A 57,671-nucleotide genomic window follows, 5' to 3' on the forward strand; every position below is an offset into this window, starting at 1 on the left:
CGAGACCGAGGAGAAGCCGACTCCGCTGGCCGTGCGGCGACGGGACGCGATCGTCGCCGCGCTGCACGAGCACGGGGCCGCCCGGGTCCTCGACCTCGGCTGCGGACAGGGCCAGTTGGTGCAGGCGCTGCTGCGGGACGCGCGGTTCACGGAGATCGTCGGCGTCGACGTGTCGGTACGGGCGCTCACCATCGCCGCCCGGCGGCTCAAGCTGGACCGGATGGGGGAGCGGCAGGCCGCCCGTGTCACGCTGCGGCAGGGCTCGCTCGTCTACACCGACAAGCAGCTCAAGGGCTACGACGCCGCCGTGCTCAGCGAGGTGATCGAGCACCTCGACCTGCCCCGGCTGCCCGCCCTGGAGTACGCGGTGTTCGGCGCCGCCCGCCCCCGCACCGTCCTCGTGACCACCCCGAACGTCGAGTACAACGTCCGCTGGGAGACCCTCCCCGCCGGACACGCCCGGCACGGCGACCACCGCTTCGAGTGGACCCGTGAGCAGTTCGCCCAGTGGGCGCACGCGGTTGCCGAACGCCACGGCTACGAGGTCGGGTTCCGCCCCGTGGGCCCCGACGACCCCGAGGTCGGACCGCCCACCCAGATGGCCGTGTTCACCCTCGGCACCACCAACGACAGCAGCGACAGCGAGAAGGAGGCGAAGGCGGCATGACCGAGACACAGACCCCCGAGCGCACAGGACGCGTCCTGCCCGTGACCGACCTCTCCCTGGTCGTCCTCGTCGGCGCCTCCGGCTCGGGCAAGTCCACCTTCGCCCGGCGCCACTTCAAGCCCACCGAGGTCCTCTCCTCGGACTTCTGCCGCGGACTGGTCTCCGACGACGAGAACGACCAGGGCGCCACCCGCGACGCCTTCGACGTGCTGCACTACATCGCCGGCAAGCGCTTGGCCGCCGGCCGCCGTACCGTCGTGGACGCCACCAGCGTGCAGCAGGACGCCCGGCGGCAGCTGATCGACCTCGCGAAGAGCCACGACGTGCTGCCCATCGCCATCGTGCTAGACGTGCCGGAGGAGGTGTGCGCCGAGCGCAACGCGGCCCGCGCCGACCGGGCCGACATGCCGCGCCGGGTGATCCGGCGGCACACCCGCGAACTGCGGCGCTCCCTGCGGCACCTGGAGCGCGAGGGCTTCCGCAAGGTGCACGTGCTGCGCGGAGCCGAGGAGGTCGAGAACGCGTCCGTCGTCACAGAGAAGCGCTTCAACGACCTCACCCACCTCACCGGACCGTTCGACATCATCGGCGACATCCACGGCTGCTCGTCCGAACTGGATTCCCTGCTGGCCAAGTTGGGCTACGCCGACGGAACGCACCCCGAGGGCCGTACCGCCGTCTTCGTCGGCGACCTCGTCGACCGCGGCCCGGACAGCCCCGGTGTGCTGCGCCGGGTGATGTCCATGGTCGAGTCGGGCGACGCGCTGTGCGTGCCGGGCAACCACGAGAACAAGTACGGGCGCCACCTCAAGGGCCGCAAGGTCCAGCACACCCACGGACTCGCCGAGACGATCGAGCAGATGGAAGGGGAGAGCGAGGAGTTCAAGGCACGGGTAAGGGAGTTCATCGACGGTCTGGTCAGCCACTACGTCCTCGACGGCGGGCGGCTCGTGGTCAGCCACGCCGGTCTGCCGGAGAAGTACCACGGCCGCACCTCGGGCCGGGTGCGCTCGCACGCGCTCTACGGCGACACCACGGGGGAGACGGACGAGTTCGGCCTGCCGGTGCGCTACCCGTGGGCGGAGGACTACCGCGGGCAGGCGGCCGTGGTCTACGGCCACACCCCGGTCCCGGCGGCCACATGGCTCAACAACACCATCTGCCTGGACACCGGCGCGGTGTTCGGCGGCAGGCTGACCGCGCTGCGCTGGCCGGAGCGGGAACTTGTCGACGTACCGGCCGAGCGGGTCTGGTACGAACCGGCCAGGCCGCTGCGCACCGAGGCGCCCGGCGGGCACGACGGGCGTCCGCTGGACCTCGGCGACGTGCACGGCCGCCGGGGCGTCGAGACCCGGCACGCCGGACGGGTCGCGGTGCGCGAGGAGAACGCGGCGGCGGCCCTGGAGGTCATGAGCCGCTTCGCGGTCGACCCGCGGCTGCTGCCGTACCTGCCGCCCACCATGGCGCCGACGGCGACGTCGAAGGCGGAGGCCCGCGGCGGAGCCGCTGACGGACTCTTCCTGGAGCACCCGCAGGAGGCGTTCGCCCAGTACCGGGAGGACGGGGTGGCCCGGGTCGTGTGCGAGGAGAAGCACATGGGCTCGCGGGCGGTGGCCCTGGTCTGCCGGGACGCGGAGGCGGCGCGGACACGGTTCGGAGTGGACGGTGCGACGGGTTCGCTCTGCACCCGCACCGGACGCCCCTTCTTCGACGACCCCTCGGTCACCGAGGAGATGCTCGGGCGGCTGCGCGCGGCGGCCACCGAGGCGGGCCTGTGGGCGGACCTCGACACCGACTGGCTGCTGCTCGACGCCGAGCTGATGCCGTGGTCGCTGAAGGCCTCCGGGCTGCTGCGCTCGCAGTACGCGGCGGTCGGCGCGGCCGCCGGAGCGGTCTTCCCGGACGCGCTGGCCGCCCTCGAAGGAGCCGCGGCGCGCGGCGTCGATGTGACGGACCTGCTGGGCCGGCAGCGTGAACGGGCCGCCGACGCGTCCGCGTTCACGGCCGCCTACGGTCGCTACTGCTGGCCCACCGACGGCCTGGACGGAGTCCGCCTGGCACCGTTCCAGATCCTGGCGGTGCGGGGCCGCAGCCTGGCCGGACTGCCGCACGACGAGCAACTGGCGCTGATCGACCGGCTCGTGGAGCACGACGCGACCGGTCTGCTGCAGACCACCCGCCGCCTGTACGTCGACGTGGCCGACCCGGAGTCGGTGCGGGCGGGCGTCGACTGGTGGCTGGAGATGACCGGACGCGGCGGCGAGGGCATGGTCGTCAAGCCGCTGGGCGCGCTGGTGCGCGGCGAGACAGGACGGCTGGTGCAGCCCGGCATCAAGTGCCGCGGACGCGAGTACCTGCGGATCATCTACGGTCCCGAGTACACCCGCCCGGACAACCTCGCCCGCCTGCGTCATCGCTCCCTCCACCACAAGCGCTCCCTGGCCATACGCGAGTACGCCCTCGGTCTGGAGGCCCTGGACCGGCTGGCCGACGGCGAGCCGCTGTGGCGGGTGCACGAGGCGGTGTTCGGTGTGCTCGCGCTGGAGTCCGAGCCGGTGGACCCGCGTCTGTGACGGGGTGGCCCGCCGCTTCGGGTCACTCTCGTCAGGATGACGAAAAAAGGAGGCCGTGGAAACAGGTGCGCGAAGGGTGAAACCGGCCGCCGTTGGCCAGGATGGAGGCATGGGATTCCATGTCGACTCCGAGGCCGGGCGGCTGCGCCGGGTCATCCTGCACAGGCCCGACCTCGAGCTCAAGAGGCTCACCCCCAGCAACAAGGACGCCCTCCTCTTCGACGACGTGCTGTGGGTGCGCCGGGCGCGTGCCGAACACGACGGGTTCGCCGACGTGCTGCGCGACCGCGGGGTCGTCGTGCACCTCTTCGGCGACCTGCTGACCGAGGCGATGGAGATCCGGTCGGCCCGCTCGCTCGTCCTGGACCGGGTCTTCGACGAGAAGGAGTACGGGCCGCTCGCCACCGATCACCTGCGGGCCGCCTTCGAGACCCTGTCCGCCGGCGAACTGGTCGAGGCCCTGGTCGGCGGCATGACCAAGCGGGAGTTCCTGGCCGCACACGAGGAGCCGACGTCCGTGCGCTTCCACGCCATGGAACTGGACGACTTCCTGCTCCGGCCGTTGCCCAACCACCTCTTCACCCGCGACACCTCCGCCTGGATCTACGACGGCGTGTCCATCAACGCCATGCGCTGGCCCGCCCGGCAGCGCGAGACCGTCCACTTCGAGGCGATCTACCGCTACCACCCCCTCTTCCGGGACGAGTCGTTCCACCTGTGGTCCGAGGGGCAGGCCGACTACCCGTCCACCATCGAGGGCGGCGACGTGCTCGTGATCGGCAACGGCGCCGTGCTCATCGGCATGAGCGAGCGCACCACGCCCCAGGCCGTCGAGATGCTCGCGCACAAGCTGTTCGCCGCAGGTTCGGCCCGGACGATCGTCGCGCTCGACATGCCCAAGCGGCGGGCCGTGATGCACCTCGACACCGTGATGACCATGATCGACGGCGACACGTTCACGCAGTACGCCGGGCTCGGCATGCTCCGCTCGTACACCATCGAACCGGGCTCAGGGGACAAGGAGTTGAAGGTCACCGACCACCCGGCGGAGCACATGCACCGCGCGATCGCGGCCGCGCTGGGGCTCAGCGAGATCCGGGTCCTCACCGCCACCCAGGACGTGCACGCGGCCGAGCGCGAGCAGTGGGACGACGGCTGCAACGTCCTCGCCGTCGAACCCGGCGTCGTCGTCGCCTACGAGCGCAACGCCACCACCAACACCCACCTGCGGAAGCAGGGCATCGAGGTCATCGAGATCCCCGGCAGCGAACTGGGCCGGGGCAGGGGCGGCCCGCGCTGCATGAGCTGCCCGGTCGACCGGGAGGCCGTGTCCGGCTAGCCGCGTACGCGGGGGATCACGTTCCGGTGACGGCGAGGAGAGGGTCTTGTCTCGCAGGTCACGTCGGCGTACGGTCCGTATCACCCCAGCGAACAAAGTGTTCGCTGAAGATGTATCAGGTGTTCGCTCATGACTGATCGTTCGTTGCCGGGCCCCTCCGGTGGTGACACCGACGGTGCCGCCGACGCGGCGCTGGGGGCCCGCATCCGGGAGTACCGGATGATGCGGCGGATGTCGCTGCGGGCCCTGGGGGAGGCGGCGCAGGCCAGCCCGGGGTTCCTCAGCCAGCTGGAACGCGGGCAGGTGAACTGCTCCATCGGCATGCTGCGGCGGATCGCCGACTCGCTCGGTCTGACCGTGGCCGACCTGTTCGACCAGGACGGCCGGCCCGGTCCGAGGGTGGTGCGCAAGGCCGACCGGCCGATGCTGCACACCGCTCCAGGAAGCCGCAAATTACTCATCTCGCAGCGCCCGCTCAGCCATCTGGAGGTCTACGCGGGCGAGTTCGACCCCGGAGCCTCCACCGGTGACGACGCCTACACCCATGGCGACTCCCAGGAGATCCTCCTGGTGATCAGCGGCGGCGTACGGGTCGAGCTCGACGGCCGGGCCCACGACCTGGAGGCCGGCGACAGCATCGAGTACCGCTCCTCGGTGCCGCACCGCGTGGCCAACCACCACGAAGGCCCCGCCGAGATCCTCTGGATCATCAGCCCGCCGACCCCGGACTGACCCCCCCGCCCCGCACCCGACTGCCCAGCCCCGTACGCCGCACCCCTCTTCACCGCGCCCTTCCCGCGCGGTGCCCCGCCGCCGTGCGTCCGCGCGCCGTGCCCTCTCGGTCCTCTTGTGTCTTCGCCGTCCTCCTTGGAGACAGTCATGCCCGGAATATCACGCAAAATCATGGGGTGTGCCGCTGCCGCCGGCGCCCTGCTGCTGACCCTCACCGGCTGCGCCGGCACCGGCCCGGCCGCCGCCGACGTCGACCTCGGCCCAGGACCGGCCGTGGCCGGCCAGGTGAAGAAGGGCGCGCTCGACGGCGTCACCCTCACCTTCACCTCCTACGGCGGCATCTACCAGGACGGCCAGGAGGCCGCCGCCGTCAAGCCGTTCGCCTCCGAGTCCGGGGCGAAGGTCCTCTCCGACGGACCCACCGACTACACCAAGGTCAAGGCACAGGTCGACGCCAAGAACGTCACCTGGGACGTGGTGGACGCCGACACGCTCTGGGCCAAGCGCCAGTGCGGCAAGATGTTCATGCCGCTCGACAAGGACATCGTCGACACCTCCAAGCTGCCCGAGGGCACGGAGGACAAGTGCTCCGTGCCGGCCATGAGTTACGGCGTCGTCCTGATGTACGACAAGAAGAAGTTCGGCGACAACCCGCCGAAGGACTGGGCGGACTTCCTCGACACCAAGAAGTACCCCGGCAAGCGCGCGATCCCCGGCTTCGCGTCCGATGCGGCCCCGGGAGCGCTGGAGGCGGCGCTGATCTCCGACGGGGTCGCCCCCGGCCAGCTGTACCCGCTGGACGTCGACCGGGCCCTGAAGAAGCTGACGAGCGTCCGCTCCTCGCTGGTCTTCTGGGACACCGGCGCCCGGTCCCAGCAACTGCTGGAGTCCGGTGAGGTCTCCATGGCGATGGTGTGGTCCGGCCGCGCCTACTCGGCGGTCAAGAACGGCGCCCACTTCGCCCCGCAGTGGAACCAGTTCCTGCCGGTCTCCGACTCTCTCGCCGTCCCCGTCGGCGCCAGGAACCCGAAGGCCGCCATGGCGCTGATCAACTACTACCTGGGCGCCCGCCAGCAGACCAAGCTCACCGAGCTGACCTCCTACTCGCCGATCAACACCGACGCCAAGCCCAAGCTCGACACGCTCGGCACGCAGTACCTGACCACCACCCCCGAGCGGCAGGCGCAGGCGCTCCAGGTCGACAACGACTGGTGGGCGAAGAACCAGGAGCAGGTCATCCAGAAGTGGTCCGACTGGCTGGCGCGGTAACCCATGACAGCCCTGATCGAGATCGCCTCCCCGGCCACCGGCGGCCGGCCCCGCAAGGGCGCCGGCGGCCGGTGGGGATGGCTGCTGCTGCCCGCGCTGGTCCTGCTGGCCGTGCTCTTCCTGGTGCCGCTGGGCCTGATGGCCTGGCGCAGCGTCAGCGAACCGACGCCCGGCGCGGGCAACTACTCCTGGTTCTTCACCAGCGACGTCGCCCTCGCCACGCTGGTGCGCACCCTGACCGTCGGCGCCGTCGTCACCCTGGTGACGCTCGTGCTGTCCTACCCGTACGCCTACCTGATGACCGTCGTCGGCGCGCGGGCGCGGATCTGGCTCACGCTGCTGGTGCTGCTGCCGTTCTGGACCAGCCTGATGGTGCGCACCTTCGCCTGGGTGGTGCTGCTCCAGGACAGCGGCGTGGTCAACCAGATCCTCGGCACCGTGGGTCTCGGCCCGCTCCAGCTGATCCGCACCCCCACCGGCGTGGTGATCGGCATGTCGCAGGTGCTGATGCCGTTCATGGTGCTGCCGCTGTACGCGGTGATGAGCGGCATCGACCGCCGGCTCCTGGACGCCGCACAGGGCATGGGCGCCCGCCCGGCGATCGCGTTCCTGCGGGTGTTCGTGCCGCTGTCGCTGCCCGGGGTGGGCGCCGGCGCGCTGACCGTGTTCATCACCTCGCTCGGCTTCTACGTCACCCCGGCGCTCCTCGGCTCGCCCGACCAGGCGCTGATCTCGCAGCAGATCTTCACCCAGGTCAACGGGCTGCTGGCCTGGGGCCGCGGCGGAGCGATGGGCGTGGTGCTGCTGGCGGTGACACTGGTCCTGCTGGGACTGGTCGGCGTCGTCCTGCGTCTCACCCGCGGCCGGGGAGGTGCCCGATGAGGACCGCACCCGCGCGGATCGCGCTCTGGGCGTTCAGCGCGCTGGTGGGCCTGTGGCTCATCGCGCCGACGCTCGTGGTGATCCCGCTGAGCTTCACCGACAAGGCGTCCCTGGTGTTCCCGCCGAGCGGCTGGTCCACCCGCTGGTACACCAACTTCTTCACCGACCCCCGGTGGACCGAGGCGCTGTTCTCCTCGCTCCAGGTCGGCGCCCTGGTCGCGGTGGTGGCCACCGCCCTGGGCACCGCCGCCGCGATCGCGCTCACCCGCTCCGGCTCACGCTGGGTCAAGGCGTCGTACGGGCTGCTGCTGGCCCCCATGATCGTGCCGACCGTGGTCGTCGCCATCGGCGTGTACGCGCTCTTCCTCCAGTACAACCTGCTGGGCACCCTGCTCGGCTTCGTCACCGCCCACACCGTGCTGGCCCTGCCGTTCGTGATCATCCCGGTGACGGCGAGCCTGCGCGGCTTCGACCGGCGCCTGGAGGACGCCGCACTGATCTGCGGCGCCACCCGGTGGGGAGCCATCCGGCAGGTGACCCTGCCGCTGATCGCCCCGGGCGTCGTCTCCGGTGCCCTGTTCGCCTTCGTCACCAGCTTCGACGAGGTCGTGGTCTCGCTGTTCATCCAGAGCCCCTACCTGCAGACCCTGCCGGTCAGGATGTTCGCCAGCGTGACCCGGGACACCGACCCCACCATCGCCGCGGCCGCCACCCTGATCATCGTCTTCACCACGGTGCTCGTACTGGCCGCCACCTTCGCCACCGCCAGGAGGAACCGTGTCCGCTGAGACCAGCCTCATCAAGGCGCGCGGAGCCCGTATCGAACTGGCGCAGGTGCGCAAGGAGTACGCGGACTCCGTCGCCGTCGACGACGTCTCCCTGGTGATCGAGCCGGGCGAGTTCATGACCCTGCTGGGCCCCAGCGGCTCCGGCAAGACCACCACCCTCAACATCATCGCCGGGTTCACCGCCGCCACCTCCGGCACGCTGACCGTCGGCGGCAAGCAGATGCAGGACCTGCCGCCGCACCGGCGCGACATCGGCATGGTCTTCCAGCACTACGCGCTCTTCCCGCACATGACCGTCGCGGAGAACGTCGCCTTCCCGCTCAAGCAGCGCAAGGTGCCGAAGGCCCGCCGCGCCGAGATGGTCGAGGCGGCCCTGGAGACCGTACGGCTCGGCGGCTACGGCCACCGCAGGCCGCGCGAACTGTCCGGCGGACAGCAGCAGCGCGTCGCCCTGGCCCGCGCCGTGGTGTACGAGCCGAGCGTGCTGCTGATGGACGAGCCGCTCGGCGCGCTCGACAAGAAGCTGCGCGAGTCCCTCCAGCTGGAGATCAAGCGGGTGCACCAGGAGGTCGGCTCCACCTTCGTCTTCGTCACCCACGACCAGGAGGAGGCACTCGTCCTGTCGGACCGCATCGCCGTCTTCGACGACGGGGGCATCCAGCAGGTCGGCACCGCGAGCGAACTCTACGAACGGCCCCGCAGCCTCTTCGTGGCCGAGTTCCTCGGCGAGTCCTCCACCGTCCGGGGCCGCGTCGAGGCGGACGGCGACGACTCCCGCGTGCGGGTCGGCGACCGCACCGTACGCGTCGCCGGCCGGCTGCCCGGCGGCGGTCCGGCCGCCGTCGTGGTCCGGCCCGAGCACCTGCGGGTGCAGCCGGCCGCCGAGCCCGCCGCCCCCGGCGTCAACGCGCTGCCCGCCCGCGTCACCCAGGAGATATACCTGGGCTCCGGCCGCAAGCTCGAACTCGCCCTGCCCGACGGCACCGTGCTGCTCGCCCGCGAGCAGGCCGACCGGCTCTCCGGCGTCCGCCACGGCGACGAGGTCACCGTGGTCTGGGACGTCGAACGCGGCGTCCTGCTCGACGACCCCTCCGGCACCACCCACCCACCCACTTCAGGCGACCGGACCCCGGTCGCCGCCGCGGAAGAGAGCGGACGATGAGCACCACTCCCGCCACCAGCCCCACCTTCGTCAACGGCGACGTCTCCTTCTGGTTCCGGGAGGGCGGCGTCCCCGCCCGCCGCCCCGCCCTGCCCGGCGACCTGGACGTCGACATCGCACTCGTCGGCGGCGGCTACACCTCCTTGTGGACCGCCTACTACCTCAAGAAGGCCCAGCCCGACCTCAGGATCGCCGTCCTGGAGAAGGAGTTCGCCGGCTTCGGCGCCTCCGGCCGCAACGGCGGCTGGCTCAGCGCCGAACCGCCCGGCCAGATGCGCCGCTACGCGAAGTCGCACGGCCGGGAGCAGGCCGTCGCCCTGCAGCGGGAGATGTTCTCCTCCGTCGACGAGGTCATCCGGGTCGCCGCCGAGGAGGGCATCGACGCCGACATCCAGAAGGACGGCCTGCTGCACGTCGCCACCAACGCCGCCCAGGAGCGGCGGCTGCGCGAAGGGCTGCCCACACTGCGCGCCGAGGGCTGGGGCGAGGACGACCTCGTCGAACTCGACGCGGAGCAGCTCGCCCGGCGGGTCCGCGTGGCCGGCGCCCGCTACGCCCAGTGGAGCCCGCACTGCGCCCGCATCCAGCCCGCCAAGCTGGTCCGGGGCCTGGCCGACGTGGTGGAGCGGATGGGCGTCGCGATCTACGAGGGCACCGAGGTCACCGAGATCCGCCCGCGCGAGGCGGTCACCACCCACGGCACCGTCCGGGCGTCGTACGTCATCCGGGCGCTGGAGGGGTTCACCGCCGGGCTGCGCGGCCACCGCCGGGTCTGGCTGCCGATGAACAGCAGCATGATCGTCACCGAGCCGCTGCCCGCCTCCGTGTGGGAGGAGATCGGCTGGCGCGGTGCCGAACTCATCGGGGACGAGGCCAACTCGTACTGCTACATCCAGCGCACCACCGACGGCCGCATCGCCATCGGGGGGCGCGGCATCCCGTACATGTTCGGCTCCCACGTCGACCAGCGCGGCGAGACCCGGGACGCCACCCAGGCGCAGCTCCTGGCCATCCTCCGGCAGCACTTCCCGGCCACCGGGAACGTCGCGATCGACCACACCTGGTCCGGAGTGCTGGGCGTGCCGCGCGACTGGTGCGCCACCGTCCACCTGGACCGGGACACCGGCCTCGGCTGGGCCGGCGGCTACGTCGGGCACGGCGTGACCACCACCAACCTCGCCGGACGCACCCTGCGCGACCTGATCCTCGGTCAGCAGACCGACCTCGCCCGGCTGCCCTGGGTGGGCCGCAAGGTGCGCGGCTGGGAGCCGGAGCCGCTGCGCTGGCTCGGCGTGCGCAGCCTCTACGTCGCCTACCGCGCCGCCGACCGGCACGAGAACTCCGGTCTTGAGCGCACCTCCGTCATCGCACGCGTCGCCAACGTCATCAGCGGACGCTGAAAGGAGCGGTGAACCCATGGACACCGACACCACCGCACTCGTCCCCCCCGTCGCCTTCCTCGCCGACGCGGCGAGCGCCGACCTGCCCCCCATGGCGCCCAAGCCCACCAGCACCACCGGCCAGCGGGAGACCACCCGCACCCTGTGGCAGTCGCCCGACGGGCTGGCCGAGATCGGCGTCTGGGAGTGCGACCCCGGCCACTTCACCGCCACCCGCGAGGGCTACGACGAGTTCTGCCAGGTGCTGACCGGATCCGCCACCGTCCGCACCGAGGACGGTGAGGACGTCGAGCTGCGTCCCGGCGCCACCCTCGCGATGCCGGCCGGCTGGCGCGGCACCTGGCAGGTCCACGAGACCCTGCGCAAGGTGTACGTGCTGCGCACCCACGGGGCCGGCGCATGACCCTCGTCCTGCACGGCGGCCGGGTCTGGACCGGCGACCCGCGGCGCCCCGACGCCACGGCCGTCGCCGTGTCCGGCGGCCGCATCTCGGCCGTCGGCACCGACGCCGAGGTGCGCGAGGCCGCCGGACGCCCGGCCGAGACGTTCGACCTGGCCGGCCGGACCGTGGTGCCCGGCCTCCAGGACGCGCACATCCACCCGGTCTGGGGCGCCCTGGAGGCGCTGCGCTGCGACCTCACCCGCGCCACCGACGCCGAGGGCTGCCTCACGGCCGTCCGGGAGTACGCGGCCGCCCACCCCGGCCGGGCGTGGATCCTCGGCGGCGGCTGGAGCATGGACTGCTTCCCCGGCGGCTGGCCCACCCGCGAGCCCCTGGACGCCGCCGTACCGGACCGGCCGGTGTTCCTGCCCAACGCCGACCATCACTCCGCGTGGGTCAACTCGGCGGCACTGGAGCGCGCCGGGATCGACGCGGCCACCCCGGACCCGCCCGCCGGACGGATCGAGCGCGACGCGGCCGGCCGGCCCACCGGCGTGCTGCATGAGAGCGCCATGGACCTGGTGGCCCGGTTGCTCCCGCCGGACACCGCCGAGGACCAGCTCGCGGCGCTCGGCCACGCGCAGACCCATCTCTTCCGGTACGGCATCACCGGCTGGCAGGACGCCATCGTCGGCGCCTACGGCGGGGCCGGCGACACGCTCGCCGCCTACCGGCGGGCCGACGCGGAGGGACTGCTGAAGGCCCGGGTCACCGGCGCCCTGTGGTGGGACCGCGACCGCGGTCTCGAACAGCTCGACGACCTGGTGGCGCGGCGCGGCGAGCCCGGCCGCCGCTTCCGGGCCGGCGCCGTGAAGGTGATGCAGGACGGCGTGCTGGAGAACGGCACCGGCGCCCTGCTGGAGCCCTATCTGGACTCCTGCGGATGCGCCACCGGCAACCTCGGCCACTCCAACGTGCCCGCCGCACTGCTCGCCGACGCGGTGACCCTGCTGGACGCCGCCGGGTTCCAGGTGCACTTCCACGCGATCGGCGACCGGGCGGTGCGCGAGTGCCTGGACGCGGTCGAGGCCGCTGCCGCCGCCAACGGCGCCCGCGAGCGGCGCCACCACATCGCCCATGTGCAGTTGGTCGACGACGCGGACATCGCCCGCTTCGCCGCCCTCGGCGTGACGGCCAACGTGCAGTCGCTGTGGGCGACCCACCACCAGCAGACCGACGAGCTGACCAACCCGCTGCTGGGCGAGACGCGGGCCGGCCGGCAGTACCCCTTCCGCCGGCTGCTGGACAGCGGCGCCCGGCTCGCCGGGGGCAGCGACTGGCCGGTCACCACGGCCGACCCGTGGCAGGCCATGCACGTCGCCGTGCACCGCACCGAACCGCCCGGTTCGGCGCACACCGGATGGCCGGGCGCAGACCGTCCGTTCGTGCCGCACGAACGGCTGGAGCTGACCGACATCCTGCGCGCCTACACGGCCGGTTCGGCCTGGGTGAACGGCAACGACGACGAAGTCGGCCTGCTGCGCGAGGGCATGGCGGCCGACCTCGCCGTGCTCGACCGGGACCTGTTCGCCCCGGACACCGACGTGGCCGGCACCCGCGCCGTGCTCACCCTGGTCGCGGGGGAGGCGGTGCACACCGCGTGAGCGGCGGGTTCACCAGTTGACCGGGAGGGTGAGCGGCGACTTGCTCGGTGACTCGTCCTCCCAGATGGGGCGGTGGCCCTCGGCCAGGCGCAGATCCGGGAGCCGGTCGAACAGCGCCTCCAGGCACACGGTCATCTGCGCCCGCGCCAGATGGGAGCCGATGCAGTTGTGCGCCCCGCGGCCGAAGGTGAGATGGGGGTTGTCCGCGCGGCACAGGTCGAGCCCGTCGGCGTCGGTGAACACGCGCTCGTCGCGGTTGGCCGCGGCGAGCACGGGCAGCACGGCGTCGCCCGCGCGGATCGTCCGGCCGTGCAACTCGATGTCCTCGACGGCCTGGAGGACGACGACCCCGTTCATCACCGGCACGTAGCGCAGGAGTTCCTCCACCGCGCCCGGCAGCAGGGCGCGGTGGTCGCGCAGCCGCGCGTACGCGCCGGGCAGGGTCAGCAGGGTCAGCACCGCGTCGGCCAGGAACATGGTGCTCGTGCGGTATCCGGCGACCAGCATGGACAGCCCGAAGTTCACCGCGCTCTCGTGGTCCAGAGCGCCACGATCGCACTCCCCGACCAGCCGGGTGAGCATGTCGTCGCCGGGCTCGCGCCGCTTCCGGTCGAGCAACGAGGTGACGAACTCGCGCAGTTGGGCCGTGGCCTCGCGGCCCTCCTCCAGGGTGAGGATGGCGCCGAGTGCCGCGTCCGCCCTGGGCAGGAAGTAGTCGCTGTCCTCGTAGGGGATGCCGACCAGGTCGCACATCACCATGACGGGGAAGGGCTCGATGAACCGGACGACCAGGTCGCCGGGCTGGTCCCCGGCGACGAACGGATCGAGCAGCCGGTCGGCCGACTCCCGGATGCGCGGCATCCACCTGCGCACCGACCGGACGCTGAACGGCTCGCTCAGGGCCCGGCGCAGCGCGGCGTGCCGGGGGCCCTCCAGCTCCATCATCGTGACCAGGCCGGGCTCGTCCCCGGGGACATGGCCCGGACGGGGCGGCCAGTCGGTGATGCTCGGCCTGATCAGCCGGGCGTCGGCGACCAGTTCCTTGACGTCGTCGTAGCGGGTGACGTACCAGGCGGTGGCGCCGATCGGCAGCCTGACCCTGGCCAGGGGGCATTCCCGGCGCAGCCGCCGGTACTCCTCGGGCGGGCCCATGGTGCCCGGCGGCGGCAGGGGCAGCTCGATGACGGGCACGGCGGGCACGTCGACGGCGGGTTCCGGCGTGGTGTTCACGGGTGACCTCCCCTGGCGCCTGCGGGTGGGCTCACCAGCCGACCGGGAGGGTCAGCGGTGACTTGGTGACGGACTGGTCGTCCCAGAGCGGCTGTTGGCCCCGGGCCGGGCGCAGCTTTGGGAAGCGGTCGAGCAACGCCTCGATTCCCACGGTCAGTTCGGCGCGCGCCAGGTGCGCGCCGACGCAGTTGTGGGTGCCCCGGCCGAAGGCGAGGTGGGGGTTGTCCGCGCGGCACAGGTCGAGCCCGTCGGCGTCCGCGAACGCGCTCCCGTCGCGGTTGGCGGAGGCCAGCACGGGGATGACGGCGTCGCCCTCGCGGACGGTCTGCCCGCCCACCTCGATGTCCTCGGTGGCGAGCAGCATCACGGTGCCGTTCATCACCGGCATGTACCGCAGGAGTTCCTCCACCGCGCCGGGCATGAGGTCGCGGTGGTCGCGCAGGCGGGCCCACTGGTCCGGCCGGTGCAGCAGGGTGTGCACCGAGCCGGCCAGGAAGAAGCCGCTGATGCCGAAGCCGACCGTGAGCATGGAGAGCCCGAACGCCGTCACCTCGTCGTCGGTCAGCGTCCCGTCCTCGGCCTCGCGGACCAGCAGGGTCAGGACGTCGTCGCCGGGCCGGCTCCGCTTCCGCGCGATCAGCTCGGTGATGTACGCGCGCAGCAGGTCGGTGACCCTGCGTCCCTCCTCGGCGGTCACCATGCCGCCGAGGGCGGCGTCCAGGACCGGCAGGAACCAGTCCCGGTCCTGCCAGGGGATGCCCACCAGGTCGCACAGCACGAGCAGCGGGAACGGCTCGGTGAACCCGGCCACCAGGTCGCCGGGAGGGCCGCCCGCCGCGAACTCCTCCAGCAGCCGGCCGGCGAGCGCGCGGATGCGCGGCAGCCGGTCCCGGACGGCTCCCGCGCTGAACGCCGGGGCCACGGACCTGCGCAGGGCCAGATGCCGGGGGCCGTCCAGCTCCGCCATGGTGACCAGGCTCGGCCCGGCGTCGGCGTCCGGTCCGGGACGCGGCGGCCAGTCGTTGATGGTCGGCCTGATCAGCCGCGGGTCGGCGAGCAGCGCCCGGACGTCCTCGTACCGGGTGACGTACCAGGCGGTCGCGTCCATCAGCAGCCCGACCCTGGCCACGGGACGGCTCTCCCGCAGCCGCGCGCACGTCTCGGGCGGCCCCAGGGTGCCGGGCGGCGGCAGCGGGAAGTCCAGGACGTCCGCCGCGGGGCCGCTCGCCCGCGCGCCGGGTGACTGTGGGGTCATGCTGGCTCCTCTGGCATCGGCTGCGGGAGTCGGGCCACCGCGGCACCGGCTACGGGCGCTCGATGTAGCCGGTGGCGTAGAAGTACTCCAGGTAGCGGTCCAGCAGGTCCGCGTCGACGGGCGGGCAGCTCAGGCCCGTACCGGCCAGGTCGCGTTCGACGTTGTCCCGTCCCACGGACGGGAAGGTGCCCTCGAAGTACATCTCCTTGACGGACATGTCCGCCTGCTTGCAGCGGTCCACGCACAGGGAGACGAACGGGGCGGTGGGACTCGTGGGGTGCCGCGCGACATGGCGGACGAGGTCGTCCACCCACTCCTCGTAGGGGAGCCGCCGGATCCGGTGGCCGCCGGCGTCCATCCGGTCGAGCATGTCGCGCAGGCTCGCCGGGCGGGGGTTGGTCATGTGGTAGGTCCGGTGGGTGGTGCGGTGCCCGGTGGCGATGTGCACCACCGCCTCGGTGAGGAAGTCCACCGGGACGAAGTCCAGCGGCAGCGGGATGTCGGGGGCGAGACCGGTCTCGGTGATCGTCTTGAACAGCGAGCAGATCGCGGTGTCGGTGTTGCACGCGCCGGTGCGCCGGTCGCCGGTGATCTCGTACGGCCGGTGGACCGCCACCGGCAGGCCCTGGCCGGCGGCGTCCCGCAGCACCTCCTCGGCCACCCACTTGCTCTCGGCGTAGCCCATGGTGAGCCGGTCGGCGTGATCGAGCGGCAGATCCTCGTCCACGTGCCGCACGCCTGCGGTGCCGAAGCCGGCGAGCACCGCGATGGTGGAGAAGAAGTGCACGGGCACGGCCCGCTGGGCCGCCAGGCGTACGAGGTGCCGGGTGCCCTCCACGTTGGCGCCGCGCAACGCCTCGTACGGGTAGAGGAAGTTGACCTGCGCGGCGGCGTGCAGCACCAGGTCGAGGGTGCCGGCCAGTTCCTCGGCGCGGCCCGGTTCCAGACCGAGGCCGGGCTCGGTGAGGTCGGCGGGGAAGCACACGACGCGGTCGGCGGCCTCCGCGCCGGCGAGGCCGAAGCGGGCCAGGTTCCGCATCACCTTCCGCCGGGTGTGCGCGGCGTCGCGGCCGCGCACCGGGCAGTGCACCCGGGCGCCGGTGCGTCGCAGCAGCCGGTCGAGGAGGAAGGCGCCGAGGAAACCGGAGGCCCCGGTCAGCAGCACCTCCCCGGGGTGCCGCCAGTCCGGTTCGGGGCCGCGCGGCGACGGCAGGGCGAAGCCGAGCCGTGCCTCGGCGCGGAAGTCCACGGTGCCGGTCTCGGGGGCCGCCCGGGCCCTTCGGCCCGCGACGGAGGTGAGGGTGGCGACGGCGGCGGTGAAGTCCTCCAGGGTGGGGGAGCGCAGCAGGCTGTGGACCAGGGTGCGGCCGTGCCGGGCGTCGAGGCCGAAGGCGGCCAGGGTGCGGGTGACGACCTCGGCCGCCAGCAGGGAGTCCCCGCCGATGTCGAAGAAACCGTCCCCGGGCGCCGGGCGCACACCCAGCACCACCTGCCACACCCGCGCGACCGTCTCCTGCGGGTTCGGGCCCGGACCCGCAACCGGACCCGGACCCTGCCCGGGACCCGCCGGTGCGCTGGCCGTCTCCGTGCCGGTGCCGGTGCCGGTGCCGGTCCCGGTGCCGGTGTCCGTGCCCGAAACCGGACCCGGACCTCGCCCGTGACCCGCCGGTGCGGTGGCCGTCTCCGTGTCGGTGTCGGTGTCGGTGTCGGTGTCGGTGCCGGTGTCCGTGTCCGTGCCGGTCCCGGTGCCCGTCGCTCCCGGCACCGTGTGCGAGGCCCTGCCCGTGGCCGGCCCCGCCAGCAGGCGCAGCCTGCGGCGGTCCACCTTGCCGCCCGGGGTCACCGGGAACCGCCCCACCTCGACCAGTCGCGCGGGCACCGCCGCCGCGGGCAGCCATGCCGTGAGCGCGCCGCGGATGCGGTCCAGCGACAGCGCCCGGCCGGGCCGGGCCGGTGTCACGTAGCCGACCAGGCTCTCGCCCTCCAGCTCCACGACGGCCTCGCCCACCGTGTCGTCCGCGCGCAGCCGCGCCTCTATCTCGTCCGGCTCGATGCGGTGCCCGCGCAGTTTGATCTGCCGGTCCACCCGCGCCCGGTACTCCAGGACGCCGTCCGCGCGCCGCACCACCCGGTCGCCGGTGCGGTAGAGCCGCGTACCGGGCTCGAAGCGGTTGTCGACGAAGCGCTCGGCGGTCAGCTCGGGGTCGCCGAGGTAGCCCAGCGCGAGCCCGTCCCCGCCGACGAGGAGTTCGCCCTCCTCACCGGCGTCCGCGAGCGTGCCGTCCGCCCGGACCACGTAGCAGGTGGAGTTCTCCAGCGGCCGGCCGATCGGCACCGCCGTCGCCTCGGGCGGCAGGCCGTCCACCAGGTGCGCGGTGGAGACCACGCTGTTCTCGGTCGGACCGTAGAAGTTGACCACGGTGGTGTCCGGGCAGGCCGCCAGGATCGCGCGGGCCAGCTCGGGGTCCATCGCCTCGCCGCCGGCCGAGGCGAACCGCAGCGAGCGCAGCGCCGACGGCCTGGTGCGCCCGATGTGGTGGAACACCCCGGTGGTCAGGTAGGCGATGCTGACCCGCTCGGACAGCAGCCGGGACTCCAGGGCGGCCGGGGACAGCAGCTCCTCCTGATCGGCGATCACCACGCAGGCCCCGGCGAGCAGCGGGGACCAGATCTCGATCGTGGAGGCGTCCGAGGAGAGGCCGTAGGCGTGGAGCACCCGCTCACCGGGCCGCGGGCGTTGCCACACCAGATCGGAGGCGGCCAGCCGGACCACACCGCAGTGCGGGACCGCCACGGGTTTGGGACGGCCCGTCGAGCCGGAGGTGAACATCACATAGGCGCAGTCACCGGCGCGTGCCCCGGTCCGGGGGAGCGCGACCGGGGTGCTTGGCGCCGACCCGTTCAGCGCGATGCGGGTACGCACCCGCCGGATGCGGCAGACGCTGCCGGGCAGCGTCACCACGGTGTGCACCCCGGCGTCCTCCGCCATCGCCTGGAGCCGCCCGGGCGGGGAGGCGTCGTCGAGCGGTACGTAGGCCGCACCGGCCTTGAGGATGCCCAGAAAGGCGACCAGCGCCTCCAGGGAACGGCCTCCGCACACGCCGACCCCGTCGCCGCGCCGCACCCCGGAGCCGAGCAGCCGGGCGGCCAGCGCGTCGGAGCGGTCCTTCAGCTCGCCGTAGCTCATGCTGCGGCCGTGCTGGACGGAGGCGGTCGCCCGTGGGCGCAGCGCGGCTCGGGCGTCGAACAGCTCGTGCAGACAGCGATCGCGCGGGTACCACAGCGTTCCCGCGTTCCACGCCGGCGCCACCGGAAGCGTCATGGTGTCAGTGACCATCGGGATGTCCCGTCTGTGCTGGCACGTGAACCGCCCGCCGCACGGAGGACTACGACTCGAACTCCTCGGCGAAGGCGGAGAAGTCGGCCGTCCTCCATCTCTCGGGCCGCATGCGGATGAGGATGTCGTCGACCAGCTGCTCCTGGTTGGCCGCCAGGTAGGCCGCCGCGGTCTCCGCGTCCAGGTACCGGCGGGCCAGCGCCTCCTGCTCGGCCCGTGGCAGCGGATCCTCGACGCCCACGACCGGCCCCTCCACGCTCACATAGCGATACGGTGCCGACTCGTCCTGCGCGCAGAGGCTGAACCGCCCGGCGCCGCGGATGAGGCGGGCCTTCAGCGACTGCCGCCCGGTCGCGATCGTCACCGGACCGCCGGGACGGTAGGAGTACCAGAGCGGGACCAGCAGCGGTCCACCGCCGTCACGGGGGTCGTCGACCCCCAGGATTCCCACGTGGAGGCCGGCAAGGAACTCTTCCCGGTCTTCGACCGACATCCTGAGATCCATGACTCCCAGAGTTCAACAGACCCGGGCGGTTCGCATCCCGGACCCCGGCCACTCTGTATAGAAATGTGGAGCTTCGTATAGACTTCCATGGTCCGCAGTCCTTCCCCCGTCCCCAGGAGACTCCCCGATGGTGCACGTCCCGACCGGTCTGACCGGCCGCCACTTCCTCAAGGAGCTGGACTTCACCGAGGAGGAGTTCCGCGGCCTGGTCGGGCTGGCCGCCGAGCTGAAGGCCGCCAAGCGGGCCGGGACCGAGACGCCGTACCTGCGGGGCCGCAACATCGCGCTGATCTTCGAGAAGACCTCGACGCGCACCCGCTGCGCCTTCGAGGTCGCCGCCGCCGACCAGGGCGCCTCGACGACGTACCTCGACCCGTCCGGCTCCCAGATGGGGCACAAGGAGTCCGTCAGGGACACCGCCCGTGTCCTCGGCCGGATGTTCGACGCGATCGAGTACCGGGGCGACAGCCAGGACACCGTCGAGGAACTCGCCGCGCACGCCGGCGTCCCCGTCTACAACGGGCTCACCGACGACTGGCACCCCACCCAGATGCTCGCCGACGTGCTCACCATGACCGAGCACTGCGCCAAGCCGCCGCGCGAGACGGTCTTCGCCTACCTCGGCGACGCCCGCTTCAACATGGGCAACTCCTACCTGGTCACCGGCGCCCTGCTCGGCATGGACGTACGGCTCGTCGCCCCCAAGAGCTACTGGCCCGCCCCGGCGGTCGTCGACCGGGCCCGCGAGCTGGCCGCCTCCAGCGGCGCGCGCGTCACCCTCACCGAGTCCCTGGAGGAGGGCGTGCGCGGCGCCGACTTCGTCGCCACCGACGTCTGGGTCTCCATGGGGGAGCCCAAGGAGGCCTGGGACGAGCGGATCGAGGCGCTGGCCCCGTACGCGGTGACGATGGACGTGCTGCGCGCCACCGGCAACCCGGACGTCAAGTTCCTGCACTGCCTGCCCGCCTTCCACGACCTCGGCACCGAGGTCGGCCGCGAGATCCACGAACGGCACGGCCGCACCTCCCTGGAGGTGACCGACGAGGTCTTCGAGTCGGCCCACTCGGTCGTCTTCGACGAGGCGGAGAACCGGCTGCACACCATCAAGGCGATCATGGTCGCCACCCTGGCCTGACCGGCCGTCCGTCGGACCCGCGGCCCGGAGCCACCCCCTTCCGCCGCCGCCACGCGACCTCCCCCCGCACCAGCGGGGTACACACCCCCGAGGCCGCCCCGCACCACCAGAAACGAGCACCACCCCCGCATGTCCGCTCCCCGCATCAAGTCCCCGGCCCTCCTCGTCGCCGAGTCCGGTGCCGACAGCGCCGGCCACGGCCTCAAGCGCACGATGGGCCTGTTCCAGCTCGTCTGCTTCGGCATCGGCGCAGTCGTCGGCACCGGCATCTTCGTCGGCCTGTCCGACTCGGTCGCCCAGGCCGGCCCCGCCGTCGTCGTCTCCTTCGTCCTGGCCGCGATCACCTGCGTGTTCACCGCCTTCTCCTTCGCCGAGCTCGGCGGCGCGATCCCCGTCTCCGGATCCTCGTACTCCTTCGCCTACGCGGGCCTGGGCGAGACCACCGCCTTCCTGGTCGGCTGGTGCCTGCTGCTCGAGTACGGCATCTCCATCTCCGCGGTCGCCGTCGGCTGGAGTCAGTACGTCAACGAGCTGCTGCACAGCCTCACCGGATGGCAGCTCCCGGCCGCCCTCTCCGCCGGACCCGGCGACGGCGGGGTCGTCAACGTCCCGGCCGTCCTCGTCATCGCCATGGCCTGCCTGCTGCTGGTGCGCGGAGTGCGCGAGAGCGCCCGGGCGACCGCCGCGATGGCCGTGCTCAAGCTCGCCATCCTCGTCGCCTTCTGCGTGATCGGGTTCTCCGCCTTCAAGCACGGCAACCTCACCCCGTTCTCGCCGGCCGGCCTCGGCGGCATCGGCGCGGGCACCACGGCCGCGTTCTTCTCCTACATCGGCTTCGACGCGATCACCACCGCGGGCGAGGAGGCCAGGAACCCGCGCCGGGACGTCCCGGTCGCCATCCTCGTCTGCATCGGCCTGGTCACCCTGCTGTACTGCGCGGTCGCGCTCGCCGCGATCGGCGCCATCGGCGGCGACCAGGTCGGCGGCCGGCCCGCGGCACTCTCGTACGTCGTCAACACGGTCACCGGCTCCACGGTCGGCGGCGCCGTGATCGCCTTCGGCGCGGTCGTCGCCATCGCCTCCGTGGTGCTGACCGTGACGTACGCCCAGTCCCGCATCCTGATGTCGATGTCGCGCGACGGGCTCGTGCCGCCCGTCCTTCAGAAGGTCTCGCCGCGCACCTCGGTGCCCGTCGCCGGCACCCTGATCGTCGGCGTGGTCTTCGCGATCCCCGCAGCGTTCGCCTCGCTGGACGTCGTGGTCAACCTGTGCACCATCGGCACGCTCGCCATCATGGGCGTCGTCAACATCGCCGTGATCACGCTGCGCCGCCGCGAGCCGGGCCTCGCCCGCACCTTCCGGGTGCCGCTCTACCCCGTGCTGCCGGTGCTCGGCGTCGGCTGCTCGCTGTACCTGATGTACGAGACCGGCTGGACCACCTGGCTCCAGTTCGCCGGCTTCCTCGTGGCCGGGCTGCTGGTGTACGCGTTCTACGGCCGCCGGCACTCCCGGCTGGCGGCGACGGCCGGGGCCGCGGAGGTCACGCCGGACGCAGCCGAGGCGGACCGGCGGACAGCCTGAACCACACCGCCTTGCCCGAGGCGGTCGCGCGGTGCCCGCAGGCCGAGCTGAGGGCGCGGATCAGCAGCAGGCCGCGCCCGTGCTCCTGCCAGGGGTCCGGGGCGGCGAGGCCCGGCCGGGTCAGGCCGCCGGGCGGTTCCGGATCCGGATCGTGCACCTCGACATGGCAGCCGGTCGGCAGCAGCTCCACCACCAGCTCTATCGGGCCCGGGCCCACGGCGTGCTCCACGGCGTTCGCGACCAGCTCCGCGGTCAGCAGCTCCGCGGTGTCGCAGTCGGCCGTGTGCTCCAGCTCCGTCAGCGCCGTCCGCACCAGGGCGCGCGCCACCGGCACGGCGGCCGCCGAGTGCGGCAGCGCGACGCGCCAGGACGAATGGGGCGGCACGAAGTGCCTCCGTGAGGGGCGGTGGTCGGGCGACGGTTGGGACGGAGCTGAAGGGTGCTCGGGCAAGGCGGATCCGTTCGGGGCGGGGGGCGTCCCGGCGGCGGCCACCAGGTTGTCCCGCTTTCAACGAGGGGAATGGTACGGGGGCCGTCCAGGCGATCTTGTGGCGCCCTCGGCTCCGGGGCCGCCGGTGCACCGTATCGGATGTATCGCGCACTCGTGACGACAGTCATGAACGAGTGATAAGTTCGTGGGGAGAGCCCGGCGCGGCCAAGGCCCCGCACTTCATCGGCATGGCGCGGCCTCGGCACGGCCCGGCCTCGGCGCAGCGCGGCAGAGGTCCGTGGCAGTCCCCGAGGAGGCCCCCACGTCATGAGTCCCTTCACCGGCTCCACCGACCGCACCCCCCACTGGCGCCATCTGCGCGTCGAGCGCGCCGACGGCGTCGCCACGGTCACCCTCGCCCGCCCCGACAAGCTCAACGCGCTCACCTTCGGCGCCTACGCCGACCTGCGCGACCTGCTCGCCGAACTGTCCCGCGAACGGGCCGTGCGCGCCCTGGTGCTGGCCGGTGAGGGTCGCGGCTTCTGCTCCGGCGGCGACGTGGACGAGATCATCGGCGCCACCCTGAGCATGAACACGTCCGAGCTGCTCGACTTCAACCGGATGACCGGACAGGTCGTGCGCGCCGTACGGGAATGCCCGTTCCCGGTGATCGCCGCCGTGCACGGGGTGGCGGCCGGGGCCGGAGCGGTCCTCGCCCTGGCAGCGGACTTCCGGGTCGCCGACCCCACCGCACGGTTCGCCTTCCTCTTCACCCGCGTCGGCCTCTCCGGCGGCGACATGGGCGCCGCCTACCTGCTGCCCCGGGTGGTCGGGCTCGGTCACGCCACCCGGCTGCTGATGCTCGGCGAGCCGGTGCGGGCGGCCGAGGCCGAACGGATCGGCCTGATCAGCCACCTCACCGACGAGGGGGGCAGCGCCGACGAGGCCGCGCGGTCCCTGGCCCGCCGGCTGGCCGACGGACCCGCCCTCGCCCACGCCCAGACCAAGGCCCTGCTCACCGCCGAACTGGACATGCCCCTGTCCGCCGCGGTCGAACTGGACGCCTCCACCCAGGCCCTGCTGATGAACGGCGAGGACTACGCCGAGTTCCACGCGGCCTTCACCGAGAAGCGCCCGCCGAAGTGGCGGGGGAGGTGACCGGGGGTGACCGGTGCCATGAGGGTCGCGGTCATCGGCGGCGGACCCGGCGGCCTGTACGCGGCGGCCCTGCTGAAACGGCTCGACCCGGCCCGTGAGATCACCGTCTGGGAGCGCAACGCGCCCGACGACACCTTCGGGTTCGGCGTCGTCCTCTCCGACGAGACGCTCGGCGGCATCGAACACGCCGACCCGGTGGTGTACGAGGCCCTGCGCCGGGAGTTCGTGCGCTGGGACGACATCGACATCGTCCACCGGGGCATCCGGCACACCTCCGGCGGCCACGGTTTCGCCGCGCTCGGCAGACGGCGCCTGCTGGCGATCCTGCACGAACGCTGCCGCGCGCTCGGAGTCGACCTGCGCTTCCGTACCGAGGCACCGGACGTCGAGCACCTGACACGGACGTACGACCTGGTCGTCGCCGCCGACGGCGTGCACAGCGCCACCCGCGAGGCCCACGCCCACGTCTTCCGGCCCCGGGTGACCGGCCACCGCTGCCGCTACATCTGGCTGGCCGCCGACTTCGCCCTCGACGCCTTCCGCTTCGAGATCGCCGAGACCGAGCACGGCGTGGCACAACTGCACGGCTACCCCTATTCCCGCCCGTCGCCCGACCACCACCCCTCGACGAGGCCCTCCGGGCCGCGGGACGACGGCGCCTCGACGGTCATCGTCGAGATGCGCGAGGAGGTGTGGCGCGCGGCCGGCTTCGACACCATGGACGAGCAGGAGTCCGTCGAACGCTGCGCCAAGATCTTCGCGGACGCGCTCGGCGGGCGGCCGCTGCGCTCCAACAAGTCCGCCTGGACCACCTTCCGCACGGTCGTCACCGAGCGCTGGTCGCACGGCAACCTCGTCCTGCTCGGCGACGCCGCCCACACCGCCCACTTCTCCATCGGCTCCGGCACCAAGCTCGCCGTCGAGGACGCCCTCGCCCTCGCCGCCTGCCTGGACGAACAGCCGTCCCTGCCCGAGGCGCTCACCGCCTACGAGGAGGAGCGCGGACCGGTCGTCGCCTCCACCCAGCGCGCGGCCCGGGCCAGCCTGGAGTGGTTCGAGAACCTGGACCGCTACCTCGGCCGGCCGCCCCGCCAGTTCGCCTTTGACCTGCTCACCCGCAGCCGCCGCGTCACCCACGGCAACCTCCGCCTCCGCGACCCCCGCTTCACCGACGCCGTGGAGCGCGAGTTCGGCTGCCCGCCCGGGACACCGCCGATGTTCACCGCGTTCCGGCTGCGCGGACTGACCCTGCGCAACCGGGTCGTCGTCTCGCCCATGGACATGTACTCCGCCACCGACGGCGTCCCCGGCGACTTCCACCTCGTCCACCTGGGCGCCCGGGCGCTCGGCGGCGCCGCACTCGTGATGACCGAGATGGTCTGCGTCAGCCCCGAGGGCCGGATCACCCCGGGCTGCGCCGGCCTGTGGACCGGACGGCAGGCCGAGGCCTGGCGGCGGATCACCGGCTTCGTGCACCGGCAGGCACCGGGCACCGCGATCGGCGTGCAGCTCGGCCACAGCGGACGCAAGGGCTCGACCCGGCTCATGTGGGAGGGCATGGACGAGCCGCTGCCGCAGGGCAACTGGCCGCTGGTGGCCGCCTCCCCACTGCCGTACCGGCCGGACAGCCAGGTTCCGCGCCAGGCCAGCCGGGCCCAGCTCACCGACATCCGCGAGCAGTTCACCGCCGCCGCCCGGCGAGCCGCCGGGGCCGGCTTCGACCTGCTCGAACTGCACTGCGCCCACGGCTATCTGCTCTCCGGCTTCCTCTCCCCGCTGACCAACCGGCGCACCGACGCCTACGGCGGCTCACTGGACAAGCGGCTGCGCTTCCCGCTGGAGGTCTTCGACGCCGTACGCGGCGTGTGGCCCGAGGAGCGGCCGATGACCGTACGGATCTCCGCCACCGACTGGGCCGAGGGCGGTACGACCGCCGCCGAGGCCGTGGAGATCGCCCGCGCCTTCGCCGCGCACGGCGCCGACGCGATCGACGTCTCGACCGGGCAGGTGGTCGCGGACGAGCGGCCCGAGTTCGGGCGCTCGTACCAGGCGCCGTTCGCCGACCGCATCCGCCACGAGGCGGGCGTCCCGGTGATCTCGGTCGGCGCGATCTCCTCCTGGGACGACGTCAACTCCCTGATCCTGGCCGGTCGTACGGACCTGTGCGCGCTGGCCCGCCCACACCTGTACGACCCGCACTGGACCCTGCACGCGGCCGCCGAACAGGACTACACGGGCCCGGCCGCGCCCTGGCCGGCCCCCTACCGGGCCGGCAGCCGCCGCCCGCGGACGGGCCGCACGGACGCGCCCGAGCCGCGGCTCGGGCGGGGCGGTTGAGCGGTGGCGGCGGCTCGGACCGGTGGCACAGACGTGAACGCCCGTGAGGTGACCGGCGTCAGAGCCCGGCGAACTCGGCGCCGGCGTCCCGCAGCCGCTCGTGCAGCCCCTGGAAGACGGCGGCCGAGCGGGCGCCGGGCCAGTCGGCGGGCAGCAGCCGCGCGGGCAGGCCCGGGTCGGCGTACGGCAGATGGCGCCAGGAGTCCAGGGCGAGGAGGTAGTCGCGGTAGGCCTCCTCCGGCGGGGTGTCCGCACGCTCCTCCCAGGCGCGCAGCACACGCGCGTGCCGGTCGAGGAACGCCTCGTGCTGCTCGGCGATCGCAGCCAGGTCCCACCAGCGTGCGACCGCCTGAGCGGTCGGCGTGAACCCCAGGTGCTCACCGCGGAAGAAGTCCACGTACGGGTCCAGATCCAGGCGCCGCAGCGTGTGCCGGGTCTCCTCGTACAGACGGGCCGGCGCGATCCACACACCCGGCGCCGCCGTACCGAAGCCGAGCCCGGCCAGCCGGGAGCGCAGCACGTGCCGCTTGTTCCGCTCCGACTCCGGCACGGAGAACACGGCCAGCACCCAGTCCTCGTCCCCGGAGTGCGCCGTGGCATAGATGCGGCGGTCGCCGTCGTCGAGCAACTGCCGTGCCTCGTCGGACAGTTCGTACCCGGCCGCGCCCTGCGCCGTACGGGCGGGCAGCAGCAGCCCGCGCCGCTTGAGCCGTGACACCGAGGAGCGCACGGACGGCGCGTCCACCCCCACGGCGGCCAGCAGCCGGATCAGCTCGGCGACGGGCACCGGGCCCGGCGCGAAGCGGCCGTAGGCGCCGTAGAGCGTGACGATGAGGGACCTCGGGGCGTGAAGCGCTTGCTGCTCGGACACGTTGATCATTTTAGGTCGTCGGCATCACTGCTGGTCACCGATGGACGCCGTCGGCGCGCAGCCGGAACCGCTGGAGCTTGCCGGTGGCCGTGCGCGGCAGCGCGTCCAGGAACACGATCTCGCGCGGGCACTTGTACGGGGCCAGCTCCGACTTGAGGTACGCGCGCAGCGCCTCCGCGTCCCGCCGCGCGCCCTGCCGCAGGACGGCGTAGGCCACCACGACCTGCCCTCGGTCCTCGTCGGGCCGCTCGACGACCGCCGTCTCCACCACGTCCGGGTGGCGCAGCAGGGTGTCCTCGACCTCCGGTCCGGCGATGTTGTACCCGGACGAGATGATCATGTCGTCGGCGCGGGCGACATAGCGGAAGTAGCCGTCGGGCTCGCGGACGTAGGTGTCGCCGGTGACGTTCCAGCCGTCCCGCACGTACACGCGTTGCCGGGGGTCGGCGAGATAGCGGCAGCCGACCGGACCCTGGACGGCGAGCAGCCCCGGCACTCCGTCCGGCACCGGCTCGCCGTGCTCGTCCTGCACGCGCGCGTGCCACCCCGGTACGGGAACCCCGGTCGTGCCGGGCCGGATGTCCTCGTCCGCCGCCGAGATGAAGATGTGCAGCAGCTCGGTGGCGCCGATGCCGTTGACGATGCGCACCCCGGTCCGCTCGTGCCAGGCGTGCCAGGTCGCCGCGGGCAGGTTCTCCCCGGCGGACACGCAGCGCCGCAGCGAGGAGACGTCGTACGAGCCGAGTTCGTCGAGCATCGCGCGGTAGGCGGTGGGCGCGGTGAACAGCACGGACACCCGGTGCTCGGCGATCGCGGGCAACAGCTGCCGCGGATGGGCCTGTTCGAGCAGGAGCGCACAGGCGCCGGCCCGCATCGGGAAGACCACGAGCCCGCCGAGCCCGAAGGTGAAACCGAGCGGAGGGCTGCCCGCGAACACGTCGTCCGCGCGCGGTCCGAGCACATGGCGGGAGAAGGTGTCCGCGACGGCCAGCACGTCCCGGTGGAAGTGCGCGCAGCCCTTGGGCCGCCCGGTGGTGCCCGAGGTGAACGCGATGAGCGCGACGTCGTCGGCGGCGGTGTCCACGGCCGGGTACGGCGTGCCGGGCACCGGACGGCGCAGCAGGTCGTCGGGGCCGTCACCGCCGTACGTCGTGACGACGAGCCCCGGTATCCCCGCCCTGGCCAGGTCGTCCACGGCCCGGACGTCGCACAGCGCGTGCCGGACCCGGGCGATCTCGCAGATCGTGCTCAGCTCGTGGGGGCGCTGCTGGGCCAGCACGGTGACGGCGACGGCGCCCGCCTTGAGCACGGCCAGCCAGCAGGCCGCCAGCCAGGGGGTGGTGGGGCCGCGCAGCAGCACCCGGTTGCCGGGGACCACACCGAGGTCGCCGGTCAGTACGTGCGCGATGCGGTCGACGCGGGCGCGCAGCTCGCCGTAGGTCCATGTCTCCCCGGCGGCGGTACGGAACACCGGGCGCCCGGCGTCGGTGCGGTCCAGCAGTTCGGCGGCGCAGTTGAGCCGGTCCGGGTAGCGCAGCTCCGGGAGGTCGAAGCGGAGTTCGGGCCACTGGTCCGGGGGCGGCAGATGGTCGCGCGCGAAGGTGTCCACGTGCGCCGAGACCGTCGGCCGCGCGGTGCCGCCCCTGCCGGAGTCCACAGTGTCCATGGCGGTTCGCCCCCTTGTCGTGGTGGGCACGCACAAGGAGCGTATCGTGTTGGTGACGACAGTCAACGGTACGCGATACGGTGGAGGGTGTCCCGGCCGGCCGGGAGGCAGAGAGGACCGGTGAATGCCCGCATTCTCGCTCGAACCGGAACAGGCGGCCTGGTGCGCCGAGTTGCGCACCCTGGCCGCCGAACGGCTGCGCCCGCTCGCTGAGAAGGGCGAGCCGGGCCACGTCGACCGCGCACTCCTCACCGAACTGGGCCGACTCGGCCTGCTGGAGCGCCTGTTCACCTCCGGCGCCCTCGATCTGTGCCTCATGCGCGAGTCCCTGGCCCATGCCTGCACCGAGGCCGAGACCGCCCTCGCCCTCCAGGGCCTCGGCGCCCACCCCGTCCATGCCCACGGCACCCCCGCCCAGCGCGCCCACTGGCTGCCGCGGGTGACGGACGGCAGCGCGGTCGCCGCCTTCGCGCTGAGCGAGCCGGGCGCGGGCTCGGACGCGGCGGCACTGGCGCTGGCGGCCCGCCCGGACGGCCCCGCCCGCTGGCGGCTCACCGGCGAGAAGTGCTGGATCTCCAACGCCCCCGAGGCCGACTTCTACACCGTCTTCGCCCGTACGACACCGGACGCGGGCTCCCGCGGCGTGACCGCGTTCCTGGTGCCCGCCGACCGCCCGGGCCTCACCGGCACCGCGCTGGAGATGCTCTCGCCGCACCCCATCGGCGCGCTTCACTTCGACGGCGTTGCCGTGACGGCCGAGGACGTGATCGGAGAGACGGACCGCGGCTTCCGGGTGGCCATGGGCACGCTCAACCTGTTCCGCCCCAGCGTCGGCGCCTTCGCCGTGGGCATGGCGCAGGCGGCGCTCGACGCCACCCTCGCCCACACCGCCCGCCGGGACGCCTTCGGCGGCAAGCTGAGGGACCTCCAGACCGTCGCCCACCAGGTCGCCGAGATGGCCCTGCGCACGGAGGCGGCCCGCCTGATGGTCTACGCGGCGGCGACGGCGTACGACGAGAGCGCCCCCGGTGTCCCCGGCCGCGCCGCCATGGCGAAGCTCCTCGCCACCGAGACCGCGCAGTACGTCGTCGACACCGCCGTCCAACTCCACGGCGCCCGCGCCCTGCACCGCGGCCACCTGCTGGAACACCTCTACAGGGAGGTGCGGGCCCCCCGCGTGTACGAGGGGGCGAGCGAGGTGCAGCGGGGAATCATCGCGAAGGAGCTGTACGCGGGGCTGGGTGAGCGTGGGGAGGACGGGTGACGGACTTCGCGACGGCCGACCGTGTGAACCCGCCTGGGGAGTCCGTATGACCGCCGAACCGCGTAGGACGATGGAGGTCATGTGACCGCCGACCGTGTGAACCCGCCCGCGCTGTCCCCGCCCACCGGCTTCTCGCACGCGGTGGTCGCCACCGGCTCACGGCTGGTGTTCCTGGCGGGCCAGACGTCACTGGACGCCGACGGCAGGGTGGTCGGTGAGAGCCTGCCCGAGCAGTTCGAGCGGGCGCTGACCAATCTGCTGACCGCGCTGGCGGCGGCCGGCGGTACCGCGTCGGAGCTGGCCCGGGTGACGGTCTACACCACGGATGTCGCCGCCTACCGCGCCCATGCCGCCGAACTCGGCCGGATATGGCGCCGGTTGGCGGGCCGCGACTATCCCGCGATGGCGGTGGTCGGGATCGTACGGCTGTGGGACGAGCGCGCCCTGGTGGAACTCGACGGCTTCGCGGTACTGGGCGAGGGCTGATCGGGCGGTGTCGGCCAAGTGGTCGACGGACACGCGCCGCCGAGGAGTGAGGGTCGCGGCCGCCGCCGAGGACGCCGGGTACGAGTGGAAGCTCGTGTTCCCAGCCACCCGGGAGGTTCTTCCATGCCCCTGCGTCCCGTACTCGGAGCCCTGGGCGCGGCGACGGCCGCCGTGCTCGCGCTGAGCACACCCGCGACCGCCGCTCCGGGCGACAACCTGACCATCGACCAGACGGCCCGCCTGTCGGCGGACGGCACCGTCACCGTCTACGGCACCTACCGCTGCTTCGACGCGAGCGGCCCGGCCTTCGTCGGCGCCGCCATCAGCCAGGACCCGTCGGCCACCCGCTACGGCATCGGCGGCACACGTGCCGTCTGCGACGGCGCGTACCACCGCTGGCACGACTCCGGCACGGTCACGTCGAGCCGGCTCACCCCCGGCCCGGCCCGCGTCGAGGCCGCCCTCGTCGAACTGCGCCCCCACAACGGTCTTCCCCTGCCCCACATCCACGCCTCACACGAGCGGAACGTGGTACTGGTCGAAGACTGACCCCACACCGGGATGCCCGGCACCCAAGGGCGGCGCCGGGCATCCCGGACATCCCGTCCGGGCCCTCAGCCGCCGACGGCCTCCGTGATGTCCCAGTAGGCGAGGTAGTCCGAGTTCTCGCCTTCGGGGTTGGAACCGTAGACGGCGAACATGCGGGCGTACTCCGGTGCCCAGTACCGACCGGTCTCGCCCTTGGCGACCAGGGCGGCGTCACCGGGGCGCAGGACCACCGTCGTCCCGCCGCTCTCGATGTGCAGCTCGCCTTCGATGACGTAGTTGAGCTCGTCGTGCGGGTGGCGGTCGGACCAGCCCGCCCGGGTCAGGCTCCACTCGGAGACCGAGTACTCGCTGCCGCCGTCGACCGGTGGGATGATCCAGCGGCTGCGCATCCCACCCGTCGCCGCGTTGAGGGGACGCAGTTCGCTCGGCCGCCAGACCGCGATGCCGTTGTTCTCCGTCGCGGTGGCCAGCCGGTCCTCGCGGGCCGCACGGGGTTCGCGCGGTGTGGTACCCGGGCCGCTGTCCGGGCGCGTGCTGTCTTGCCGGCTCATGGGTGTGCCTCCTCGTCCTGTGCCTTGCGTGGGTGAACGGGTCGTCGTCGGCTCAGCCCGCGAGGGAGGCCATCACGTGCTTGACGCGGGTGTAGTCCTCGAACCCGTACTGCGAGAGGTCCTTGCCGTATCCGGAGTGCTTGAAGCCGCCGTGCGGCATCTCGGCGACGAGCGGGATGTGGGTGTTGATCCAGACGCAGCCGAAGTCCAGGTCGCGGCTGAACCGCAGGGCGCGGCCGAGGTCCGAGGTCCACACCGAGGACGCCAGGCCGTACGGCACGCCGTTGGCCAGCGTCAGCGCGGACTCCTCGTCCGGGAACTCCTGCACGGTGATGACCGGTCCGAACACTTCGTGCTGGACCAGTTCGTCGTCCTGCCGCAGTCCGGAGACCACGGTCGGAGCGTAGTGGAAGCCCTCTTCGCCCAGCCGGTGCCCGCCGGTGTGCAGGGTGGCGTGGTCGGGGAGCCGGTCGAGGAAGCCGGCGACCCGCTCGAAGTGGCGGGCGCTGTTGAGCGCCGGCATCAGGGCGTCCTCGCTGTGCACGCCGACCGCGTGCGTCGTGACGATGTTCCTGGCCTGTTCGGTGAGAGCGGCCACGAGGTCGGCGTGGACGGACGGTGCGGCCAGGACCCGGGTGGCGGCCGTGCAGTCCTGACCCGCGTTGAAGAACGCCGCGACGGCGATGGCCTCCGCCGCGGCCGCGATGTCGGCGTCGTCGAACACCACGACCGGTGCCTTGCCACCCAGTTCGAGGTGGACACGCTTGACGTCCCCTGCCGCTGCCGCCGCCACGTGCTGCCCGGCGCCGACCGAGCCGGTGATGGCGACCATCTCGGGCCGCGGGTGGGACACCAGCGCGCGACCCGTGTCACGGTCACCGCACACCACGTTGAGCACACCCGGGGGCAGGAACTCGGCGGCGATCTCGGCAAGCAGCAGCGTGGAGGCCGGTGTCGTGTCGCTGGGCTTGAGGACGACCGTGTTCCCGGCGGCGATCGCGGGCGCGAACTTCCAGACGGCCATCATCATCGGGTAGTTCCAGGGGGCGACCTGGCCGATGACGCCGACCGGTTCCCGGCGGATCCACGAGGTGTGGTCGGCCATGTACTCGCCGGCCGCCTTGCCTTCGAGCTGGCGGGCGGCCCCGGCGAAGAACCGCAGATGGTCGGCCATCGGGGGGATCTCCTCGGCGGCCGTCAACGGGATCGGCTTGCCGGTGTTGCGGGACTCGGCGGCGACCAGGTCGGCGGACCGGGCCTCCACCGCGTCGGCGATCCCCAGCAGCGCCTTCTGCCGTTCGGCGGGCGTGGTGCGGCGCCAGTCGGCGAACGCCGCCGACGCGGCCTCGTACGCCTGGTCGAGGTCGGCGCGGCCCGAGACGGGCGCGGTGGCGAAGACGGCGCCGGTGGTGGGGTCGACCAGATCGCTGGTGACGCCGTCGGCGGTGTCGGTGTACGCGCCGCCCACGAAGTTGCGCAGGTGCTGCTTCTCGCTCAAGGGATTCTCCGTAAGGTGTCGAAACGTTCCGCCGTCGACGGCGGTACGGCCGGGAGTCGCGCCCGTTCCGCCGGTGGCGGCACGGTGCGGTCGGGTGTTCCGCGCCGGGCGCGGTCGGGTGGACTCGCGCGGTCAGGCGAGTCGCATACGTTTTCTGAGCCGGTCCACGAGCAACGCGGTCACCAGCAGGGCGCCGAGCAGGATCTGCTGGACGTAGCTCTGGACCCGGATCAGGTCCATGCCGTTGCTGAGCAGGACGAGGAAGAGGGCGCCCATGAGCACGCCGGACACCCGGCCCTCGCCGCCGTCGAGGGTCACTCCGCCGAGCACGGCCGCGATGATCGACATCAACGGGTACTGCACACCGACGTTCGCCTCGCCCGTGGACATCCGGGCGGTCAGTATGAGCCCGACCAGCGCGGCGAGCAGACTGCCGATGATCATGACGGTGAAGAGGGTGCGGCGCACGTTGACGCCGGACTGGAACGCGGCGCTCTCGTTGCCGCCGACCGCGTACGCCTGGCGGCCGACGCGCGTCCAGTTGAGGAAGACGTAGGCCGCGCCGAGGGCGATCAGCAGGACAACCGTGGGGAACGGCACGCCGAGCACCATCGAGGTGCCGAACTGCCGGGAGAACTCGGGGGGCAGGCCCACCACGGGCGTGCCGCCGGACAGCATCAGGGCCGCGCCGGAGGCCACCGAGGCCATGCCCAGGGTCACCATGAACGCGGAGATCCGGAACACGGCGATGAGCAGGGCGTTGACGAGTCCGACGACGAGCCCGACCGCCATGCCCGCGAGGCAGCCCAGCAGTATCGCCGTCCCCGGGTCGCCGGGAGCGGCCGAGGTCATCACGGTGGCGCTGACGATGGAGGACAGCGCGACGCAGGCGCCGTTCGACAGGTCGTAGTGACGGGTGATCAGGTACAGCATCTGGCCGATGGCGACGATGCCCAGGAAGCTGAGCTGCCGTGCGACGTTGGTGATGTTCGCCGAGGCGATGAACCGGGGTTCGATCACGGCGAAGGTGATGATCAGCGCCAGCAGCAGCACGGGCAGGATGCCCCAGCGGACGAAGAGGCGTCGGAGCAGGGCGCCCGCTCCGGCGGGCGGCGGTACGGCGGGTGCCGTCGGCAGCTCCTGGACGGGCGGTCTCTGGGTCTCGGTCACGATGTCGTTCCGGTCTCTTGAGGGAAGAAGTGGGGCAGCACGATCTCCTCGGTGAGCTGGTCGCCGGAGAGCTCCGCGGCGACCCGGCCCTCGGTGATCACATAGAGGCGGTGGGCGAGGTTGAGCACCTCGGGCAGGTCGGAGGAGATCAGCAGGACACCCGCGCCGGAGTCGACGAGGTCGCGTATCGCGGTGTAGATGTCGGCGCGGGCGCCGACATCCACGCCTGCGGTCGGCTCGTCGAAGACGTGCAGTCTGTAGGGCCGGGTGAAGCCGCGGGCCAGTACGATCTTCTGCTGGTTGCCGCCGGAGAAGGTGAGCGGCAGCGCCTCCGGCCGCATCGGGCGCAGCGTGAGACGGTCGAGGACGGCGGTGGTGTCCCGGCGCTCCGCGCGGCGCCGGAGGAATCCGCGGCCGGTCCAACTGCCCAGCGCCGACAGGGACACGTTCTCGGCGGCGGGCCGGACGCCGATCAGACCGTCGCGCTTGCGGTCCGCCGGGTAGTACATGACGCCTTCGGCGATATGCCGGGCCGGGGTCGCCCGGGGACCCAGGGATGTGCCCCGGATGAGCACTTCGCCCGCGTCCAGGCGGGCCAGGCCGAAGCAGAGCCGTCCGATCGTCCCCTTGCCCGATCCGACCAGGCCGGCGAGTCCGACGATCTCCCCGGCCCGCACGGTCAGGTCGACGCCGCGCACGTCCTCGCCGCTGACGCCGCGCAACTCCAGCGCCGGGGCGCCCGGCCGGTGGCGGATCTCCGGGAAGAGGGCGTCCAGTCTGCGGCCCGTCATCAGGGTGACCAGGCCGTCGTCGTCGATCTCGTCGAGCGGGCAGGTCCGCACATGGGCGCCGTCGCGCAGGACGGTGACCACATCGCCGATGGCGCGGATCTCCTTCATCCGGTGGGTGATGTAGATGACGGCAAGGCCTTCCCGGCGCAGTTCGCGCACCAGCGTGAACAGCCGGTCGGTCTCCTCGTCGGTGAGGGAGGCGGTGGGCTCGTCGAGGATCAGCACCTTCGCCGAGTCCTGGAGGGCACGGGCGATCTCCACGATCTGCTGCTCGGCCCTGCGCAGATCGCCGGTGAGCGCGTCGGGCCGGATGGTGGAGCCGACGCGGCGCAGCGCCTGCTCCGCGACGCGCCGCCGCTCGCGCCGGGAGATCATCCCGGCGCGGCCCGGCTCCCGGCCCAGGGTCAGGTTCTCGGCGACCGTCAGCTGCGGAACCAGAGCGGGGTCCTGGAACACCGCGCTGATGCCCAGCTCCCGCGCCTGCTGAGGGCTCGACGCGCTGGTCGCGACGCCGTCGACGAGCACCGTGCCCTCGTCCGCCCGGTGCACGCCGGCGAGGATCTTGATGAGGGTCGACTTCCCGGCGCCGTTCTCCCCGAACAGGACATGGACCTGTCCCGGCAGGAAGTCCGCACTCACGCCGCGCAGCGCGGTGACGGCCTGGAACCGCTTCGTCAGGTCCCGTACGGAGAGCGTGGGCCGGGGCGGCTCGAACGCCGGGCCGGTCCCCGTGGCCGGCGGTGGTTGCGTGGTCATGGAGGAGCGCCCCTTCAGTTGACGTTGAAGACGGGCCGGAAACCCGCCGACGGAAGGTTCAGCTCCTGGACCAGCTCGCTCAGGTTGTCGGCCTTCGCCCCGGCAGCCGGGCCGCAGATCACCTGGGCGTTGGTACCGATGTAAGGACCGCCGACGAACGGCTTGTTCTCCAGCACCCGCAGTGCCATGTCCATCGCGATGCGGGACAGGATCAGGTCGTTGCCCGCGCTGGCGCAGGTGGCGTCCCCGGACTTCAGCAGTGCGTACACATCGGGCGTGAAGTAGTACGAGGCGGTGCGGACCTTGCGGCTCAGACCCCGTTCCTTCAGGACCCCTTGGGCCGCGTCGGCGGTGGTGGCGCTGCCGAGGACGTAGTCCATCCCGGGATAGGCGCCGAGGGCGTTCTCCACCAGGTTGAGCTGGGTGTCCTTGCCGGTGTCGCCGTACTTGGTGCCGAGCACCCTGATGTCGCTGCCCTTGGCCTGGTCCTTGAAGCAGGACATCAACTGCTCCAGGGAACCGACTCCCGAAGGCCCGGGGAACCAGACGCCGTTGACGGGCTTGCCCTGCGACTTGAGGTACGTGGCGAGGCTGCCGCCGAGTGTGCAGTAGTCGAACAGGGCCCGGCCGTGGACCTTCTTGGAGGTGACGCCGTTGACCGTGTCGATCACGACGACGCCCTGGTCGGCGATCTCCTCGATCTTCGGGTTCAGCGCCTCGTTGCTCACCGCGCCGATCAGCACCGCGTCGGCGCCCTTCGCCACGCAGTTGGAGAGCTGGTCGAGCTGCTTGCCGACCTCGGTGTAGCCGCCCGCCTCGTACACCTGGAGGTGGACGCCGGTGCGCTTGGCCTCGGCGACCAGAGCCTCGTTCTGCCCCAGCCAGTAGGGGTCCTTGACGTGCGGGAGCAGGGCGCACACCGTCCAGTCGCCCTTGATCTCGTTCTTGGGCAACGGGGTGTAGACGCCCGGTGTGCGGTGGCCGTCGCAGCCGGGTGAGTCGCAGTCGATCACCTGGACGGGAACGGCCCAGTCGTTCTTGGTCACAGCCGCCCGCAGCGTGTCCGGGGTGTTCTTGGCGGGGTCGGCGAACAGGCCGCCCACCTGGGTCGGGGCGGGCCTGGGCGAGGGCTGGTCCCTGCCGGCCGCCCCCGAGCCTTCCTGGGAGCAGGCGGCAAGTCCCAGTGAGCAGGCCACGGCGGCGGCCAGCAGCGCGCGCCGGCGGGGAGGGTTGAATGCCATGTGCTGTGCACCTCGTGGATCAGCGGGCCTTGGCCCGGGGGGTGGACGCGCAGTCGCGCGGCGGGGTGATGCGGGTAGGCAGCCGCACGCGGAGTCGCGAAGTCGCGGCGTCGAGGAGAAGGGGAGTCGGGGAGGTGATGGCGCAACGTGTCGTAGGGGCCCGTCCTCACGGCCTCGGGCGGTGGCCCTGGGAAGCCGAGACACGGTCGGATACGGCGTCCAACAGGCGGCCGATTGGGCTGTGTTGACCCGCTGACCAGGGAAGGAAACCGTCCGGAGAACGTCGTTTGGGGCGTCTTGTGTCGGGGAGTCAAACATGGTCAACTGTCTTGGTCAATAGTCTTAGTCAAACGTCCATGTCACGGAGTGTTACCTGCTGGTACGGCCGACCGGTGCGGCGCCGAAGGCCGGAACGCGAGAGGGTCACACGGGAGAATCGGGCCGCAGGGGCGGTCCGGAAGCGGACGGCCCGGCGACGGACACCTCCGTCGCCGGGCCGGTACGGTCCGCGCAGCGGGCGGACAAGAGGAACATGAGAAGGAACGAGGCAACGTGCGGGTTCCCACCACCGAGCGGCGGCTGCAACTCATCGAGGCGGCCGTCGAGCTGATGCGGCGCAACGGCGTCGACCAGGTGACGCTGCGCGCCATCGCGCAAGAGGCGGGTGCGCCGCTCGCCACGCTCCACTACTGCTTCCGCGACAAGGACGAGCTGATGCGCGCGGCAGCCGATCACTGGCTCGAACGCTTCGTCCACGACCCGGTTCCCGACGAGGTTCCGCTGGAGGACGGTCTACGGGCGGTCATGGACCGGATCTCGGCGGCGTTCTGGGCGCAGATCGAGACCACTCCGGCCGACCTGCGAGCCCAGATCGAACTGGTCACCTGGGCGGTACGGGACGGAACGCACCCGGCGCTGGCCGAGTCGATGTACTCACGCTACGAGGTGACACTCGGCGACGTGTTCGCCCGGACGCTGGACGCTGCGGGCGAGCGCTCCGACGTCGATCCGCGGGTACTGGCGCGCGCCTACATCGCCGCGGTGGACGGCGCGGTCCTCCAGTACATCTCGGAGCCCGCCTCCGCCCGCCCGCGCGAGGTGTTCGACCTCGTGGTGGAGGCGCTGCTGCTGCGGGCGGGCATCCTCGAACGGTGACGGACCGGGCGGTGCGGACGGCCGGCCCACCGTGCCCGGCGACGGCCGGGAAGGCCGATTGCCGGGCACGGTCGGCGGCTACCGCAGAAAGGCGCGCCGGGGCGCCGGCACCGCCTGTGCGCGGGGCGGGCCGGCAGCTGGTGGCGGCACGCGGTGCCGACGGCGATGCCCGTGACCGGGCACAGCGGTCCTACAGCTTGGTCATCTTGGCGTACGGGCTCAGGATCCGCATTTGCGCCGAGCCGAAATCCACGAGCGCCGCGATTCCGTCCTCGATGCCGATCACCCGGCCGAGGCCGTACACGTCGTGCGTGACCTGGTCGCCCACGGCGAAGTGCTTGGGAACCGGCACGACGGGGGCCTTGAAGGGGCTGGTGGGCAAATGACGCTTCGGTGCAGCAGGCTTTGTCATCGCCACCAGTATGCACATACGAACCAGGCTTGTGGCCGACACCCGGGGGTAGGACCAGCTGATCATCGCCCTCCACTCCGGCGAGGGCCGAGCCCGTCGACCGGTCGGCAGACGGGCGGGGTCGGGCGGTTCGGCCCCGCGAGCGGGCGAACCGCCCGTATCCTTCGTGATGTCTACGGCGTCACATGGCGGGCGCCACACACTGGAGGCAATACCCCGTGCTGATCGCTCAGCGTCCCTCGTTGACCGAAGAGGTCGTCGACGAGTTCCGCTCCCGGTTCGTGATCGAGCCGCTGGAGCCGGGCTTCGGCTACACCCTCGGCAACTCCCTTCGCCGTACCCTCCTGTCGTCGATTCCCGGTGCGGCTGTCACCAGCATCCGGATCGACGGCGTCCTGCACGAGTTCACCACCGTGCCGGGTGTCAAGGAGGACGTCACCGACCTCATCCTCAACATCAAGCAGCTGGTCGTCTCCTCGGAACAGGACGAGCCGGTCGTGATGTACCTGCGCAAGCAGGGTCCGGGTCTGGTCACCGCCGCCGACATCGCGCCCCCGGCCGGTGTCGAGGTGCACAACCCCGACCTCGTCCTCGCCACGCTCAACGGCAAGGGCAAGCTGGAGATGGAGCTGACCGTCGAGCGCGGTCGCGGCTACGTCTCCGCCGTGCAGAACAAGCAGGTGGGCCAGGAGATCGGCCGTATCCCGGTCGACTCGATCTACTCGCCGGTGCTCAAGGTCACGTACAAGGTCGAGGCCACGCGTGTCGAGCAGCGCACCGACTTCGACAAGCTGATCGTCGACATCGAGACCAAGCAGGCCATGCGTCCGCGTGACGCCATGGCGTCGGCGGGCAAGACGCTGGTGGAGCTGTTCGGTCTGGCCCGCGAGCTGAACATCGACGCCGAGGGCATCGACATGGGTCCGTCCCCGACGGACGCCGCGCTCGCCGCCGACCTGGCGCTGCCGATCGAGGAGCTGGAGCTCACGGTCCGCTCCTACAACTGCCTCAAGCGTGAGGGCGTCCACTCCGTGGGTGAACTCCTGGCGCGTTCCGAGGCGGACCTGCTGGACATCCGCAACTTCGGTGCGAAGTCCATCGACGAGGTCAAGGCGAAGCTGGCCGGCCTGGGCCTGGCCCTGAAGGACAGCCCGCCCGGCTTCGACCCGACCGCCGCCGCCTTCGACGCGGACGACAACGCGGGCACGGGTTTCGTGGAGCCCGACCAGTACTGAACACCACGCCACGGGGGAGCCGGCCCTGCGCACCGTCCACGCACGGCCGGCTCCCCGAGGCCCCCACAGAGACGCGGAGTCCAGCTTCGCACCGACGGCCCCGGGGTCGTCCTACGGCGCGGCCTGCTCGGTGCCTACGGTGCACCCATGAGCGTCCCGGATGTCATCCCGATCAGACATGATCCCGACCACCGCACGAGCACCATCGGGCGGTGGCAGGGCGGTCAGTTCTTCGCCTCGGTCACCGCGGCCTTCCCCGAGGACTGGAGTGGCGACGACTGGCTGCTGAGTGGCTGGCCGTCCTCCCGGAGCGCAGTACCGGGGCATCGCGATCGCACCCTTTTCCGTCCAGTTCGAGGGAGCCCTGTTCGGTCTGGTCCTGGAGGAGGACGAGGAAGACGACGCCGCCGACGGCGTGTGGGCCGAGTTCTATCCCGACGGGCTGGGCTTCCACGCCCCCTGGGACGGCTGCTACGACACCTGAGCCCGAGCGGCGAGAGCTCGCGTGCAGCTCGGTACCGCCACGTGTGGCCCCGGGCGACCCGACCCCGGAGGAGGCCCGAGCGGGGGTGTCGCGTGCGCCCCTCGATGCGAACTACGGGCGGAGCGGAGACTGAGGCATGCCCGGCTGCTGGGGTTATTCGCTGTCGGCTTCGGAGCTCGCCGTCCATGGGGGCCTCGGCGTCCATGGTGTGACGTGGAGGTCCGCGGCAGCCGAGTCCATGAACCGTTCCTCGGTAATGGAGTCGGCGAGGGCGATGGTGCTGGTTTCCTGGTCGCTGAGCATCGCCTCGCGTGCGGTGGCGACGCTCTCCGCCCAGCTTTTTGCCGCATTGGCGAATTTTTGCGTTTCGGCCGGGGCACGGTCGGCGTACTTCTTGAGGTTCGTGGACTCGATCTGCGCGACGAGGCGGACGTTCTCCGCCCGGGCGCGCACGTCACCTTTCTTCTCCTTGACTGCTTTGGTCTCTTCGCCCATCGCCTCACGGAGGTGTTCAACCGAGGTGCGGATATCCGTGGTCGACTTCTTGACCCCGGCATCGGCGCTGGTTCCGCAGCCGGCCAGCCCAGCGAGCAGGACGGCCGTGATGACGGCGATGGTGCGGGTGTGCACGGTTCCCCCATGTGTGGCTGCGGCAGTCGAGCAGGCTATCTGCCGCGGTTGCTGTCAGCTACTGGTGCCCGCTTCTTGGCGTCGGAACACGTGTCGGGTTCCGACGCCACGGCAGCCATTCCCAGTGGGTTCGTGAGCCCACTTCGCTGCTGTCTGCCGCTTGTGCCGCCGCCGACGAGTTGTACGGCTGAGGATGACGCCAAGCCCGCGACCGACTTTGCGGTCTTGCTCTGACCGCAGATCAGTCGATGTCCTGATTATGGGCCTCTTCGAGGAGGCGGGCCGCGAGGTCGTCGGCCCATTCCACAGCCCAGGCGCGGAGAGCGGTGATGGTGGCGTCTTCGAGCCCGTAGGCGGCGAAGGCTTCGTCGTCAGTCCACTCGGCGCCTGTGAGATTCGACTGCAGATCCTCGCGCTCGAAGCGGCCGCGGGCGTGGCGGCGGCCGAACTCCTCGAGTTCGGCATTGGTCCAGCGGCGGGAGCCGAGGGCGATCACATCTGCCAGGAGTCGCGTGTGCAGCTCCGGCATGTCTGTCACGCGGCGGCCTGGGTGCGGGAGGCGAGCTGGGGGAAGGCGTCTTCCCACACGGTGCGCACGGTGCGGCCGACGAGTGTGCGCAGCACCGGCCACAGTTGGAGGAGCAGGTCCTGGTCGAGGTAGCGGGGCAGGTCGTCACGCAGGCCCTCGTGCAGGACGGTGCGGTACAGGCCCATGCGCTGGCGAGGCTTGCCCATGTCGTACGACGTCATCCCGGACCAGGCCATGTGCAGCGGTAGCTCCACGATCCCCTGGGTCGGGCCGTGCAACTCGTCCAGTGACTCCGGCAGACGCCGCCGGAACTTCTCCCGGTACAGCGCGAGGTCCTCGGTATCCGCGGGCAAGAAGCCCCTTGATACGGATGCAGAGTGCTGTGGGCTGGAGGACATGAGTCCATTATGACGGCCGGAATGTGGTGAGGGCCATGATGTGCGAGCCGGTGTCTGGAGTGAGCAGTGCGGGCCTGTGCAGGGTGAGCATGGTCGTGGCAGCGTGTTCTGCCCCGAGCAGAGGCGTGCTGTCGATCATGACGCTCTGGGCGCCCGCACTCTGGGCAGTGAGCCAGGAAAAGCCCTGACCTGGCTCTTTTCCCAGGCTCGCTTCCGCTTACAGATGGCGCCTTCGGTCCCGGCCCAAAGTCCCGGAGAAGTCCCACAGGCGCCGCCGCACCCCTTCCAGACCCGCATGCGTCCAGGTCACATGAGGTGCGGCGGCAGCCGTCGGTCAGATGTCCCGGAACGTCTCGATCTGCGCCCCGATCGAGTTCAGCCGCTCCGCGAGGTCCTCGTAGCCGCGGTTGATGACGTAGACGTTGCGCAGGACCGACGTGCCCTCCGCGGCCATCATGGCCAGGAGGACGACCACGGCGGGGCGCAGGGCCGGTGGGCACATCATCTCGGCCGCGCGCCAGCGGGTGGGGCCTTCGACCAGGACCCGGTGGGGGTCGAGGAGTTGCAGGCGGCCGCCCAGGCGGTTCAGGTCCGTCAGGTAGATCGCGCGGTTGTCGTAGACCCAGTCGTGGATCAGCGACTTGCCCTGCGCGGCGGCCGCGATCGCCGCGAAGAACGGGACGTTGTCGATGTTCAGGCCCGGGAACGGCATCGGGTGGATCTTGTCGATCGGCGCCTCCAGCTTGGAGGGCCGTACGGTGAGGTCCACCAGCCGGGTGCGGCCGTTGTCGGCGAAGTACTCGGGCGTGCGGTCGTGGTCGAGGCCCATCTCCTCCAGGACCGCCAGCTCGATCTCCAGGAACTCGATCGGCACCCGTCGCACCGTCAGCTCCGACTCGGTGACCACGGCCGCCGCCACCAGGCTCATCGCCTCCACCGGGTCCTCGGAGGGCGAGTAGTCGACGTCGACGTCGATCTCCGGCACACCGTGCACGGTCAGTGTCGTCGTGCCGATGCCCTCGACCCTGACGCCGAGCACCTCCAGGAAGAAGCACAGGTCCTGGACCATGTAGTTGGAGGAGGCGTTGCGGATGACCGTCACGCCGTTGTGGCGGGCCGCCGCCAGCAGCGCGTTCTCGGTCACGGTGTCGCCGCGCTCGGTCAGCACGATCGGGCGGTCCGGGCGGACGGCGTGGTCCACCACGGCGTGGTACTGGCCCTCGGTCGCCGTGATGTCCAGTCCGAACCGGCGCAGCGCGATCATGTGCGGCTCGATCGTCCGCGTACCGAGGTCGCAGCCGCCCGCGTACGGCAGCTTGAAGTGGTCCATCCGGTGCAGCAGCGGCCCGAGGAACATGATGATGGACCGCGTACGGCGGGCGGCCTCGGCGTCGATGGCGTCCAGATCGAGGTCGGCCGTCGGCACGATCTCCAGGTCGACGCCGTCGTTGATCCAGCGGGTGCGCACGCCGATGGAGTTCAGCACCTCCAGCAGGCGGTACACCTCCTCGATCCGGGCGACCCGGCGCAGCACCGTGCGCCCCTTGTTGAGCAGCGAGGCGCACAGCAGCGCCACGCACGCGTTCTTGCTCGTCTTCACGTCGATCGCGCCGGAGAGGCGGCGGCCGCCCACCACCCGCAGGTGCATCGGGCCTGCGTAGCCCAGCGAGACGATCTCGCTGTCCAGGGCCTCACCGATGCGGGCGATCATCTCAAGGCTGATGTTCTGGTTGCCCCGCTCGACGCGATTGACGGCGCTCTGGCTGGTGCCGAGTGCCTCAGCCAGCTGTGCCTGCGTCCAGCCCCGGTGCTGTCGGGCGTCACGGATGAGCTTGCCGATGCGTACGAGGTAGTCGTCTGCCATGGGGTTGAGGTTATCTCAGATATGAGATGGCGCTTCCTGGGGGGTCCATTCGGGTGATGCGTCGTCAGCGGCGCCGGGATCGATGGCCCTGGCGTGCGTCCGCAGGCTGCGCGGGAGAGGGTGGGGCGTCCGCCCGGTCCGCGCATGACCATCCGCCCCCCATGTACTAGAGTTATCTCGACATCGAGATATCTGCCGGGGTGCACCACAGCCGCCACTCGGTAAGGGTGACCTAACTTAGCCGTACCTTACTGGATCGGCCGAGTCGCCGTGGCGGCAGGATCGTGGTGGTAGGCGCACATCAATGAAGGAGACTGTCGTGTCGGCGAACAGCTTCGACGCCCGCAGCACGCTGCAGGTGGGCGACGAGTCGTACGAGATCTTCCGGCTTGACAAGGTCGAGGGCGCGGCCCGACTGCCTTACAGCCTGAAGGTGCTGCTGGAGAACCTGCTCCGCACCGAGGACGGCGCGAACATCACCGCCGACCACATCCGTGCCCTCGGCGGCTGGGACTCCCAGGCCAAGCCGTCGCAGGAGATCCAGTTCACGCCGGCCCGCGTGATCATGCAGGACTTCACCGGCGTGCCCTGTGTCGTGGACCTCGCCACCATGCGCGAGGCCGTCAAGGAGCTCGGCGGCGACCCGGCGAAGATCAATCCGCTGGCCCCGGCCGAGCTGGTCATCGACCACTCCGTCATCGCCGACAAGTTCGGCACCAACGACGCCTTCAAGCAGAACGTCGAGCTGGAGTACGGCCGCAACAAGGAGCGCTACCAGTTCCTGCGCTGGGGCCAGACCGCCTTCGACGAGTTCAAGGTCGTCCCGCCCGGCACCGGCATCGTCCACCAGGTGAACATCGAGCACCTGGCCCGCGTGGTGATGGTGCGCGACGGCAAGGCGTACCCGGACACGCTCGTCGGCACCGACTCGCACACCACCATGGTCAACGGCCTCGGCGTCCTCGGCTGGGGCGTCGGCGGCATCGAGGCCGAGGCCGCCATGCTCGGCCAGCCGGTCTCCATGCTCATCCCGCGGGTCGTCGGCTTCAAGCTCACCGGCGAGCTGCCCACCGGCACCACCGCCACCGACCTGGTGCTGACCATCACCGAGATGCTGCGCAAGCACGGCGTGGTGGGCAAGTTCGTCGAGTTCTACGGCGAGGGCGTGGCCGCGACGAGCCTGGCCAACCGCGCCACCATCGGCAACATGTCGCCGGAGTTCGGCTCCACCGCCGCGATCTTCCCGATCGACGACGAGACCATCAAGTACATGCGCCTGACCGGCCGCCCCGAGCAGCAGCTCGCGCTCGTCGAGGCGTACGCCAAGGAGCAGGGCCTCTGGCTGGACCCGAACGCCGAGCCGGACTACTCCGAGAAGCTCGAGCTGGACCTGTCCACCGTCGTGCCGTCCATCGCCGGCCCCAAGCGCCCGCAGGACCGCATCGTCCTGGCCAACGCCGCCGAGCAGTTCAAGCTGGACGTCCGCAACTACGTCGACACCGTCGACGAGGCGGGCGTGGAGTCCTTCCCGGCCTCCGACGCCCCGGCCGTCCACCCCAACGGTGCCCCGAGCAACCCGGTCCAGGTCACCGCCCCCGACGGCAGCACCTACGAGCTGGACCACGGCGCGGTCACCGTCGCGGCCATCACCTCCTGCACCAACACCTCCAACCCGTACGTCATGGTCGCCGCCGCGCTGGTGGCCAAGAAGGCGGTGGAGAAGGGCCTGACCCGCAAGCCGTGGGTCAAGACCACCCTCGCCCCGGGTTCGAAGGTCGTGACGGACTACTTCGACAAGGCCGGCCTGACCCCGTACCTGGACAAGCTGGGCTTCAACCTCGTCGGCTACGGCTGCACCACCTGCATCGGCAACTCCGGCCCGCTGCCGGAGGAGGTCTCCAAGGCCGTCAACGAGCACGACCTCGCGGTCACCTCGGTGCTGTCCGGCAACCGCAACTTCGAGGGCCGGATCAACCCCGACGTCAAGATGAACTACCTGGCGTCCCCGCCGCTGGTCGTCGCCTACGCCATCGCCGGCTCCATGAAGGTGGACATCACCGAGGACGCGCTCGGTGTCGACCAGGACGGCAAGCCGGTCCACCTGAAGGACATCTGGCCGTCGGAGGCCGAGGTCAACGACGTCGTGGCCAACGCCATCGGCGAGGACATGTTCTCCAAGTCCTACTCCGACGTGTTCGCCGGCGACGCCCAGTGGCAGTCGCTGCCGATCCCGACCGGCAACACCTTCGAGTGGGACGCCGAGTCCACCTACGTCCGCAAGCCCCCGTACTTCGAGGGCATGGGCATGGACCCGGCCCCGGTCGAGGACATCGCCGGCGCCCGGGTGCTCGCCAAGCTGGGCGACTCGGTCACCACCGACCACATCTCCCCGGCCGGTGCCATCAAGGCCGACACCCCGGCGGGCCAGTACCTCACCGAGCACGGCGTCGAGCGCCGCGACTTCAACTCCTACGGTTCCCGCCGCGGCAACCACGAGGTGATGATCCGCGGTACGTTCGCCAACATCCGCCTGCGCAACCAGATCGCGCCGGGGACGGAGGGCGGTTACACCCGCGACTTCACCCAGGACGGCGCGCCGGTCTCCTTCATCTACGACGCCTCGCGCAACTACATCGAGCAGGGCATCCCGCTGGTCGTCCTGGCCGGCAAGGAGTACGGCTCCGGCTCGTCCCGCGACTGGGCCGCGAAGGGCACCGCGCTGCTCGGCGTCAAGGCCGTCATCGCCGAGTCCTACGAGCGCATCCACCGCTCGAACCTCATCGGCATGGGCGTCCTGCCGCTGCAGTTCCCGGAGGGCCGGACGGCCGACTCCCTCGGCCTGACCGGCGAGGAGTCCTTCACCATCACCGGCGTCACCGAGCTCAACGACGGCCGCACGCCGAGCACCATGAAGGTCACCACCGACACCGGTGTCGAGTTCGACGCGGTCGTCCGCATCGACACCCCCGGTGAGGCCGACTACTACCGCAACGGCGGCATCATGCAGTACGTGCTGCGCAGCCTGATCCGCAAGTAACGGATCCCGCAGGGCAGTTGGGCCGCATCCCCGGCAACGGAGGTGCGGCCCTCCCTCTTTCTCCCCAGGCGTTTACAGCCGCCGCCGTCCACGCTAGCTTTCACTGGCAAGCGAGGTGGGAGCGCTCCCATGGCGGCGGACCGGAACCCGTCGTCCCTGGGGGTCTCCCATCTCGCCCCCGGTGCGGTCGGCTTGTGCGACACCATGGTGCGACAACGTTGTCAGTTATTGGTCTGTGCATGACTTTACTGGGGGTCGTGCCCGTCGACAACGATGTCAGCACGAACGATGTCAGCACGGCCGACGCCGAGACTCCGCCCGCGTGAGCACGGTGTCGGCACCGAGCGCGCCCGCGCGCCCGTACGCGGTCTTCCGTGACACCACCGGCGCACGCTACTGTCCCTGAGGCTTGTGCGACCCGTGGTGCGCGACCCGTCCGAAGGAGGAGGGGCCGCGTCATGCGTTTCCGTCCCATGTCCCTGCTGCTGGCCGCGGTGCTCGCGACCGGCGGCGCCACCCCTGCCCTCGCGGCGTCCGCCGCACCCCCGACACCCGGTCCCGCCCTGGTCCAGGACGCGACCGCGTACGTCGACCCGCTGATCGGCACCAGGAACGGCGGCAATGTCTTCCCGGGCGCCGTCGCCCCGTTCGGCATGCTCTCCTTCAGCCCCGAGAACACCCGCGGCGACGCCACGAGGACGGCCGCGCCCGGCGGCTACCAGTACGACGCGACCCGCATCCGCGGCTTCAGCCTCACCCACATGTCCGGCACCGGCTGCGCGGGCGGCAGCGGCGACATCCCCTTCTTCCCGTACGCCGGGAAGGTCACCACCTCACCGGCGAGCGACACCAAGGACGCCGTCTACGCCTCCGACTTCCGCCACTCCGACGAGACCGCCGAGCCCGGCCGCTACACGGTGGGCCTCGCCTCCGGAGTGACCGCCGACCTCACGGCCACGGCCCGCACCGGCTCGGCCCGCTTCACCTACCCCGCGAGCCGGCCCGCCTCGCTCCTCATCCGTACCGCCAACTCCGAGGTGGGCTCGACCGGTTCGTCCGTCACCATCGACCCGGCGAAGCGGACCGTCTCCGGCTCCGTCACCTCCGGCAACTTCTGCGGCTACCTCGACCCCGAGGGCCGGCGCGCCTACTACACCCTGTACTTCACCGCCCGCTTCGACCGGCCGTTCACGGCGACGGGCACCTGGCAGGACGACAAGCTGAACCCGGGCGCGACCTCGGCGACCGGCGGCACCGGCGGCTTCGCCGACGGCGGCAGGCCCGTGGCGGGCAAGGGCGCCGGCGGCTATGTGGAGTTCGCGCCCGGCAGCGGCCCGGTCGGCGTCAAGGTCGGCATCTCCTACGTCAGTCAGGCCGGAGCCGAGGCCAACCTGGCCGCGGAGAACCCGCCGCAGCGCTCCTTCGACTCGGTCAGGGACGCGGCCCGCCGGGCCTGGCGGGACCGGCTGGGCGCGATCCGCGTCGGCGGCGGCACCGAGGACGAGCGCACCACCTTCTACACCGCGCTCTACCACGCCCTGCTCCACCCGAACGTCATCAGCGACGCCGACCGCAGGTACCGCGGCGCCGACGACAAGGTGCACACCGTGGGCCGCGGCCACCAGGCCCAGTACGGCACCTTCTCTGGCTGGGACGTCTACCGCGACCAGGTGCAGCTGCTGACGCTGCTCAGCCCGGACACCGGTTCGGACATCGCCCAGTCCCTGTACGAGCTGGCCGGCCAGAACGGCGGTGTCTGGGACCGCTGGCTGCACGGCGCGAGCGGCACCCACGTCATGAACGGCGACCCCTCGCCGGCCGCCCTCGCCGGCATCCACGCCTTCGGCGGCACCGGCTTCGACCTGAAGGGGGCCCTCGCCTCCCTGGTGAAGGCGGCGACCGTGCCGACCGAAGGGGACCTGTCCCCGGCGGGCAAGCCGGTCCTGTCGGCCGGCCAGCGGCCCTCCCTGGACAAGTACCTGAAGCTGCACTACATGCCGTCCGTGTCCAACGCCTGGGGAGGCGCGGCCGAGACGCTGGAGATGTCCACGGCCGACTTCGCCCTGGCCCAGCTCGCCGAGGCGGCGGGGGAGAAGAAGACCGCCGCCGCCTTCGCCGAGCGCGCCCAGTGGTGGCAGAACAACTTCAACGTCGCGGCCCACTCCTCCGGCGGCTACATCGCCAACCGCAAGGCGGACGGCAGTTGGGTCACCGGCTTCACCCCGGACACCGGCAACGGCTTCGTCGAGGGTTCGGCGGCCCAGTACACCTGGATGGTCCAGCACAACCCGGCCGGCCTGTTCGCGGCGATGGGCGGCCGGGAGACGGCGCTGGCCCGCCTGGACGACTTCTTCCACAAGGCCGACGGCGGCTGGGCGTTCACCGGCAACGGCGGCGCCAAGTCCGAACTCGACAACGAGCCCTCGATCAACGTCCCCTACCTGTACGACTACGCGGGCGCGCCCTACAAGACGCAGGAGACCGTCCGCGCGGCCATGCGGCAGCTGTGGACCACGCAGCCGGCCGGCATTCCCGGCAACGACGACCTCGGCGCGATGTCCGCCTGGTACGTCTTCTCCGCGCTCGGCATGTATCCGCAGGTGCCCTCCCGCGCCGAACTCGTCCTGGCCTCACCGCTGTTCGAGCGGATCGACATCCACCGCCCGCACGGCAGGGACATCTCCGTGCGCGCCGCGGGAGCTGCGGCCGGATCCCCGTACGTGCGGTCCCTGAAGGTGAACGGCCGGGCGAGCGACCGTCCCTGGCTGCCGGTGAGCTTCGTCCGTGACGGCGGCCGGCTCGACTACACCCTCGCGGCCACCCCGGACCGTACCTGGGGCAGTGCCGCGTCCGCCGCACCGCCCTCCTTTCGCCAGGGTGAGCAGCCGTACCAGATCGGTGTGGGCCCGACCGCGGCGACGCTCGCGCCCGGCGGCAGTACGACGATCGGGGTGCGCGCCCTCTCCCTGAACGGCGGCCAGGGCCCCGAGGTGCGCTTCAGCGTCCGCACCCCGTCCGGCGTCACGGCCAGTCCCGCCGAGGGCACGGTGACCGACGGCGCCCGGCAGATCACGCTCACCGCCGCCCCGGACGCCGAACAGGGCTTCTACGAGGCGAAGGTCACGGTCACCTCCGGCAGCCAGTCCTACGAGCAGCCGGTGTCCCTGACGGTGGCGGCCCCGGGCAGCCTGCTGGCCGCCTACGACAACACCGGGATCTCGGACGACGAGGGCGAGCACGACGAGGCCGACTACGACGGGGGCGGCTGGAGCTACTCCCGCCAGGCCCTGGCGGCGGCCGGCCTGGCCCCGGGCGGGCAGGGCACGGTGAACGGCCTGTCCTTCACCTGGCCCAACTCGCCCAGCGGGCGCCCGGACAACGCCTCGGGAGCCGGCCAGAGCATCGAACTGGCCACGCCCGCCTCCCGGTTGTCCTTCGTCGGCAGCGCGGTCAACGGCAACCAGCAGACGAAGGCCACCGTCACCTACACCGACGGCACCACGGGTACCGTCGACCTCTCCTTCACCGACTGGACCGTCGGCGGAGGCGGCGGCACCGTCCAGTTCGGGAACACGGTGGTGGCCAGGACCGCGTACCGCAATGTCGCGGGCGCGGACAAGGACAAGGTGACCACCTACGTCTTCGCCACCGCGCCCTACGAGGCCCCGGCGGGCAAGCGGATCAGCGGCGTGCGGCTGCCCGGCAACACCGACCTGCACGTCTTCACCGTCGCCACGGACTGACCGGACGTCCGGTCCCGCGAACGGCGGGAAGGACGGCACGCAGGACGGCACGCAGGACGGCACGCAGGACGGCACGCAGGACGGCACGCAGGACGGCACGCAGGACGGCAAGAAGGGGCGGGCCCGCCGGGCCCGCCCCTTCCTCATGCCGGATGCTCAGCGGCTCAGGCCAGCAGCTCCACCTCCGCGAGCGTGGAGGTGTCGTCCAGGACCAGGCGGTACTTCTGGTAGGTGCCCGGAGAGGCGATCGTGAAGGGCCGGGTCTGCTTGTTCCAGGCGAAGGACTCGCCCGAGCGCCGGTCCACCGTCGTCCAGGTCGTGCCGTCGGTGGAGGCCTGGAGCGTCCAGCCGACCGGGGCCTTGGCACGGTCGGCGGGCGAGGTCAGGGTGTACTGGACCGCCTTGACGGGCCCGGACACCGGCAGGTCCACCGTCGTCACCGTGGCCTCCGTCGACGAGGTGTCGTCGAACAGCGCCCCGGCGCCCTTCAGCACGTCCGCGCGCGGGCTCGGCGCCTTGTCGCCGGTCGTGATCGACACCGGCGCCGCGTCCTTGCCCGTGCCCCACGACGAGGGCCGCGGGCCCATGTCGAACTGCAGGACACCGCCCTTGGACAGCAGCGAGTGCGGCAGGCTCGTCGAGTTCCAGGCCTTGCCGTTGAACCGCACGCCCTGCACGTACACGTTCTTCGCGCTGTTCTTCGGGGCCTGGATCACCAGGTCGCGGCCGCCGTCCAGGTGCAGCGTCGCCTTGGTGAACAGCGGCGAGCCGATGGCGTACTCGCCGCTGCCCATGACCAGCGGGTAGAAGCCGAGTGCGGAGAAGACGTACCAGGCCGACTGCTCGCCGTTGTCCTCGTCACCGAGGTAGCCCTGGCCGATCTCACTGCCCACGTAGAGTCGGGAGAGGACCTCGCGGACCTTTTCTTGTGCCTTCCACGGCTGTCCCGCCGCGTCGTACATGTAGGTCACGTGGTGGGCGGGCTGGTTGGAGTGGCCGTACTGGCCCATCCGCACGTCCCGCGCCTCGGTCATCTCGTGGATGACACCGCCGTAGGACCCGACGAACTCCGGGCCGGCCGTCTCGGGAGTGGCGAAGTAGGCGTCCAGCTTGTCCGCCAGGCCCTTCTGCCCGCCGTACAGGTTCGCCAGGCCCCGGCCGTCCTGCGGGGCGGTGAAGGCGTAGCCCCAGCCGTTGGTCTCCGTGTAGTCGTAGCCCCACACGCGCGGGTCGTACTTCGACGGGTCGAGGCGCCAGTCGCCCTGGGTGGTGCGGCCCTGGAAGAAGCCGATCCGCGAGTCGAACAGCCTGACGTAGTCCTGGGCCCGATTGAGGAAGTACTCAGCCTCCTCCTTGTAGTGCTTCTCGCCCGTCTTCTTGTAGAGGGCCTCGCCCATCTTCGCGATGCCGTAGTCGTTGACGTAGCCCTCCATCGCCCAGGACAGGCCCTCGCCGGTGGAGGTGCTGGTGTAGCCGAGGAAGGGCGAGGTGGCCATGCCCTTGCGGCCCACGCCCGAGGACGGCGGTACCACCGTCGCGTTCTTCACGGCCGCTTCGTACGCCGTCCTCGCGTCCATCGGCACGCCCTTGGCGTAGGCGTCCGCGAAGGCCACGTCCGAGGAGGTGCCGGTCATCAGGTCGGCGTAGCCCGGGGAGGACCAGCGGGCGGTCCAGCCGCCGTCCTTGTACTGCTGCACGAATCCGTCGACCATCTCACCGGCCTGACTCGGAGTCAGCAGGGAGTACGCGGGCCAGGTGGTCCGGTAGGTGTCCCAGAAGCCGTTGTTCACGTAGACCTTGCCGTCGACGATCTTCGCGCCGGTCTGCGTCGGGGTGTTCTGACCGGAGGCCGGCGAGAACGGGGAGGCGTACCGGTCCGTGCCGCCCACCTTCTCGGAGCCCGAGTTCGGGTACAGGTACAGCCGGTACAGGTTGGAGTAGAGCGTGGTCAGCTGGTCGGGCGTGGCGCCCTTGACCTCGACCTTGCCGAGCAGCTTGTCCCAGGACCGCTGGGCGGCCGCCTTGACGGCGTCGAACGAGGTGCCGTCCGGGATCTCCTGGCGCAGGTTGTCCTTCGCCTGGTCGACGCTGATGAGGGAGGTGGCGAGGCGCAGGGTGACCGTACGGTCCTTGCCCGCGTCGAGGCGTACGGAGCCGGTGACGCCGGCGGCCGAGCCGCTTGTCACGGGCTTGTCGAAGACGCCGTAGATGAACAGCCGGCCGGCGCCCGCGGACAGCCCGGACTTCACGTCCGAGTAGCCGGTGACGACACCGTGCGCGGTGTCCAGGGTCAGACCGCCCTGATTGCTGACGTTGTCGAAGATCACGCTCGCGTCGTCGCCCGGGTAGGTGAAGCGCAGCGCGGCGGCGTGGTCGGTCGGCGCCATCTCGGCCGTCAGGCCGTTCTCGAAGCGCACCCCGTAGTAGTACGGCCGCGCGGTCTCGTTCTCGTGCCGGAAGGCGAGCGCGCGGGCGGTGCGGCCGGTGTCCGGGGTGCCCGCGGCGGCGGACGGCATCACCTGGAAGGTCTGCCGGTCACCCATCCAGGGGCTCGGCTCGTGGCTCGCGCTGAACGCCTGGAGCGTCGGCAGGTTGTCCTCGTTGTTCGCGCGCGCGTACTCGTAGAGCCAGCTCATCGAGGACGCGTTGGTCACCGGCGTCCAGAAGTTGAAGCCGTGCGGCACCGCGGTCGCGGGGAAGTTGTTGCCGCGCGAGAAGCTGCCGCTGGAGTTGGTGCCGCGGGTGGTCAGCGCGTAGTCCGACAGGTGCGCCTTCGGCTTCTCCTGCGGCACCTGCTTGATCTCCACGTCGTCCAGCCAGCCGCGGAACTTCGCGGGGCCGGTGGGGGAGTCGTAGGCGAGCAGGACCCGGTCGATCGTCTTGCCCGCGGCGACCGAACCGATCCGGGAGGCCACGTTGTTCCACTGGTTGACGTACAGCGTCCTGGCCGCGCCCTGGCCCTGCGGGCTGAGGGTGAAGCCGTGCTGGTCTGCCGCGCCCAGGCTGCTCAGGTAGGTGCCGTCGGTGAAGGCGAGGTCGACGGCGACGTTGGTGGCGTCGTAGTCGCGGTCGCCGTCGGCCATCGACGGATAGAGGCGGTACGACAGTTGCGTGTCGGGCAGCACCTTGACGTTGACGTCGAAGACCTTGTTGTACGAGTACGCCCGGCCCTTCGCGGTGTGCCGGCCCGCGTAGCGCAGGGCACGCTTGCCGGTGTAGCCGGCCCCGGACTTGGCGGTCGGGGAGCCGCTGGGGCCGCGGTCGACCAGCGAGAGCATGTCCTGCGGGACCGGCGCGTCGTCGCCGCCGGTGGAGAACTGCACGTCGGCGAGCTGGAGTATGCCCGAGGCGCCGTTGTTCCCGGTGACGTCGAGCCGGAAGTGCTGGTACTCGGCCGGTTCGGCCAGGTCGAAGGTCCTGGTCTGGAACCGTTCGGAGAACTTCTCCCCGGCGCGGGTGTCGAGGGTCTTCCAGTCCTTGCCGTCGGTGGACCCCTTCAGGGTCCAGTCCTTCGGGTCGCGTCCGTCGTAGTCGTTGGCGGACGTGAGGGCGTAACGGGTGATGTTCACCGGCTTGTCGAAGTCGAACTCGACCCAGCCGGTGGACTCGAAGGTCAGCCACTTGGTGCCGGACTCGCCGTCGACGAGGTTCTCCTTCACCTCGCCGCCGCCCGTGTTCTCCCCGCTGGCCCGGACCTCGGTGATGTGGTCGTCCACATTGCCGGGGATGCCGGTGCTGTAGCCGCCGTCCACGCCCGAGGCGCGCTTGCCGCCGCCCTTGGCGGTGTCGACCGTGTTCAGCCAGTCCGGCGCCGGGTCGCCGGCCTCGAACGAGGAGCTGAACTCCCGGCTGACGGCCGGGGGCTTGCCGGGCAGGGCGACCGCCGCCCCCTGCGAGCCGGCTGCCGTGACGAAGGCGGCCGTGACAACGACCGCCGGACCCCATCTGTGCCGTACTCTGCGCTGCATGCGCGGCGTCCCTCCCTGCGTTTCGGACAACGTTGTCAACTCTGTACGCAAGGACCAGTAGGGAGCCAAGTGGCCAGTGATGTCAAGGGTGTTGGCTGTGGCATTCAGGCGCAAAGGCGTGGATATTTCCGTCAACGGAAGCCCATGGGCGGCGCATATTCCGTGTGAGGTCTCAACTCGGAAAAGACCCGCGGTGAACCTTGCTCCCGATCTTGCTCCGCTGACCGGAAGTGGACTATACCTGTCGGCGTCCGCGCGACCGTGAGACCGGCCGGATGCGGACCCGGGGGAGTCGGAAAGGGTGGTTCGGCGCGTAAACGCGTCCGCCTCCTTGTCTTCCGTCCGATCCTGGTGCACGACGCACGACGTACTTCCTGCACGACCCAGCGTGACCCGACCGCGGTGCCGGGGAGGATCCGGTTCACCGCCTGAGTCCTGGAGAAGGCGAGGACTTGAGCATGGGATCCACTTCCGCCGAGAACCACGGAGGCGTCGGCCGCCGGGCCCTGATCAAGCGGTCCGCCGCACTCGGTCTGATCAGCGTTCCCGCGATGGGCTTCCTGTCCGCCTGCGCCAGTGGTGGCGGTGACGGCCAGGGCAAGGCCAAGGCGGGCAAGAAGACCGAGAAGAACCCGCTCGGCGTCAACGACACCGCGCAGATGGAATTCGTCCTCTTCGACGGCGGTTTCGGCAAGGAATACGCCGAGGACGCGGTGAAGATCTACGAGACGGACTTCCCCAAGGCGAAGACCAAGTTCGCCGCCACCCAGAAGATCCAGTCGACGCTCCAGCCGCGCTTCAACCAGGGCAACCCGCCGGACCTCATCGACAACTCCGGCGCGGAGCAGATGGACATGGGCGTCCTCGTGGGCAAGAGCCAGCTCGCGGACCTCACCCCGCTGCTGGACGCGGCGTCCTACGACGACCCGAGCAAGAAGGTCCGCGACACACTGCGCCCGGGCATCGTGGAGATGGGGCAGTTCGACGGCCGGCCGGTGTGGATCCTGTACTACGCCTACACGGTCTACGGCGTGTGGTACTCGCAGAAGGCCCTCGACTCGCTGGACGAGCAGTACCCGGAGACCTGGGACGCCATGCTCAAGGTCTGCGAGAAGGCGAAGAAGAAGGGCATGGCCGGCTGGACCTACGCCGGCAAGTACCCCTACTACCTGCCCTTCTCGCTCTACCCGATGATCGGCAAGGTCGGCGGCCGCGAGGTCCTGGACGCCATCGACAACCTGGAGCCGAACGCCTGGAAGCACCCGGCGGTCAAGGCCTGCTTCGAGGCCTACTACGAGCTCTACCAGAAGGGTTACATCCTCAAGGGCACCCCGGGCCTGGACCACATCCAGTCGCAGACCGCCTGGGCCAAGGGCAAGGCGCTGTTCATCCCGAACGGCTCCTGGGTGGAGAACGAGTCCGCGAACGTCATCCCCGCCGACTTCGACCTGGCCGTCTCCGCGCCCACCGGTATCGACAGCTCCGACAAGATGCCGTTCGGCACCATCTGGGCCTCCGGCGGCGAGCCGTTCATCGTCCCGGCCAAGGCCAAGAACCCCGAGGGGGGCATGGAGCAGCTGCGCATCATGCTCAGTGAGGCTTCCTCGAAGAACTTCACCGCCAAGGTGAAGTCGCTCACCGCCTACAACGGCGGCACGGACGGCATCGACCTCACCCCCGGTCTGAAGTCCGGAGTCGTGGCGCTGGACAAGGCGGGCTCCAACGTGGTGAATCCGCGGCTCCAGGACTGGTACGTGCAGCTCCAGAAGGAGAAGATCGGGGTGTCCGGCATCGGCGAGATGATGGCCGGCCGGCTCACCCCGGCCGAGGCCATCAAGAAGATCCAGGGCTTCGCCGACGAGGCCGCCAAGGACCAGTCGATCAAGCACTACAAGCACCAGTAACTCCGAGGATCCGTCACCAGCGGTACCACCCGCCCAGAGATCGGGGTCGGCAGCAATGCAGCACGGCAAGTACCGGTTCATCGTGGGGTTCCTCGCGGTTCCCCTCGGGCTGTACGCGCTTTTCGTCGTCTGGCCGTTCATCCAGTCCATCTACTACTCGTTCACGGACTGGACCGGTCTGAGCCCCGATTTCAAGATGGTCGGCTTCGACAACTACCAGCGGATGCTCCACGACGACATCTTCTGGAAGTCGTTGCAGCACAGCCTGCTGTTCGCCCTGGTGCTACCGCTGGTGACGATCGGTCTGGCGCTGTTCTTCTCCTTCATGATCAATGTGGGCGGGCGGCGCCGCCGCGGCGGACCGGCGATCTCCGGTGTCCGCGGCTCCGCGTTCTACAAGATCGTCTACTTCTTCCCGCAGGTGCTGTCGATCGCGATCGTGGCCCTGCTGTTCGCCTTCGCGTACAACCCGGACAGCGGCGCGATCAACTCCGTGCTGCGCGGGATCGGGCTCGGCAGCGTCCAGCCGCTGTGGCTGGGCGACCCGAGCCTGGCGCTGTGGTGCGTGATGGCGGTGCTCGTCTGGTCCACGGTCGGCTTCTTCGTGGTCCTGTTCTCCGCCGGCATGGCCTCCATCCCGGCGGACCTGTACGAGGCCGCGCTGCTGGACGGTGCCGGCCGGTTCACCACGTTCTTCCGGGTCACTCTGCCGCTGCTGTGGGACACCGTGCAGTCCGGCTGGGTGTACATGGGCATCCTCGCCCTCGGGGCGGAGTCGTTCGCGGTCGTGCAGATCATGACGACCGGGCCGGGCGGCCCCGACTACTCGACCACCGTCATGGTCCTGTACGTGTACCAGAAGGCGTTCCGTGACGGTCAGGCCGCCTACGCCACCACGATCGGCGTCGCGCTGCTCGTCGTCACGCTGGCCTTCGCCGCGGTCGTGATGCGGCTGGGCCGGCGCGAGCGGCTGGAGTTCTGACAATGAAAACGACCGAGACCCCCGCCCCCGTTCCGGCCGAGTCCGCAGGCGGCCTCGCCGCGGTGGGCGCACCGGCCGAGAAGCCGGCCGGACGGAAGAAGGACGGCTCCGTCCTCAACGTCTTCTCGCACGGCATTCTGATCATCTGGGCGATCATGGTGGTCATGCCGCTGGCGTGGGCGGTGATGACGTCCTTCAAGGACGACAATTCCATCTTCAGCTCGCCCTGGGCGCTGCCCGACAAGCTCCACTTCGACAACTGGGCGCGGGCCTGGACCGACGCCAACATGAGCTCGTACTTCCTCAACACCGTGCTGGTGGTGGGCGGTTCGCTCGTCGGCACGCTGGTGCTCGGTTCGATGGCGGCGTATGTGCTGGCCCGCTTCGACTTTCCGGGCAACCGCTTCATCTACTACCTCTTCATCGGCGGCATGAGTTTCCCGATCATGCTCGCGCTGGTCCCGCTGTTCTACGTGGTGAACAACATGGGACTGCTGAACACCATTCACGGTCTGATCCTGGTCTACATCGCGTATTCGCTGCCGTTCACGGTGTTCTTCCTGACCGCGTTCTTCCGGACGCTGCCGACGTCGGTGGCGGAGGCCGCGTTCGTGGACGGGGCCTCGCACACCCGGACGTTCTTCCAGATCATGCTGCCGAT

43 protein-coding genes and 1 pseudogene (1 of these 44 running past the window's edge) are annotated in these 57,671 nt (G+C 71.2%); 26 read left to right on the forward strand and 18 right to left on the reverse strand.

Annotation, left to right across the window (positions count from 1 at the left end):
- The 11 genes from ACIP4X_RS31755 to ACIP4X_RS31805 form a co-directional block, all read left to right on the forward strand.
- Positions 1-667 (forward strand): methyltransferase (locus ACIP4X_RS31755; protein WP_401351622.1); only part of this gene is annotated, 667 nt, incomplete at its 5' end.
- Positions 664-3,240 carry a polynucleotide kinase-phosphatase gene (locus tag ACIP4X_RS31760; protein WP_391457229.1) on the forward strand — a complete coding sequence of 859 codons (2,577 nt, stop codon included), beginning with the start codon at positions 664-666 and terminating at the stop codon, positions 3,238-3,240. The genes ACIP4X_RS31755 and ACIP4X_RS31760, both read left to right, overlap by 4 nt.
- Before the next feature lie 109 nt (positions 3,241-3,349).
- The gene (locus ACIP4X_RS31765) at positions 3,350-4,579 is read left to right on the forward strand and encodes an arginine deiminase (RefSeq protein WP_358735010.1); all 1,230 of its coding nucleotides are present in this window, start codon (positions 3,350-3,352) and stop codon (positions 4,577-4,579) included.
- Positions 4,580-4,708: 129 nt separating this feature from the next.
- Complete coding sequence (locus ACIP4X_RS31770) at positions 4,709-5,311, forward strand: cupin domain-containing protein (protein ID WP_391457227.1); 603 nt, start codon at positions 4,709-4,711, stop codon at positions 5,309-5,311.
- Between the two features lie 171 nt (positions 5,312-5,482).
- The gene (locus ACIP4X_RS31775; protein WP_358735014.1) at positions 5,483-6,580 is read left to right on the forward strand and encodes an ABC transporter substrate-binding protein; all 1,098 of its coding nucleotides are present in this window, start codon (positions 5,483-5,485) and stop codon (positions 6,578-6,580) included.
- 3 nt (positions 6,581-6,583) lie between these two features.
- Positions 6,584-7,462 (forward strand): ABC transporter permease, encoded by an 879-nt coding sequence (locus ACIP4X_RS31780; protein WP_358735016.1) that lies wholly within the window; start codon positions 6,584-6,586, stop codon positions 7,460-7,462.
- On the forward strand, positions 7,459-8,250 hold the full coding sequence (locus tag ACIP4X_RS31785; protein WP_358735018.1) for an ABC transporter permease: 792 nt from the start codon (positions 7,459-7,461) through the stop codon (positions 8,248-8,250). Before ACIP4X_RS31780 ends, ACIP4X_RS31785 begins: the two co-directional genes overlap by 4 nt.
- Complete coding sequence (locus ACIP4X_RS31790; RefSeq protein ID WP_391457223.1) at positions 8,240-9,412, forward strand: ATP-binding cassette domain-containing protein; 1,173 nt, start codon at positions 8,240-8,242, stop codon at positions 9,410-9,412. Before ACIP4X_RS31785 ends, ACIP4X_RS31790 begins: the two co-directional genes overlap by 11 nt.
- Positions 9,409-10,812, forward strand: a complete 1,404-nt coding sequence (locus ACIP4X_RS31795; RefSeq protein ID WP_401351626.1) for an NAD(P)/FAD-dependent oxidoreductase — start codon at positions 9,409-9,411, stop codon at positions 10,810-10,812. Before ACIP4X_RS31790 ends, ACIP4X_RS31795 begins: the two co-directional genes overlap by 4 nt.
- 16 nt (positions 10,813-10,828) lie before the next feature.
- Positions 10,829-11,215, forward strand: a complete 387-nt coding sequence (locus ACIP4X_RS31800; RefSeq protein ID WP_358735023.1) for a cupin domain-containing protein — start codon at positions 10,829-10,831, stop codon at positions 11,213-11,215.
- Positions 11,212-12,858 (forward strand): amidohydrolase, encoded by a 1,647-nt coding sequence (locus tag ACIP4X_RS31805; RefSeq protein ID WP_401351628.1) that lies wholly within the window; start codon positions 11,212-11,214, stop codon positions 12,856-12,858. Before ACIP4X_RS31800 ends, ACIP4X_RS31805 begins: the two co-directional genes overlap by 4 nt.
- 9 nt (positions 12,859-12,867) lie before the next feature.
- Here the strand turns inward: ACIP4X_RS31805 and ACIP4X_RS31810 are convergent, their stop codons facing one another.
- The 4 genes from ACIP4X_RS31810 to ACIP4X_RS31825 are packed head-to-tail and all read right to left on the reverse strand — an operon-like array spanning position 12,868 to position 19,185.
- A complete protein-coding gene (locus tag ACIP4X_RS31810) occupies positions 12,868-14,088 on the reverse strand; it encodes a cytochrome P450 (RefSeq protein ID WP_401351630.1) in 1,221 nt (406 codons plus the stop codon).
- Between the two features lie 31 nt (positions 14,089-14,119).
- A complete protein-coding gene (locus ACIP4X_RS31815; RefSeq protein WP_391457216.1) occupies positions 14,120-15,343 on the reverse strand; it encodes a cytochrome P450 in 1,224 nt (407 codons plus the stop codon).
- 49 nt (positions 15,344-15,392) lie between these two features.
- Positions 15,393-18,680: an amino acid adenylation domain-containing protein gene (locus ACIP4X_RS31820; protein WP_401351632.1), complete on the reverse strand. Its 3,288-nt coding sequence runs from the start codon at positions 18,678-18,680 to the stop codon at positions 15,393-15,395.
- Between the two features lie 49 nt (positions 18,681-18,729).
- On the reverse strand, positions 18,730-19,185 hold the full coding sequence (locus ACIP4X_RS31825; RefSeq protein WP_358735032.1) for a pyridoxamine 5'-phosphate oxidase: 456 nt from the start codon (positions 19,183-19,185) through the stop codon (positions 18,730-18,732).
- Between the two features lie 127 nt (positions 19,186-19,312).
- Between ACIP4X_RS31825 and argF the strand changes: the two genes are divergently transcribed.
- The gene (gene argF, locus ACIP4X_RS31830; RefSeq protein ID WP_358735033.1) at positions 19,313-20,320 is read left to right on the forward strand and encodes an ornithine carbamoyltransferase; all 1,008 of its coding nucleotides are present in this window, start codon (positions 19,313-19,315) and stop codon (positions 20,318-20,320) included.
- 129 nt (positions 20,321-20,449) lie between these two features.
- On the forward strand, positions 20,450-21,901 hold the full coding sequence (locus ACIP4X_RS31835) for an amino acid permease (RefSeq protein ID WP_391457210.1): 1,452 nt from the start codon (positions 20,450-20,452) through the stop codon (positions 21,899-21,901).
- Here the strand turns inward: ACIP4X_RS31835 and ACIP4X_RS31840 are convergent.
- Complete coding sequence (locus tag ACIP4X_RS31840) at positions 21,861-22,352, reverse strand: ATP-binding protein (protein ID WP_401351635.1); 492 nt, start codon at positions 22,350-22,352, stop codon at positions 21,861-21,863. The genes ACIP4X_RS31835 and ACIP4X_RS31840 overlap by 41 nt on opposite strands.
- A 306-nt stretch (positions 22,353-22,658) precedes the next feature.
- On the opposite strand from ACIP4X_RS31840, the gene ACIP4X_RS31845 reads away from it, so the two are divergent.
- Together ACIP4X_RS31845 and ACIP4X_RS31850 are read left to right on the forward strand one after the other, a co-directional pair.
- Entirely contained in the window at positions 22,659-23,489 is an 831-nt protein-coding gene (locus tag ACIP4X_RS31845; protein WP_358735038.1) for an enoyl-CoA hydratase family protein, read from the forward strand.
- An 18-nt stretch (positions 23,490-23,507) separates the two neighbouring features.
- The gene (locus ACIP4X_RS31850) at positions 23,508-25,826 is read left to right on the forward strand and encodes a bifunctional salicylyl-CoA 5-hydroxylase/oxidoreductase (RefSeq protein ID WP_401351729.1); all 2,319 of its coding nucleotides are present in this window, start codon (positions 23,508-23,510) and stop codon (positions 25,824-25,826) included.
- 58 nt (positions 25,827-25,884) lie between these two features.
- Here the strand turns inward: ACIP4X_RS31850 and ACIP4X_RS31855 are convergent, their stop codons facing one another.
- The gene (locus tag ACIP4X_RS31855) at positions 25,885-26,706 is read right to left on the reverse strand and encodes a PaaX family transcriptional regulator C-terminal domain-containing protein (RefSeq protein ID WP_401351637.1); all 822 of its coding nucleotides are present in this window, start codon (positions 26,704-26,706) and stop codon (positions 25,885-25,887) included.
- Positions 26,707-26,731: 25 nt separating this feature from the next.
- On the reverse strand, positions 26,732-28,363 hold the full coding sequence (locus tag ACIP4X_RS31860; protein ID WP_401351639.1) for an AMP-binding protein: 1,632 nt from the start codon (positions 28,361-28,363) through the stop codon (positions 26,732-26,734).
- A gap of 124 nt (positions 28,364-28,487) precedes the next feature.
- Between ACIP4X_RS31860 and ACIP4X_RS31865 the strand changes: the two genes are divergently transcribed.
- From ACIP4X_RS31865 to ACIP4X_RS31875, 3 genes are all read left to right on the forward strand, one after another.
- The gene (locus tag ACIP4X_RS31865) at positions 28,488-29,627 is read left to right on the forward strand and encodes an acyl-CoA dehydrogenase family protein (RefSeq protein WP_401351641.1); all 1,140 of its coding nucleotides are present in this window, start codon (positions 28,488-28,490) and stop codon (positions 29,625-29,627) included.
- 81 nt (positions 29,628-29,708) lie between these two features.
- Positions 29,709-30,113 (forward strand): Rid family hydrolase, encoded by a 405-nt coding sequence (locus ACIP4X_RS31870; RefSeq protein ID WP_358735043.1) that lies wholly within the window; start codon positions 29,709-29,711, stop codon positions 30,111-30,113.
- Positions 30,114-30,236: 123 nt separating this feature from the next.
- Positions 30,237-30,662 carry a DUF6299 family protein gene (locus tag ACIP4X_RS31875; RefSeq protein WP_401351643.1) on the forward strand — a complete coding sequence of 142 codons (426 nt, stop codon included), beginning with the start codon at positions 30,237-30,239 and terminating at the stop codon, positions 30,660-30,662.
- 65 nt (positions 30,663-30,727) lie between these two features.
- Here ACIP4X_RS31875 and ACIP4X_RS31880 read toward each other — a convergent pair whose 3' ends face one another.
- The 5 genes from ACIP4X_RS31880 to torT form a co-directional block, all read right to left on the reverse strand.
- Positions 30,728-31,213, reverse strand: coding sequence for a cupin domain-containing protein (locus ACIP4X_RS31880; RefSeq protein WP_358735045.1), 486 nt, complete (start codon positions 31,211-31,213; stop codon positions 30,728-30,730).
- 52 nt (positions 31,214-31,265) lie between these two features.
- Entirely contained in the window at positions 31,266-32,711 is a 1,446-nt protein-coding gene (locus ACIP4X_RS31885; protein ID WP_358735047.1) for an aminobutyraldehyde dehydrogenase, read from the reverse strand.
- A gap of 132 nt (positions 32,712-32,843) precedes the next feature.
- Entirely contained in the window at positions 32,844-33,881 is a 1,038-nt protein-coding gene (locus ACIP4X_RS31890; protein ID WP_401351645.1) for an ABC transporter permease, read from the reverse strand.
- A complete protein-coding gene (locus ACIP4X_RS31895) occupies positions 33,878-35,428 on the reverse strand; it encodes a sugar ABC transporter ATP-binding protein (RefSeq protein ID WP_358735050.1) in 1,551 nt (516 codons plus the stop codon). Before ACIP4X_RS31895 ends, ACIP4X_RS31890 begins: the two co-directional genes overlap by 4 nt.
- Before the next feature lie 14 nt (positions 35,429-35,442).
- Positions 35,443-36,669, reverse strand: a complete 1,227-nt coding sequence (gene torT, locus ACIP4X_RS31900) for a TMAO reductase system periplasmic protein TorT (protein WP_358735052.1) — start codon at positions 36,667-36,669, stop codon at positions 35,443-35,445.
- Positions 36,670-37,221: 552 nt separating this feature from the next.
- Here torT and ACIP4X_RS31905 point away from each other — a divergent pair.
- Positions 37,222-37,824, forward strand: a complete 603-nt coding sequence (locus ACIP4X_RS31905; RefSeq protein WP_358735054.1) for a TetR family transcriptional regulator — start codon at positions 37,222-37,224, stop codon at positions 37,822-37,824.
- Between the two features lie 190 nt (positions 37,825-38,014).
- On the opposite strand, the gene ACIP4X_RS31910 is transcribed toward ACIP4X_RS31905, so the two are convergent.
- Positions 38,015-38,236 (reverse strand): hypothetical protein, encoded by a 222-nt coding sequence (locus ACIP4X_RS31910; protein WP_358735056.1) that lies wholly within the window; start codon positions 38,234-38,236, stop codon positions 38,015-38,017.
- Positions 38,237-38,454: 218 nt separating this feature from the next.
- On the opposite strand from ACIP4X_RS31910, the gene ACIP4X_RS31915 reads away from it, so the two are divergent.
- Together ACIP4X_RS31915 and ACIP4X_RS31920 are read left to right on the forward strand one after the other, a co-directional pair.
- A complete protein-coding gene (locus ACIP4X_RS31915; RefSeq protein WP_358735057.1) occupies positions 38,455-39,471 on the forward strand; it encodes a DNA-directed RNA polymerase subunit alpha in 1,017 nt (338 codons plus the stop codon).
- Between the two features lie 289 nt (positions 39,472-39,760).
- The gene (locus ACIP4X_RS31920; RefSeq protein ID WP_358735058.1) at positions 39,761-39,955 is read left to right on the forward strand and encodes a hypothetical protein; all 195 of its coding nucleotides are present in this window, start codon (positions 39,761-39,763) and stop codon (positions 39,953-39,955) included.
- A 153-nt stretch (positions 39,956-40,108) separates the two neighbouring features.
- On the opposite strand, the gene ACIP4X_RS31925 is transcribed toward ACIP4X_RS31920, so the two are convergent.
- The 4 genes and pseudogenes from ACIP4X_RS31925 to ACIP4X_RS31940 all read right to left on the reverse strand — a co-directional run bounded on the left by ACIP4X_RS31925 (position 40,109) and on the right by ACIP4X_RS31940 (position 43,376).
- The gene (locus tag ACIP4X_RS31925) at positions 40,109-40,585 is read right to left on the reverse strand and encodes a hypothetical protein (RefSeq protein ID WP_358735060.1); all 477 of its coding nucleotides are present in this window, start codon (positions 40,583-40,585) and stop codon (positions 40,109-40,111) included.
- 241 nt (positions 40,586-40,826) lie between these two features.
- Positions 40,827-41,096, reverse strand: a pseudogene (locus ACIP4X_RS31930) (hypothetical protein); the annotation flags it as partial.
- Between the two features lie 23 nt (positions 41,097-41,119).
- On the reverse strand, positions 41,120-41,512 hold the full coding sequence (locus ACIP4X_RS31935; protein ID WP_401351648.1) for a hypothetical protein: 393 nt from the start codon (positions 41,510-41,512) through the stop codon (positions 41,120-41,122).
- Between the two features lie 334 nt (positions 41,513-41,846).
- Positions 41,847-43,376 (reverse strand): UDP-N-acetylglucosamine 1-carboxyvinyltransferase, encoded by a 1,530-nt coding sequence (locus tag ACIP4X_RS31940; RefSeq protein ID WP_358735063.1) that lies wholly within the window; start codon positions 43,374-43,376, stop codon positions 41,847-41,849.
- Between the two features lie 319 nt (positions 43,377-43,695).
- On the opposite strand from ACIP4X_RS31940, the gene acnA reads away from it, so the two are divergent.
- Both acnA and ACIP4X_RS31950 read left to right on the forward strand, forming a co-directional pair.
- Positions 43,696-46,413: an aconitate hydratase AcnA gene (gene acnA, locus ACIP4X_RS31945; RefSeq protein WP_358735065.1), complete on the forward strand. Its 2,718-nt coding sequence runs from the start codon at positions 43,696-43,698 to the stop codon at positions 46,411-46,413.
- 458 nt (positions 46,414-46,871) lie between these two features.
- Positions 46,872-50,156 carry a GH92 family glycosyl hydrolase gene (locus ACIP4X_RS31950; protein WP_391457188.1) on the forward strand — a complete coding sequence of 1,095 codons (3,285 nt, stop codon included), beginning with the start codon at positions 46,872-46,874 and terminating at the stop codon, positions 50,154-50,156.
- Between the two features lie 164 nt (positions 50,157-50,320).
- Here the strand turns inward: ACIP4X_RS31950 and ACIP4X_RS31955 are convergent, their stop codons facing one another.
- Positions 50,321-54,124 (reverse strand): GH92 family glycosyl hydrolase, encoded by a 3,804-nt coding sequence (locus ACIP4X_RS31955; protein ID WP_401351651.1) that lies wholly within the window; start codon positions 54,122-54,124, stop codon positions 50,321-50,323.
- Positions 54,125-54,582: 458 nt separating this feature from the next.
- On the opposite strand from ACIP4X_RS31955, the gene ngcE reads away from it, so the two are divergent.
- The 3 genes in view from ngcE to ACIP4X_RS31970 are tightly spaced (at most 55 nt apart) and all read left to right on the forward strand, a layout consistent with a single transcriptional unit that may run on beyond the window.
- Positions 54,583-56,028 (forward strand): N-acetylglucosamine/diacetylchitobiose ABC transporter substrate-binding protein, encoded by a 1,446-nt coding sequence (gene ngcE, locus ACIP4X_RS31960; protein ID WP_358735071.1) that lies wholly within the window; start codon positions 54,583-54,585, stop codon positions 56,026-56,028.
- Positions 56,029-56,083: 55 nt separating this feature from the next.
- Positions 56,084-57,010, forward strand: coding sequence for a sugar ABC transporter permease (locus ACIP4X_RS31965; protein ID WP_358735072.1), 927 nt, complete (start codon positions 56,084-56,086; stop codon positions 57,008-57,010).
- Positions 57,011-57,012: 2 nt separating this feature from the next.
- Positions 57,013-57,671, forward strand: partial view of a carbohydrate ABC transporter permease gene (locus tag ACIP4X_RS31970; RefSeq protein WP_358735074.1) — the 5' portion only. 265 nt of this gene lie beyond the right edge of the window; only the first 659 of its 924 coding nucleotides appear in the window; it begins with the start codon at positions 57,013-57,015; its stop codon lies off the right edge, out of view.

This window comes from Streptomyces sp. NPDC088817 (assembly GCF_044750345.1).
Lineage (GTDB): Bacteria > Actinomycetota > Actinomycetes > Streptomycetales > Streptomycetaceae > Streptomyces.

Coding starts and splice junctions, on each gene's coding strand:
- ACIP4X_RS31855 (WP_401351637.1), bottom strand. CDS start 26,706: ATGATCAACGTGTCCGAGCAGCAAGCGCTTCACGCCCCGAGGTCCCTC.
- ACIP4X_RS31820 (WP_401351632.1), bottom strand. CDS start 18,680: ATGGTCACTGACACCATGACGCTTCCGGTGGCGCCGGCGTGGAACGCG.
- ACIP4X_RS31950 (WP_391457188.1), top strand. CDS start 46,872: ATGCGTTTCCGTCCCATGTCCCTGCTGCTGGCCGCGGTGCTCGCGACC.
- ACIP4X_RS31865 (WP_401351641.1), top strand. CDS start 28,488: ATGCCCGCATTCTCGCTCGAACCGGAACAGGCGGCCTGGTGCGCCGAG.
- ACIP4X_RS31765 (WP_358735010.1), top strand. CDS start 3,350: ATGGGATTCCATGTCGACTCCGAGGCCGGGCGGCTGCGCCGGGTCATC.
- ACIP4X_RS31910 (WP_358735056.1), bottom strand. CDS start 38,236: ATGACAAAGCCTGCTGCACCGAAGCGTCATTTGCCCACCAGCCCCTTC.
- ACIP4X_RS31875 (WP_401351643.1), top strand. CDS start 30,237: ATGCCCCTGCGTCCCGTACTCGGAGCCCTGGGCGCGGCGACGGCCGCC.
- ACIP4X_RS31795 (WP_401351626.1), top strand. CDS start 9,409: ATGAGCACCACTCCCGCCACCAGCCCCACCTTCGTCAACGGCGACGTC.
- ACIP4X_RS31860 (WP_401351639.1), bottom strand. CDS start 28,363: ATGGACACTGTGGACTCCGGCAGGGGCGGCACCGCGCGGCCGACGGTC.
- ACIP4X_RS31850 (WP_401351729.1), top strand. CDS start 23,508: ATGAGGGTCGCGGTCATCGGCGGCGGACCCGGCGGCCTGTACGCGGCG.
- ACIP4X_RS31895 (WP_358735050.1), bottom strand. CDS start 35,428: ATGACCACGCAACCACCGCCGGCCACGGGGACCGGCCCGGCGTTCGAG.
- ACIP4X_RS31770 (WP_391457227.1), top strand. CDS start 4,709: ATGACTGATCGTTCGTTGCCGGGCCCCTCCGGTGGTGACACCGACGGT.
- ACIP4X_RS31785 (WP_358735018.1), top strand. CDS start 7,459: ATGAGGACCGCACCCGCGCGGATCGCGCTCTGGGCGTTCAGCGCGCTG.
- ACIP4X_RS31880 (WP_358735045.1), bottom strand. CDS start 31,213: ATGAGCCGGCAAGACAGCACGCGCCCGGACAGCGGCCCGGGTACCACA.
- ACIP4X_RS31955 (WP_401351651.1), bottom strand. CDS start 54,124: ATGCAGCGCAGAGTACGGCACAGATGGGGTCCGGCGGTCGTTGTCACG.
- ACIP4X_RS31940 (WP_358735063.1), bottom strand. CDS start 43,376: ATGGCAGACGACTACCTCGTACGCATCGGCAAGCTCATCCGTGACGCC.
- ACIP4X_RS31780 (WP_358735016.1), top strand. CDS start 6,584: ATGACAGCCCTGATCGAGATCGCCTCCCCGGCCACCGGCGGCCGGCCC.
- ACIP4X_RS31805 (WP_401351628.1), top strand. CDS start 11,212: ATGACCCTCGTCCTGCACGGCGGCCGGGTCTGGACCGGCGACCCGCGG.
- ACIP4X_RS31935 (WP_401351648.1), bottom strand. CDS start 41,512: ATGTCCTCCAGCCCACAGCACTCTGCATCCGTATCAAGGGGCTTCTTG.
- argF (WP_358735033.1), top strand. CDS start 19,313: ATGGTGCACGTCCCGACCGGTCTGACCGGCCGCCACTTCCTCAAGGAG.
- ACIP4X_RS31815 (WP_391457216.1), bottom strand. CDS start 15,343: ATGACCCCACAGTCACCCGGCGCGCGGGCGAGCGGCCCCGCGGCGGAC.
- ACIP4X_RS31845 (WP_358735038.1), top strand. CDS start 22,659: ATGAGTCCCTTCACCGGCTCCACCGACCGCACCCCCCACTGGCGCCAT.
- ACIP4X_RS31965 (WP_358735072.1), top strand. CDS start 56,084: ATGCAGCACGGCAAGTACCGGTTCATCGTGGGGTTCCTCGCGGTTCCC.
- ngcE (WP_358735071.1), top strand. CDS start 54,583: ATGGGATCCACTTCCGCCGAGAACCACGGAGGCGTCGGCCGCCGGGCC.
- ACIP4X_RS31775 (WP_358735014.1), top strand. CDS start 5,483: ATGGGGTGTGCCGCTGCCGCCGGCGCCCTGCTGCTGACCCTCACCGGC.
- ACIP4X_RS31825 (WP_358735032.1), bottom strand. CDS start 19,185: ATGGATCTCAGGATGTCGGTCGAAGACCGGGAAGAGTTCCTTGCCGGC.
- ACIP4X_RS31835 (WP_391457210.1), top strand. CDS start 20,450: ATGTCCGCTCCCCGCATCAAGTCCCCGGCCCTCCTCGTCGCCGAGTCC.
- ACIP4X_RS31760 (WP_391457229.1), top strand. CDS start 664: ATGACCGAGACACAGACCCCCGAGCGCACAGGACGCGTCCTGCCCGTG.
- ACIP4X_RS31800 (WP_358735023.1), top strand. CDS start 10,829: ATGGACACCGACACCACCGCACTCGTCCCCCCCGTCGCCTTCCTCGCC.
- torT (WP_358735052.1), bottom strand. CDS start 36,669: ATGGCATTCAACCCTCCCCGCCGGCGCGCGCTGCTGGCCGCCGCCGTG.